This is a genomic window from Pelagibacterium montanilacus (assembly GCF_003992665.1).
In the GTDB taxonomy this organism is placed as follows: Bacteria; Pseudomonadota; Alphaproteobacteria; order Rhizobiales; family Devosiaceae; genus Pelagibacterium; species Pelagibacterium montanilacus.
This window is the reverse complement of record NZ_RZMX01000055.1, coordinates 110,077-166,605: the sequence shown is the minus strand read 5'-3', so window position 1 is coordinate 166,605 and position 56,529 is coordinate 110,077. Positions and strand designations below refer to the sequence as shown.

The following is a 56,529-nucleotide window of genomic DNA, read 5'->3' as shown; positions in this document are numbered from 1 at the left end:
CCGTGCGATGGGCATGGCCGTGACCATGGAGGGAGTGGAAACCCGGGCCCAGCTCGAGCGGGCAACCCGCATGGGACCGGACGAACTCCAGGGCTATGCGCTGGCCCATCCGCTGGAAGAAATCGAGCTGCAGAGGCTGTTTCTGTCGACGAGGCTGAGCCGACCAGGCCTGTCGAGACCCTTTATTGCCGGTTGAGATCAGTGCTCTGGGGCCCGGGTGCCAGATGACTCCATGTCTACGACCTTGGAATGTTGCACCTCTTATCCGGCCTTCGAACGGATACCCGATACTTCCCCAGTCAGCTCTTCGGGTGGCCACTAGGCCGCTGAGGCGAGGTATCCAGACCGAGTAAGTCGCTAGGGCGCTGCGCCGGCAGGATATCCCCGAAGAGCGTCGGATCATGAGCCAGTGTTGCCAGGGAGCACTCATCGAGCACGGCGAGGAATGCGGCCGTTGCCCGTCCCAGCAGCCCGCGCAAGCCGCATCCGAAGGCGATCTTACACCCGCTGCAGTCCACGAGTTCGAACCCGTCCTCCATTTCCCGCACGATGGCACCGACGATGATCGCCTCGGCAGGGCGCGCTAGGCGAAGTCCGCCCGTGCGGCCTCGGACACTGGTGACAAAACCAGCCCTGACCAGCTTGTGGGCCACTTTGGTGAGGTGATTGTGGGAGATCTTGTAGAACCCCGATATCTCCGACACCGAGCAAAGCCGGTCGTGATGTCCCGCAAGGTAGATCATAACCCTTAGGGCGTAATCGGTGTGCAGCGTCAGGCGCATCGCGCTCTCCAAAATGTCGCAGGGCATTACATGTATCGTTCTTGCATGTTTTTCAATCTTGATACATGTATTTCCGGCGCATGTTTAAACGGAGTGTCAGATGCCCTTGGATGAGTCGGCCCTACGCTGCCTCGTGGAGCGGTTTTACGAGCGCATTCGCGCAGATGAGATGCTGTCTGGCATATTTGCTGATCACGTAACGGACTGGGAGGCACATACCGCTCGGTTGGTCGATTTCTGGTCGTCCATCATGCTCACGTCCGGACGCTACAAGGGCAATCCTCATGCTGCGCACCTGCCCTTCGTCGACAGACTGACTCCGGAACTGTTCAATCACTGGCTCAAGCTCTGGAGCGAGACCGCACGCAGCTCGCTGGACGAAGAGGCTGCAAGGCAGCTCGAGGAAAAAGCCGAGCGAATTGCGCGAAGTCTTCAGGCAGGGCTGCTGTTTCGCCCTGAGCGCTGCGCTCCGACAAAAACGTCCGCACCCCTCCTCCCCGGTCAACACTAGAGGCGACCATGACTGCCCCACTCATCCCCCACGATCTGGCGCACCCACGCGCTACTGCAAGACACGCACCATTCCTTGCCGTGATGGGTGCCCTGATGCTGAGCCTGGTTCCCACTGCAGCCCAGGCGCACGTCAAATGGTTTGCACCCTATATTGTTGAGGCCTCTCCGGCGCCGCTCATCGACACGGTCACGAACGCCTGGTTCTGGCTCGCCATAGGCCTCGTTCTGGTCTTTTTCGTCGGCACGAGAGTTCTCGAAACCCGTCGGCCCGGAGCCGCGGCGCTAGACATCATGGACCGGGCAACCGATCCGCTCTGGAACCGACTGGACGACTTCATGCGCGTTGTCATCGGCGCGTTTTTCGTTGCCATCTTTGCAGTCGGCGGTGTCTATCTGACCCCCGACTTGCAGACACCGGCGGAATGGGTCTCCTGGCTTCAGCTTCTCATCGCCTTCGGCGTCTTCTCGAAGCGCACCATGCCATTCTCGGCTGCGGGCATCATCGTGTTATGGGTGCTTGCCCTGCGGGACTATGATCTCTTCCACTTGCTCGACTACCTGGCACTCGGTGTTGCAGTGGCTGCCTATCTGGTCCTGGCGGCATCAAACAATGAAAATTGGCGCAAGCACAGGTTCGAGGTCCTGCGTTGGGGCGTGGCCATCGCGCTGATGTGGTCGAGCCTTGAAAAGTTCGCCTACCCGGAATGGTTCTATCCATTGGTGGCAGAAAAGCCCTTCCTGACTTTCGGCATGCCCCGCGATGTGTTCATCCCGATGGCAGGCGTCGCCGAGTTCACGATGGGCTTTGGCTTGCTCTGGACGCCGCTTGTCCGGCGGCTCTCGGCTGTGGCACTGTTCATCATCTTTAACGCAGCGGTGTATCCGTTCGGTCGCATCGATCTCGTGGGGCACGCGTTGATCATGGCCATCATCGTCGCCATAGCTGCAGACCACACGCGCGAGTTGCACTTTCTGCCCGCCATTCGGCGTGCTGTCGCTGGCGTGCCCGCGGCATTGGGAGCGGTTATCCTTATCTTTGCGACAGGCTATTGGGGCCTGCATCTGGCCATTTACGGTGCAGACGGACCGGCACGGTCCGAAATAGCCGAGATGACCACGCACACACCGAATGCGGAGCACCCGCACGGGCAGGTAGCGTCAGAACCATTCGTCGAGAATCCCGAAGCAATGGCCGCCTTCATGGCAACGATGGATACGATGCACGGTCCGATGATGGAAGGCATGCAGCATCCCGATCCCGACGTCGCATTTATGCAAGGCATGATACCTCATCATCAGGGGGCGATAGATATGGCCGAGGTGGTGCTGCAATACGGCAGCGACCGTGAAGTGCGGGCGCTTGCCCAGCATGTCATTGCCGAACAGCGGATCGAGATCGGACAGATGCGCAGGTGGTTGGATATCCGCGCAGGAAACCAGAACTGACGGCCTGCTCTCGCCGTCACACAGTCGGCATGCCGTGCAGCGGCATTCGGCCTGATCTCGAAACGGCGACAACCCGAAGCTTTCGTAGTATGCAGTGGCCGGTGTCGTCTCAGCACCGGCCGCTACCAATAGGCCTTGTCCGACGCCCGGATGACAAACAGCTGCGACCGCATTCTCCATTGCACTATCGCACTGAGCTCACCCCGAAAATGGGACACTGACTTAAGTTTCAAATTGTTGTCCGCTGGTCCTCGACGATGAAGTTCAGACGTGTCGAAACGCAAGCCGCATTCGCCCTGGGTGCACTGAAAGGCAAAGAGACGATATCGATCGGAGTTGGCGAGCCGGTTCGGTATCCACCCGACCATGATCCACTAATGGAAACGGGCGCTGTTCGACCGGGCAGCGGGTGTGTTCGAACGTGGCGGGCGCCGAAAGCCTGAGGTTGACGCCAAAATCGGAGCTCTGGCCGTCGCCAACGATGCTCCGCGTAGGACTTACGCGGGCGCACAGCGGCCTTCAATCGGCCCTTGGCGGCAAATCGCCTGCCGTGATCTATTGTCAGTGCATTGAGAAAACCAACGCAACCAGCATGCCTAGCCGGTAGCTCAATTTACACCGAGATCTGTCCAGCGATTGGCAGTAGATCATTGAGGCTGTTATGGAATCCCAACTCGATAGGCCGATGATCCTCACGGGACTAACCTTCATCGGCATGCTCAGCAGTGTTCTCGCGATGTGGCCCATTAGCCATCAAACTGCCGAATTCGCTCACGCTGGAGGTATTCTCCTCGTTTACCTAGCCGGCGGTTTGCCAGCAGGCTGGCGAGCGCTGGTCGCGCTTTGGTCGGATCGAACCCTGGATATCGACCTTCTTATGGTCGTTGCGGCGGCCGCGGCCGCCGCTGTAGGAGCTCCATTCGAAGGCGCAGTTTTGCTTACCCTCTTCAGCATCTCGACCACTCTGGAAGAGCGAGCCCTTGGCCGTGCCAGGCGCGCCATCGAGGCGCTGATGAAGTTGCGCCCGGAGACAGCGACTCGCGTTGCTCCCGATGGCACAGTATCGGAAATCTCGGCTGCCGAACTCATGGTTGACGATGTCGTGATATTGAGACCAGGAGCCCGAGTTCCAGCTGACGGGATCATCGCCAGTGGAAGCAGTTCGCTCGATGAGGCGCATATCACCGGCGAATCCGTTCCCGTTGCCAGGCACGCCGGCGCTCAGGTCTTTGAGGCTACTGTCAATCTAGATGGCGTTCTAGAGGTCAGGATCACCAAAACGGTCGAAGAAAGCACGGTTGCTCGCATGATCGCGCTTGTGACCGCCGCACAAGCGGCCAAAGCGCCTTCCGAACGCTTCAGTGAATGGTTCGGCCAACGATACACCGTCGTTGTGATGACCGGCGCCACACTGGCTTTTTTTGTTCTGTATTGGCTGGGGCGCGACTGGGAAGAGGCACTCTACCGGTCAGCGACGCTCTTGGTAGCGGCAAGCCCTTGCGCTATCGTGATATCGGTGCCCGCGGCGATCCTTTCGGCCCTGTCGGCGGCCGCACGTGGTGGAGTGCTTTTCAAGGGTGGGGCTGCACTGGAAACGCTTGCAGCCGTGGATGTTTTCGCCTTTGACAAGACTGGCACGCTTACGACAGGCAGAGCCACGGTAGAAAGGATGGTGGCGCTTGACGGAGATACTCGGGGTTTCCTGTCGATGCTCTCGGGTCTAGAAGCTCATTCGGAACATCACAGCGCGGCGGCAATACGCAGGGAAGCGACCCGCCAGAATCTAGCCCCCAAGCGCGTGACAAACGTGATCACGCGACCCAGTGCCGGAATTGTCGGAAGCAGCGATGGGGCTCAATTGTGGGCTGGCAATTCCCGTCTTGCCGAGCAGATGGGCGCCTCCATTGATCACCGACAGCTGCGCGAGTTGGCTGCAGATTCCAACTCTGTCATTTACGCCGGCGAGGGTTCCCGGGTGCTCGGAGCTGTCACAGTCGCCGACCAGGCACGCGCGACGTCAGCCTCGGCGATTGCAGCCCTTCGAGCGGGAGGTGTCCGTAAGATCTTGATGATGACAGGTGATCGCCGACCAGTTGCCTTGCGGATAGGTTCGGAAATCGGACTGGAGGAGAAAGACATCCATTCCGAGATGCTTCCCGAAGACAAGGTGGAAATGGTTGGCAAATACGCGGCTTCTGGAAAAGTGGCTTTCGTAGGAGATGGCGTGAATGACGCTGCTGCGTTGGCCAGGGCCGATGTGGGAATCGCCATGGGCGCCGCAGGTTCGGACGTTGCTTTGCAGGCAGCCGATGTGGCGCTTTTGTCGGAGGACATGGGACGACTTTCAGAGGCACATCGACTGGCACTTCGAACCGCTTCAATCATACGGCAGAACCTCACCCTGGCGATCGGAGCGATGGTTATACTCGTATCGGGTGCCTTGATTTTTGAGCTGCCGCTGCCTTTGGCGGTGATCGGCCACGAGGGCGGAACGGTTCTCGTGGTGCTCAACGGCCTCCGTTTACTGAGCGATCCGATCCGGCGAATTGGCTGAGCGATGCCGTAGAGGGCGGCAACTGGATGCCGCGCGACGTCTATCGCATTGCCTATTGCCGCTATATGCATCGCCGGCGCTCACTTCCGCCCACCCAGCGATGTTTCCCATGGCTACATTTGCCTTCGGACCCGTTCCCCAAGTGTCCCGGTGATCATGCTGCCCCTACTGAAGTAAAGCATCAACCTATCGCAGGGTGCTGGAACTGCGCGGCGGTCGCGTCATCTGCCGAGCGAAGCCCCCCCCCCCCGCCAAGTTGTATAGAAGCAGCCACAGTGCGGAGGCCCGACTCGCGTTGGCACACTAGTTCTGAGTTTGATCATGCGAACCTGCCTGGTTCCGGCCACTCTCTCCATAGATCCACACCATCCTGTCCAGCAGCCAAAGCTTGGACAACATGGCAACGGCAAGACCGGTCGTTGTCAGCGCCAAATCCAACAGCGCCAGGCCGACGAGTAGCAGAAGTGTGCCGATGGTCGTTGCTATGGTCAGAGTTCTGATCACCGGCGCATGATGGAGCAGTTCTGGACGTTTCGAGCGATTTAGCCATATGCGCTCGCCCAAAACGCCCTTTGACATCCAATTTTCAGTAGACTCAGGCGGCGGAAACAGCCGCGGGTTCAACCACGTCCAAGCTAGCACCACCGAGAAAGGAATTAGCATCCACCATCCGATCCAGACACGGCTCCAGATAGCAAGGGCGAGCAGTGGCAGGATCGACAACCGCGACCATCCACTCCATGGATTCGCATGCCTTGCCCAGACTTGAGCGTCCATAGCCATTAAGCGCTCTGGATCCAGACCCCTCATGTTGATCTTCCAATCCTGTGGATATGCACTATAGCGAATTTGGCGGGCCTCTGGCAGCTCCTTTGACCGCGCGCTCGGCCATGCCCATACCTCGGCACGCGCGCATTATGCTGTGCCTTCATATCGACAGCCAAGGCGAGGATCTCACATGAAGCCTTCATTAGGAGCGACTCGGGCACTCTTCGGCGACGTCGGCGTTGTCTTCAGCGTCTCGGCCGGACTGATAATTCTGTTCGTAGCTGTGACAGCTTTGGCGCCTGCAGCTGTAGGGCAGGCCGCGCAAACCATATTGGACGCAACGGCGGCAAACCTCGGGTGGACCTATCTCTTGGTCATCACCGGGTTTGTCGGATTCGTGCTCTATCTGGGCCTGTCCAATATGGGCCTTATCCGCCTGGGGGCCGAAGACGAACCAGCTGAGTTCTCCTTCTCCAGCTGGTTGGCGATGATATTCTCCGCAGGGATGGGCGTCGGGCTGGTCTTCTGGGGCGTTGCTGAACCCATCATGCATTTCAACGACCCGCCTCCAGGGACCAGCCTTTCGCGCACAACTGACGCGGCCCAAACCGGGATGACCTACGCATTTTTCCACTGGGGACTTCACCAGTGGGCGAATTTCGCTCTGGTTGGACTGGCCATCGCCTATGTTCGATTCCGACACAACAGCTTTGGTCTGATCAGCGAAACGCTCAGACCGCTCTTGGGTGAACGGGTCGACCGAGGTTGGGGGAAGGCGATCGACACACTTACGGTCGTCTCAACCGTATTTGGCGTAGCCACAACGCTTGGGCTCGGAGCGCTGCAGATCAACAGTGGCATTTCTCGTGTGACCGATATCGGGTTTGGTTTCCCCGCACAGTTTGCCATCATAGCGGTCGTTGGTGGACTTGTGGTGCTCTCGGCCTTGACGTCACTCGACAAGGGCCTGCGCGTGTTGAGTAACCTCAATATGGTGATCGCCGGCCTACTCCTTTTGCTTGTGCTAGCGTTCGGCCCAACGGCCTTCATTTTCGGCGTGATGACCCAAACGCTGGGTGAGTATCTAGGCAATGTAGTTCAGATGAGCCTCGTAACGTCCCCGTTTTCCGATGCACAATGGGTCGAGCAATGGACAATGTTCTATTGGGCATGGGGCCTCAGCTGGGCGCCTTTTGTGGGGAGCTTCATCGCGCGTATCTCACGCGGGCGCACCATACGTGAGTTCGTGCTCGGTGTGATGATCGTGCCTGTGGCACTCAGCATGCTGTGGTTCTCGGTGTTCGGCGGCGCTGCCATACACTCCGAGCTCTTTTCCGGAACAGGCATTGCCGATGCCGTGGCCGATGAAGTCCCATCCGGTCTCTTCGTCCTGCTTGACGAACTTCCGCTCAGCGGTCTGCTTACCATTGCGGCGATGGTGTTGGTATGCCTGTTCCTGGTCACCTCAGCGGATGCGGCAACGTTTGTCCTTGGCATGTTCACGTCCAAAGGGGTTTTGAATCCGACGACGGCAGTCCGCGTCCTTTGGGCGGGTCTGCAGCTCATGGTGGTGGCAGTGCTTTTGCTCACTGGCGGACTGGAGAGCTTGCAGACCGTTTCGATCATCGCCGCTTTCCCATTCATGCTGTTGATGATCCTGATCGCTGTCGCACTGTTTCGGGACCTTGCACTTGAGGTTGCAACGAAGAACGAGACCGATCGCCTGCTGGCGTTGCGCATCGAGCGCCTGTTGCTACGCGACGACGAGCGCGAAGCCGCAAGGCAAGCCGAAGATGAGGTTCATCCCAGCGCGCCAGAAGCCCAACTCGAACGTGTTGAAGTGGGCACTGATAGTGGGCAGCATTCATGAGCGGCCAATGGGGCCCGGCGCTAGAAGGGAAAAACGAGGGGAACGAGCGCCAGTGCTACCGCCATCGTTATCGCCACCAGAGGAGTGCCAACCCTCAGGAAATCGGTGAAGCTGTATTGACCAGGGCCGACGACGAGGGTGTTGACCGGGGACGAGACTGGCGTCATGAACGCCGCCGATGCGGCGAGCGCTACCGTCATTGCAAACGGATAAGGGGACGCGTCCAGAGATCCAGCGACAGCGAGGGCCACAGGAGCCATCAGCACCGCTGTTGCTGTGTTCGATATGAACAGCCCCAGCAAGGCTGTGGCCAAAAAGATCGCAGCCAGGATTAAATGGGGGCCCGCCGTCCCTGCTGTGTCAACCAGGATCCCTGCAGCGATCTCAACCCCGCCTGTTCGTTGAAGAGCGATCGAGAAGGGCAGCATGCCAACGATCAGCACCAGGCTCTGCCAATGGATTGCGCGATAAGCGCTCTTGAAATCGACGCAGCCGAAGGCACCCATCATGAGGCAGGCAACTAGCGCAGCGGTCAAATTATGAACCGTCCCTGTTGCCATCAATGCGACCATCACTCCAAGTGCTGCTAGCGCAAAGGGGGCCTTGCCCGTTGCGGGCAGAACATCGTCGCTTTCTCGCGGCAGCCCAAGAACAATGAGATTGGTGAAATCTCCCTGCAGTCGCCGTATGGCTCTCCATGGCCCTATCACAAGGAGTGTGTCGCCCAGAGCCAGTGGCTCGGCCGTGACTTGGCCCACCGCCGCCTGCATGCCGCGCTTTAGACCGATTGCGGTGAGGTCATAGGTGCTGCGGAAACCAGCCTCGACCACGGTCTTGCCCAAGAGCTCTGACCCTGCAGGGATCATGAGCTCAGCCATTCCGATGTCCTGCGCGTAATCAGTGTAGTAGGCGGTCGAAAGCGGCAGGCGTTGAAGATCGTATTGGGCTGCCAGCGCGCCAACATCAGCGGCGGCACCTTGAAGATCCAGCAACAGAACGTCTCCAGACCTGAGCTGGCTGTCAGCTCGAGGACGTAGCAATTGCCGAGACATTGGCGTTCTGCGCTCGATCGCCAGCACATTCAGCCCGGCGCTGGAGCGCAAGTTGATTTCTCCAAGTGTTCGACCGGCCAGTGACGATCGGGCGCCGATCCGCAATCGATGCTCGCGACCGGCTAAACCATATTCAGCAATCCAACTCGCGAACTGAGGCGCTGGAGTCACGGGTGCATCTGCACTGGGAGCGAGAAAGCGACGAGCAAACAACATATAGCCTATGGCTAAGAACAGCACCGGAATGCCGAATGGCGTGAATGCGAAAAAGGTAAACCCATCAGCTCCGCGACGCTCCAGCTCCCCATGCACCACCAGGTTAGGAGCCGTTGCGACCAGCGTCATCATCCCCGAGATCAGCGCGGCCACAGATATCGGCATCATCAGTCTTCCTGGGCTGGTCCCAGCGCGAGCGGCGATACGAAGTGCAATGGGAATGAATATCGCTACGACGCCGGTCGAACTCATGACCGAGCCTACTGCGGCAACGATGATCATCAATAGAATGATCAGCCGCGCCTCGCTGCGTCCTGCCCGAACTGCCAGCCAATCGCCGAGCTTTTGAGCGATGCCGGTCCGGACCAAGCCTTCTCCGATCACGAACAACGCCGCAATCAGAACGATGTTGGGATCGCCGAAGCCGGTTAGCGCTTCTTCGACTGAAATGATCCCCGTCAGCGGAAGCGCGACGACCATGATAAGGGCGACACCGTCCATCCGAGGGCGATTGAGAACAAACATCATAATCGCCGCACACAGCAGCAAAAGCACAATTGTAAGATCACTGACGATCACAGAAACGCTCCCAGAGCGAATGATGATTTTGTGAGTGTGAATCGGGACGCGCAACGGTGACAAGCCCAGCACGCCAGTTGCTGAAGTATCACCCGGAATCGGTTCACGTTCCCCCAGCTCCCCAATGTTCGGGCGCTATATCGAAGTCATCACTAAACGAGAACGCGAAAGGCTCATGATGACCTCGAACCAGCCGGCTGGCCGGCCCTATGCCCACACGGCGCTCGTGCGCTACCTCGATCGGCGCATCCTCGAACTCAAACCTCGCAAGAGCCAGGCGGAGATCGGCACCGAGACTGGCTTCATCCAGCCCAACATGGTCGCCATGATCAAGCGCGGCTCGACCAGGCTGCCTCTCGACCGCGTCGCGGCACTCGCCCAGGCGCTCGAATGCGACCCGGCCTATCTGTTGCTTCTGGCGCTGGACCAGCACGGCATGCGGGGAGCGGCATACGACGAGATCTTCGGGCGGATCGTCACCCGCAACGAGATGACCTGGATCTCCGAACTGCGAGTGCTCTCCGGCCAGAGCGATCCCAGGCTGACCTCGAAGGGACGGGCGGCATTGCGCTCGGCGTTCGGACTGTGAGGAGGTCGATGACGGAGATCACCGAGGAAGAATGCGCGTGGCTCGAGTTCCTTCGTATGATCGGCGGCGGCAGCGTGCCGAGAGTGACGTTGGCGGCAGTGCAGGCCCTGCGCTCATGTCATGGGGCCCGTAAGGTGTCTGCGTCGATGGTAGAGGGGCCAAACGAGCAAGAGGTCCTCCGGCTTGGTCCCCGGGGGAGAATCGCAACGTGATGGCAGTGTTGAAGCTTCGCTCGACAATCTGGCAGGGTCTCTGCACTGCTTCAGCCGCATTGAGGCACCTTCTCGGTTTCGAGCAGGTGGTCATCGTGATGATCGACGCGGACAACATCGACCCTGCTCTTGTTCCGACGGTCCTTCTGGAAGCCGGTTCGATGGGTGCCATTTCTGCCAAGCGCGCCTACCGCTCCGGCGAGTCCCAGAAATGGCGGCAAGTTGCGGTCGAGCATGCCCTCGACCTGCGTGTCGTGGCCAATGCTGTTCCCCGCAAGAATAGTGCCGACATCGCACTGGCGATCGAGGCCGCAAGCGTCGTCGCACGAAGACGTCGCGGTATCCTTTGCGTTGCAAGTTCGGACACCGACTTCATCCATCTCGCGCACCACGCCCGGTCTATGGGCTGGACCTATGTGGGCTGCGGTGCAGCCGATGGTAATGAAGCCCTCCAACGAGCCTGCACTCGGTTCATCCCGCTCGAAAGTCCGACCAGGGATCGGGGTGCGAGACGTCGCGCCCGAGAGCGACGCCAGAAGGCTGTGCAGGCCCGGATCGTGCGCCTGATCCGAGGGCTCGCGGACACTTCTGGGTGGACATCGGTCGAAAAGCTCAGGGAACATCTCAACACCCACTACGAGGGGCCCAATGGGCGGCCGATCAGCAGGACCCATATGCGCCGCCTATTGGACCGCATCGAGATCGTGGAATTGAGTGGGCCGCGCGGTCGGCGGGCGAGATTGCGCGCGTAGCACGGGAGAGGCTTGCCGTTAACGCTCATCCTGCGTGTCGCTCCGGAAAATGGTGCCCAATTGGAGCTCGCTGCCTGAGGCGGGTTCGAGAACGATCTCGATTGGCGCCAACATGGAACTCGCCGTTTACCGACGTATGCTAGAGGTATCTCGTCACGGGAAGATATCGGACATGGACTGGCTTTCTGAACGGCATCTTGCAGGAGCAGTGCTCGACGCTTTGACGGCGAGCATCTGTATCGTTGACCCCAACGGGGACATAGTGGCCGTAAACCAGGCTTGGCGGCGCTTTTCCCATGAGAATGGTGGCAAGGGCGGCTATGTCGGCGAGAATTATCTGGACGTGTGCAAACGTGCCACGGGAACTGGCGCTGATGCGGCTCATCGCTTCGGTCGGAATGTCGAGGATGTGCTTGCGGGCAGGCGAGACAGGTTCGAAACAGAATATCCCTGCCACGCGCCCAGATTGCGACGATGGTTTCTGGCTCGGGTTGTCTGGGTGCATCCAGCTGGGAACGAAGTTGATGACCATAAGGGGCGTTTTGCGGTCATCTCGCACCAGGATATTACGACCCGCAAGCTCCTTGAGTTCGAACTCAAACGCCTCGCGGAGACTGACGAACTCACTGGGCTCAAGAACCGGAGGAAGTTCCTCGAGCGCACCGGCAAAGCATTGGTCCGGCTCAGGCGCGATGGCGTGCCCGCAAGCATGTTCATCATCGACCTCGATGACTTCAAAGCGATCAACGACACCCATGGGCATGCCGTTGGCGACCAGGCCCTGTGTTATGCTGCCGATCAGCTGAAGAGATCCACGCGACGCGGCGATCTTCTGGCACGCATTGGCGGGGAGGAATTTGCAGCCCTGCTGCCAAATACCGATGAGTGGGGTGCTGTCATGGTGGCGGAGCGTGCACGCAGCGCGCTGGCCGCATCGCAGGCCGCAACCGACGCTGGCCCTCTTCGTCTGACTGCCAGCATCGGGGTGACGGTTCTTCAAACTGACGACCGCGGCCCTGATGCCGCGCTTGGGCGCGCCGACGAAGCGCTATACCGGGCCAAGGACGAAGGACGAAACTGCGTCCGAGCGAGTTCCGCCAGCCTGAGCTCGCCGGCACTCGCATGATCGTTCCGTGAGCGTCATACTGCCTTCTCGATATTGCGGGCAGAGGGGCGGCCCTCTGGTGCCGAACCAGCTGAATGCTGCTATCAGACTTCAATCGAGAAGATGAGCGGCCGAGTATCCGGGGGGATTGGCGGTAGCGTTCCTCCGCTACCAAAATTTCCTATATATTGCAGGTGCTTGATCTGACCATTCGGCGATGCGCGTGCGCGCGTTGGGAGGGGGTCAGACGGTTGACCAGTCGACAAAGCAGGCGTTGGCGGTGAAGTCGATGGCCATGTCGAGGGGGAAGACCGAGGCGAAGCTGGCCTGGAGTTCGACGGCGACGGCGTTGGGCAGGCCGTCGCATTCCACGCCGGTCTCGAGCCGCATGGTATCGGTGTCGAGCGATACCGCACGGCCCGCAGCGGTGGCGATGGCGAAGCTGCGAGAGTCGGCGAGGGAAAATCCTTCGGCGCCGCATTCGAGCTGGCCGACCCCTATGCAGCGCGCGGTCGCGGTGGCCACGTCATGGAGGGCTTCGCGCGTCCAGTAAGCGCGCGCGACCTCGATGGTGCCAAAGACGATGAGCAGGAACGGGGCGATCAGCAGAGCGAACTCCACGGCTGCGGCGCCCCTCGTGTCGCGGGCAAGCGCGTTGAGGCGGACCATCACTGGAGCGTCACCACGGTGCTGACGGTCATAGCCCCTTCCTCCACCAGACCATAGCCCAGAAACAGCGGCGAATAGGGCAGGGCCGCGGAGAGCTGGACGAACTGCCCCGCCCGTCCGCCATCGGCACAGACCGAACCGCATGTGACGGCGGCGCCCCAGGAAAGGGTGCCGGCATTGGTTGTCGGGCAGTGGCATTGGGTGAGCGGCCCGCCCGCCGGCTGGTACGAGCCGTCCGCATAGGTGACCGACGAGCCGTTGTTGAAGGTCGCGGTGCCGGTGGTGCGGTCCCCGGCACCCGAGACGATCATGCGCAGGGCCGTCTCCCCAACCCCCAGGGCCGTGCCCGGCTCCATGTCCTGACTGCTGGCCAGCACATAGGAGGTGGCGCCCGAGACAGCGGTTTCGAGCTGGGCGCGGGTGTAGACCAGCGTGCCGAAATCGACGATCGCCGCCAGAAGGGCGAGCATGACCGGGGCGATGAGTGCGAACTCGACCGCCGAGACGCCCTCCTCGCGCTTGAGCAGATCGGCGCGCGTCCCGATCATTGGACGAGGACGATCCTGCTGTCGCCGCCGCCTCCCCCGCCGCCGCCGCGCGCGGTCAGGCAGTCCGAGGCCGCCGACGCGCCGCCCGAGAGGTCGATGCGCGAACCGATCAGTTGCAGGCATTCGTCGCCCGCACCAGACAGGCCCGCGCCGCCGCCCATGGCGATCGGGCTGGTGGGGAAGTAGAAGGCGCCCGAGATGCGCGCGCCGCTGGCGCCCTGGACGAGGCTGGCGCCCTGGGTGCGTCCATTCTGGGGGCCGATGACCGCGAGGCCCATCAGCGGGCCGGAGGTGGGGGCCTTGAACAAGACGTTGGAATAGCCCGCCGCGATGCAGAAGGACGTGGACGCGCACGAGCCGCTGGTCGTGCCCGAAAGGCCCGAAAGCACCACGGTCACATCCTCGGCGTGCACGCTGACCGTCGAGCCGCCGCAACTGGCCGAGCCGCCGCCCGAGGCGCCCAGGAGGAACGATCCGTCCACGGTGTAGACGCCCGCGCCCAGAATGACGGCGCCCGAAGCCAGGAAGCTGCCGGCTATGTCGTGATTGGCTGAAGCGCTGACGATGAAGCACGAGCCTCCGCCGCCGCCATTGACGTGCCCGCGGATGGTGAAGGCGTTCTCGCCGGCAAGCGCATCGCCCATGGTGGTGCGCGACCCGCCCCCGAGCACGATGGCATTGCCGTTGTCGGGCGCGCCGAGCTGGAAGGTGTTGGTGGTGCCGGCGCCGAGCTGGAGCTGGGTGGCGGAATGAAACCCGGCGCTCAGGATGAAGTTGCTCGGTCCGTCGAAGGTCAGCTCCGAGCTGGCGCATATGCTGTGCCGGCCCTGATTGCCCCAGTTGCACCCCGTGTCGTTGGGGCCCACGACATAAGTGCCCTTGCCAAAGCGGGTGCGGGTGCCGCCCGACGTGTTGATGCCGCGCGCGATCGTATAGTGCCCGTCCCCGAAGGTGATCTGCGCGCTGCCCGACACCGTGATGCCGCCATTGAAGGTGTAGCGCTTGGTGGCCGCGCTGCCGGTGTTGAACTGCACCGTGATGTTGGCGTCCACGATCAGGGGGCCGAAATTGTGCTCGGCCTGGCCGGCCGGACAGGTGACGGTGTAGCTGGGAGCCGACCCGGCCAGCGAGCAGCCCGCCGAAGCAAGGCGCGTGGTGAGGTTGGCATCCTGGCCCCAGCTGAAGCGCAGCTCAGGGCCGTTGGGGACCGCGGGGATGGTGATGGCCGGCATGGACGCGACAGCCGCAAGGCGACCGCTGAGCGCTGCGACCGTGGCATCGCCCGCCAGCGGATCGGGCGTGGGCGCCTTGTTGATGGTCCCGGCGCTGCCATCTGGCGAGCGGATGCCGCCGCATGGGTTGGTGGGGGCGGTCGTATCGTAGTTGACTTCCACGGCGGTGATCGAGGTGCCGCAGGGCACCCGGAGCGTGCTGTTGGAGGAGACCGAGCAGTTGACCGCGCTCACGCTCGTGCCGCCCGAGAGGGTGACCCCGGTCTGGGCGGGGTCGAGCGCGACGATGCAGCCGGGCGTGCCGGCCGAGCCCGTGGTGCCGATGGCGGCAAAGGAATCGGCGGCGACGGTCAGCATGGGATTGGCGCCCAGGGCGCGGCCCAGGATGATGCCTTGCCGGGTGGCGATATTGACCCGCACCGCGTCCCCGGTGCCGCGGGGCGAGGCGACGATCTCAGCGGTTACGGCATCGGCGGGGAGCCCGTTCTGGAGCGCGATCCGCCTCACCGTGGCGTCGAGTTCGGCCTCGGAGCTTGTCGCGGAATACTGGATCGCGCCGGCAAAGGCGGCGATGTCGGCGACGCGCTGGTTCTGGGACCGGGTGACCAGCCCATAGCCATATTCGATGGCCAGCGCTCCGCTGCCCAGAAGCACCGGCAGCAACAGTGCGCCGATGATCACGAAATTGCCCGCCTCGTCCCTGCCAAAACGGCGGGCCGTGCCGAGCATGCGCATGGCCGATTTCGTTGCGCGGCGCGCCAGTTTCAAAGTGTCCATCTGCGTCCCCGATGCGCTCCCGGCGCGCCAAATCAATGCAAGTCGCGTCAGACCAAGGCACACCCTCGCAAATAAACGTAAGCGCCCCCTTAAGCGGCGTCTTGAGATTGACTGCAGGGCCGTAACCTGTGGGACCGCCGGGGATGTGGAAAAGGTGGCAAGACCATGGCTTTTGAGGGGCGGGGTGGAGAGGGAAATCTGGCGGGTTCCCCGCGATTTATCCGGCCTGGCCTTAATTCCACCAGGTGTTGCCCAAATGTCACCAATGAATCGACAAGTTTGTCGAACGAGCTTGGAGTGTTGTCGGGCAAGGTTTCGTTAACAAGTATGGCGGTACCGCTGGGAGTCGCAACACACAACACATGATTCGGTCGGGCCACAATATGCGCAAAGCATCCGCCGCCGCCACAATGGCGCTTCTTCTCGCGAGCGTAGCCGGCTGTGCCACGCTCGAAAGTTCGCAAGGGGTATCCACCCAGGCGAGCGCAGATCTCAACAGCTGGTCGAGCGATGTCGACAAGCAACTGGCCGAAATGAATGCTTCGGGTACGGTATCGTCCTATGCATCGCCCGGTCAGGTGCTCGACGATCGTCCGGTGATCGGGATCGGCGAATTGTACCGCACGGGCCTCTCCAGCAATCACAGGATTGCCGCGGCCTCCGCGCAGGTTCAGGCGGCCGATGCCGAGCTTGCCAACGCCGCGCTGCGGTTTTTTCCGTCGGTGACCGGCCGGGCCTCGATGACGGGGACCTATCAGGACATCATCGATTCCGACAACCAGGTTTTCCAGCAGGGCGAGGCCTATTACGAGACCTCGAACGTGGCGCTGGAAATGCGCATGCCGATCGTGAACATCGAATCGGTGTTCAACGCCCGCAAGACCGCGGCCGCCCGGCGCAAGAGCTATGTCGAATATATCGACACCGCCCAGACCTATGTGCGTGACCTGGTCCTTGCCTATGTGGACGTGGCCGAGGCCGATGCGGTGCTCGTGGAATATCGCGATCGCGTGCGGCTGTTGTCCAATCACGTTGCCGGCGAGCGCCAGCGCAGCGCGGCGGGATCGGGAAGCCCCGAGGCGGTAAAGCGCTACGAGCAGGAGCTTGCCAATGCGCGCTCCCAGCTCACCTTGCAGGAAACCCGCCGGGAAGTGGCGCTCTCGCGCATCCGGGAGCTGACGGGGGAAACCGTGGGCGGGGTCAAGGGGCATGTGGATCTGGCGGCCCTGGCGCTGCCGAGCCCGGACGCTTCCACGCTGACCAATCTCGCCCTGCGCAACAATGCCCGCTACGCAGCCAAGCGCTACGAGCTCGAAGTGTTCGACGACGAAGTGCGCCGTGCGGCGGCGTCCGATTTCGGGCCGACGCTCGATGCGTTCGGGTCCTACGAGTACGAGGATCGCGGCGGCAGCCAGTTCGGCGGCGGCGCGATCACCGTGCAGGGCGTGCTGGGGGTGGAGCTTTCGGTGCCGATCTTCAACGCGCGCGGCAATGGCTATCAGGTGACGACCGCGCGGGCGCGCAACCAGCAGATTTCGGCCGAGCTGGCCATGGTGCGCCGCGAGACCGAATCCTCGATCGCGCTGGCCTTGGGCAATTACATGCTGGCCCAGCAGCGCATCACCCATGACCGTGCCGCGGTCGGGGCGGGCTCGGGCCTGATTTCGCTCGTTGGCCAGCGGATCGATGCGGGCGGGGCCATCCAGGGCGAAGACCTCGAGGCCAAGCTCGATCAGGCCAGCTATCGCCGCCAGCTTGCGCAGGCCGAGTTCCAGCTTCTGCGCGAATGGATCACGATCAAGTACCTGGTGGGCGCCATCAGCGAAGCCGATATCGCGATCTTCGATGCGCGGAGCTAGGGGACACCGCGCCATGGTTTCCCTTTGCGCCGCCGCCCTTGGTGCCGGCAGTGCAGCCGGCGCGCTGGCCCAGTCCCCGGTTCCCGCGGACGTGGTTTCCTGCCTCGTTCTGCCCTGGGACGTGGTGGACCTGGCCGCGCCCGGTGACGGCATCGTGGCAGAGATGGCTGTGGAGCGCGGCGACGAGGTGCGCGAGGGGGAGCTTCTGGTGCGCCTGGCCGACCGGCTCCAGCTTGCCAACCTCGCGCTGGCCGAGGCGCGGGCGGCGGACACCAGCCAGGTGGATCTGGCCGAAATCCGGCTCGACATCGCCCAGAGTTCCTATGACCGGAACCTGCCGCTTTTCGAACGCCAGCAGGTGACCGGAGACGAGTGGGACCGGATCCGGGGGACGCGGGACCTGGCGCAGGTCGAGCTGGATGCGGCGCGCGAGGCAGGGGAGCTGGCCCGGATCGAGGTCGAGCGGGCCCAGGCCTCGCTCGAGCTCACGCGGGTCTATGCGCCCGCCGATGCGGTCGTGCTCCAGCGCGGGGTTTCTGTGGGCGAGACCACGGCCGGGGCGGTCCTGTTGCAGCTGGCGGTGATCGACCGGCTGCGCGTGGAGGTGTTTGCCCAGGCGCGCAGCTTTGCGGCCTGGCAGGAAGGCGAGACGATACCGGTGGCGGTCAACCTGCCCGAGCCGGCGCAGATCGACGCGCGGGTGCGCGCGGTCAATGCGGTGTCGGATGCGGGCACCGGGGTGATCGGGGTGCAGCTCGAGCTGGACAATGGGGACGGCGCCGTTCTTCCCGGCCAGCCCTGCACGCTGGCAGAACCAGTCAATTCCGGGCGTGAAGGTTAAGATGATTTTCACGGCCGTCAGAGCAGTTTTTTCAATGGCGGACGGGCGCCGGGCGATGCGTGCGGGATCCCTGGCGATTCCGCGGCAACCGGAATTCCGCATACTCGACCGATAGACAGGACGTAAGATCATGGTGCGCGCGCTGGTTGGGGAGTTCGAGGGCTACGGGCGGACCGAGGCGGATGATGGCTTTGGGGGGGCTCGGGTTCCGGCCAATGAGGACGCGCTGACGGCGACCGCAGCGCCCGCGCCCGATATCGCCATCATGCCGCTCGAGCCGCGCATCATGATGGACGCGACGCTCGATCTGGGGCTGGTCGAGTTTTTCGGAGATCAGGACCCGGCCGACACCATCGTCGACATGCTCACGCTGGCCAACCAGCTCACCGAGCAAATGGGCGCGTTTTCCGACGCGCTGGCCAGCCAGCTCGCCGACGCCATGGGCAGCGCCGCCGATCTGTTCGCGGGCGAAAACGACAACTCCTATCTGCTGGACGACGGCTCGAGCCTGGACGAGGCCTTCGCCTCGCTGCGGCTGCTGGGCGATGCCCTGGCCGACAGCATTACGGGCGGGATCGAAGATGATATCGAGGGCGTGCTCAATCTGGTGGTTGGGCAACTCCAGGACGAGTTCCAAGATCTGACGCAAACCAATTTCTCAGGACTGTCCGAGGACGAGCGCACTGCTATCTACAGCGCCGCCAATGAGGCGCTGGCCGGGCTCGATGCCAGCTCGATCTTCCAGGCGGACACCCTGTTCCGCTCGGTGCTGGAAATGTCGGAAGAGATGGCGATCTCGTTCGGCCTGCCCGGGGCGGACGACGAGCTGCCCTCCGGCGAGGCCGGAAACGAGCCCGATTACCTTTCCGATTCCGAGATCAGCAGCTACGCGGCGAGTCTGAAGACCGCCATGTTCGAGGCCATCGGCACCGGGCTGTCTTCGAGCGTTCCCAATTTCAATGCTGTGCTGACGCTCGAGAACATCTCGGACAAGGTGATTTTCACGCAGGGCGCCGACACCTCCGAGGTCGATGTCGAGATCGCCTTTGGCCAGATGCTTCCCGATCTGGAGGCGATCTTTGCCAGCATGGGGCTGACCGGCGAGACGGTCGATGGCTGGGACCTCATGCTCGATGGTCTCGCGGATATGAGCTTCGGGTTCACGATTTCGGCTGAGAGTGCTGGATCGCTGGGGGATGGCTACACCACCACGCTGAGCTTCGGGGATTTCTTCGCCACGACAGATGACGGGGAGAACCCTGTCGACGGGCTGCGCCTGGGGGGCGCGCTGGACGAGAGCTTTATCGAGGGGCTCGGCATCACCGCCGGGTTGTTCAGCGCCGAGGTGACGGCGATCGAACTGGCGCTGTTCGAGCTGGGCTTTGCCGAGAACGAAAGCATTTCGTTCTCTTTCTCGACCTCGGACTTCGTCGTGAGCACCGAAGCTGCGCTCGATGAACTGCTCGTGGTCTCGATTACCCAGGCGGGCGCAAGCGAAAGCGAGACGTTCAATCCCGACGCCGAGTATACGCTGGCGGCCATCGATTTCACCGCGACCATCGATTGGGGCCTGGGCGATATCCTCGAGGGGATCGACGAGGACGTTCCCCACAGCCTCGGGGTCGAGGGCACGCTGGCGCTGGCCGGCGCCGTCTCCGCTCCGGTTCTGGCCGTGAGCGCACAGGCCAAGGCCTTCGACCAGGATGGCGTCGAGATCGGGGTTTCCGAGGACGGCGACGAGGCACGGCTGGAAGCGCTGACGGACATGGTGCTCGGGCTGATGGACCTTGAGGGCGCCGATTTCATCAACGCGCTTTCCGATGCCGTGTCGCGGCTCGACATCATCTTCAATTCCAGCCTGTTCGACATCGAGCTTCCCTTCCTCGAGGATTTCGATCTCACCAGTCTCAACACGCTCTATCAGGAGCTTTCGACCGCCCTGCTGCGGCCGATGAATGTGGATCTTTCCATTCTCGGGCTCGCTGCGGGCAATGACACGTCGTCCGGCGGCGCCATCGTCATCGAGGCGCTTGCGACCGACTCCGAGACGGGCACGGTCCTCCCCGATCAGGAGAACGCCACGATCGCCTTCGATCTGGACATCACGATCGATGACGAGAGCAGGGCTTACGAGGTTTCACTCGACGTTCCAGAGGGCGGGTTCGCTTCGATGGACGCGCTGGCTGCAGCGCTGAAGGATGCGCTGGCCGGTGTGATCGTCGAGGACATCACCATCCCCAACCATGACGGGGACGTGACCCTCGCGGACATCTTCCAGGTCAGCGCGGTGCGCGGTGACATCGAGCTGCGCAGCAATATGGTCGACGGGTTCACCATCGCCGATGCGGGACCCGGGCCGAGCGCACGCGCGATTCTGGGGCTTGAGAGCGCCAACGATACGGCCAGCTTCGACCAGCCGCTGACCGGCACGCCGCTCGACGCGCTGACCGGCGATGGCTGGATGTCGCTCTACCAGATCAATCTCGACATCGTGCGCACGGTCACTTTCGACGATGACAGCGCGGAGACGGCAATCTATCGCACCTTCACGCTGTCGCCCAGCGACGGCGCCTGGACGGCCGAGGACCTGGCCGGACAGCTCAACGATTTGTTCGAGGCGGCCGGAATTACGATGTCCGCGATCGTAACCGAGGCGGGCGGGCTGGAGTTTACCGTCGTCGAGGAAGACGCCGAAGCGGCCTATTCCAAGGATGGTGCAGAAGTCGAGGACGTGGCGTTCCAGTTCTCGGTCGCCGGCGCCAAGGCATCGGTCGCGACGAGCATCGAAGCGCTGCAGGGCTTCGTCAACGAGGTGCTGGGCGAAGCCGTTCCCGGGGCAAGCCTTGCCTTTGATCTCGAGCGCGGGGACCTCGTCCTCGACCTGCCCGGGTTCAGTTTTGCGGGCAGCACCGAATTCAGCACACAAATCGCGGCGGCGCTTGGGCCCATCGCGGAAGTCGATATCCAGGCCGCGGTGTCGCTGGCGGCCCAGTTCGCCTTCGGGTTCTCGTTCGGCGTGGACCTTGCCGGGCTCTTCGGGGCAGAGGGCGAGGAGACGCTGAGCGACTTCATTTTCCTCGAGAACGTTGCGTTTTCAGCTGAGATCGACGGGGTCGCGGACGACATTTCGGGCGCCGGGCGGCTCGGCATCGTCGAGGTGGATATCGGCGGCGATGACACCAACCAGGTTGCGGTCGGGGCCCGATTCGATGCCGGTCTGGTCGGCGAGGACGGGGACGCGGGCACCTATTCCACGCGCATCGGGCTCGAAGAGCTCTTCGAGAAGGCCCGCAGCCTCGATGGCATCACCAGCATGGTGGGCACGCTCGATCTCGTGGGGACCGTCGGCGAGGACGGCGCTTTCGTGAACATTCTGCTCCAGGATGTGCGCGTGGGCGTCTCGGGGATCAATATCGGCATCGAGGAAACGGCGATCGAGAGCGTCGAGGCGAGCCTGTTCGACATCTTCGCGCCGACCGATTGGGTGCTCGATATCCAGAGCCCGGTTGTCAGCCTGATCATGGGCCTGGGCACCGACGATTTCATCGACACGCTCTACAACTCCCTCGTGCTGGTCGATCAGCTCCTGAACGGGCTCGCCGAGGACCTGGGCTTTCTGGGCACCGATATCCCGGTCCTGGGCATCTCGGTGCTCGATGCCATGGATTTCGCCAAGGATCTGGCGGGCGAACTCCAGGCGTTCAAGGACAGCCCCAATGCCGGGCTCGAGGACATCTCTGCGTCGCTGTCGTCGGCCTTTGGCCTGGATGAAGGCGATCTGCAACTCGTCTGGGACGATGTCGAGAAGGTCTTTTACGTCTCGCTTGGCCTTGATTTCTTCGGCGGGGAGACCGCCTACGACTTCTCGCTCGACCTGGCCAGCCTGCTCGAAGACATGGTGGGCTCGGACTCCGCGGTGGCCAATGTGCTGTCGGTGGCGTCCTCGCTCGGCAACGTCACTGGCGACGGGCGCATCGTGCTCGATGCCGATCTCGGCTTCGATCTCACCTTCGGGCTCGATCTTGCCGGGGTGATGGGCGAGAACAGCGAAGCCGTGACGACCATCACCGCGCTGTCGGCGCTCGCGGGGGTGTCCCAGATCACCTACAACACCTCTTCCTCCGGACACGGGGGCAGGGACGTTCTCGTCTCGGTGGCGCGCACCGGCGGCGAAGAGCCCGAATATATCGACATCAAGGTCGATCTCGACGGCGCGACGACCGTAGGCGAGGCGATCAGCGCGCTCTATGAGGCGATCGGCGCGACCGTGGGGGCCGAAGGCGTCGAGATCGTCGTGACGGGCGTTAACGGTTATGATGAGCCGGTGACCCTGACGGTGGGTGCGAATCTATCCAATCTCGATGGCATCGAAATTACAGCAATCGGTTTTGTCGACACCGGGGTCGCGGTGTTCGACGACGCCGACAGCACCGTGCTGTTCGGCGAGGGTGGCGCCATCGAGGCGAGCGAGATCGGCGGCAGCCTCGTGGTCGAGGGCGTGGACCTCACCGCGGACGGCCTGGACCTCGATGCAGGCTACAGCTTCTCGCTGATCGTCAACGGTGCCGATCCGGTCGCGATCGCGGTCGGTGAAGCTGAAGATGACGGGCGGACCGCAGAGGAGTTCGTTGCGGCCATCAACGAAGCGATTGCTGCATCCATGGTGTCGCGTGCCGATCTGGGTCTCGGCCTGCCGGTGAACATCTCGCTGGGCAAGCTGGTGGTGGCGCAACTGGACGATGACGGGCATCTGGTGCTCGGCGCGACCAATTTTGCCGAAACCATCGGCAAGGACCCCATCAGTTTTGCGGTTGCCGGCGCGCTCACGGGCCTGTCCTCGGAAATATCGGTCTTCGATCTGGGCGGCTCCAATATCGCCCGGGCCCTGGGCTTCGATGGCGTGGAGCCGGGAACGCTCGCGATCAGCGGCGCGGATCTTTCCGCGCGTGGGCCGGACAGCGGTGTTCAGGCGTTCCTTGTGACCGAGGACATCGAGGTCGCCGGCAAGACGCTCGGCGGCACGGGCATCCGCTTCGAGTTCATCGCCGGCGTGCCCGAAGGGCTCAACATGTCGCTGGCCTTCGGGCCGCTCTCGGTCAATGTGGTCGACGGCGTCGCGGTGATCGGGGACGGCGAGGGCGACAATGCGTTCGTCCGCTTCGGGCTCGACGATGGGGCGGATGATTATCTCGGCTCCCCAGACGACGGCCGGCTCTATATCGGGGCGATCGCCGATGCGTTCACCGGGTCCGAGGAGATTGCGCCGGACCAATTGTTCACCTTCGATGCCAAGGCGGCGCTCGAGCTGGTGCTGCCGCTCCAGGATTCGCTGGGGCTGCTGTCCTCGGTGGAGGATGCGGGCATTTCGATCTCGGGCGATCTGTTCGCCACGACGGAAGAGGGGCTCTCGGGCGCGCTGGTCACGCTCTTTACCGGGGACGGGTCGATCTCGGACGATCTCGACGTCGAGATCAAGCTTCCCGATTTCAGCGAGCTGCTCGCCAACATCAATCCCTATGCGATCCTGAACGATCCCATCCTGTTGACCAACGGGCTGGAGACGATCCTCGCCCAGATCGACAAGACGCTGCGGGCGGTGATCCGGGCGATGGACCTGCCGATCGTGGGCGACGCCATGACCCAGGGCCTCACGGTCTTCAACGACATCGCTTCGGCCATTCTCGAGCCGATCAAGGTCGCGGCCAACACGCCCGATGCCGATGGGGAACTGCCCACCACGATCGACCTGCTGACCGGTGTGGTCAACGACGCCCTCAAGTCGCTTTTCGGGGTGGAAGACGACCTGATCCGGGCCGTGCTGACCAAGGATCAGGACAACCCCTCGATCGTCGCCGAACTCTTCCTTTCGGACTTCACGATCTTCCAGGCGATTCTGGATGTGGGCTTCGATCTGGGCGTGCCCGGGTTCCATCTCGATGTGGGCGAAAACTCCGCCCTGGAGTTCGAGGTCCTGGCCGATATCAACATCGCCTTCGGGCTCGACAAAATGGGGTTCTTCTTCCTCAACGACACGGACAATGCCGAAATCGTCATTAAGGCGTTGGTCAGGACGGGGGACGACTTCGTGGCTTCCGCCTCTCTCGGGCTGGTGGGTATGGCGCTTTCTGGCAAGGCGCTCGATAGCAATGGCCATGAAACCGGCTATGGCGCGGAAATCAGCGGGTCGATCGAGATCGATCTGTTTACCGACCTCGGGACCGAGATCGATTTCGACCGGTTCAACGCAGCTGTCAGCGACTATGGCCGCGGCAACGGATACGAGAATATCGTCCGGCTCAACGAACTCTCGACGTCCAAGTCCGGCGAGGGTGAAGGGACACGGCTGGTGTCGATCACAGGCGTGTTTGCCGTGCATGTGGACATGGGCCTGACCACTTCGGTGGTCAATCCGGTCGACGGCCAGCCGATCACCGCGCTGCCCAGTGCCCTGGCGGACTTCGTGTTCGACGCGCGCTACGAAATCGGCGGCGAGCTCGAGATGATCACGCTCGAGTTCCAGGACGTGGGCATCTATGCGGGCGACTTCCTCAAGGACAACGTTCTGCCGGTCCTCAACCAGATCAACGCGTACGTATCCCCGATCGCGGACATGGTGCAGTTCCTCAAGGACACCGCCATCGGTTCGTTCTCGATCTACGATCTGATCTACCAGATCACCCAGTATACCGCCCCGGCTGCCCTGTTCGTCTTCGAGGCGGTGGACACCATCACAGGTGTGATCGATTTCATCACGGATCTCGGGGACGATGCGACGGTCTATTTCGGCTCGTTCTCGCTGCTGTCGCCGGCCACTTCGACCGGGGTGGTGGATACCAGCAGCCCCAAGGGCATGGGCAATCTCAGGGTTTCGGGCAGCGCCTCTGCCGAGAGCTCTCTGACGCTCGAGGGCGCTATCACAAATTCAAAGCCCGGCATCAGTTTCGACCTCGTCGCGCTGACCGACGTCTCGAACGTGCTCAATCTGATCAGCGGCAATCTCGAAGCGGTCGAGCTGTTCGAGATCGACATCACGCTGCTGGACTTCACGCTCGATATCAATCTGGTGGCGGCGCTGAAATCGGCGGTCAGCTTCATACCCGGGGAGGTGGTCGACGCGCTGCTGGGCGGGGCCTCGGCGAGCTTTTACATCCATGCCGGGGCTGGCCTTACCGTCGGCTATGACCTCTATGGCATCGCGCAGTTCCTGGGCTCGGGCGAAGCCGAGGACATTCTGGACGGCATGTATTTCGATGCAGACCGCTCGCTGCTCGAGCTCGACGCGTCGTTCCGCGTCGGGCTGGGCATCAACCTCGCCGTCATCAAGGCCGGGCTGGAGTTGAGCGGGTATTTCGCGCTCGAGATCTCGATGAATGACCCCAATGATGACGGCAAGCTGCGTATGAGCGAGCTGATCTGGGTGGTGGCAGATAACAGCATCTTCGATCTGTTTGAGGGCAGCGTCGCGGGTGGGCTGGGCCTGAGCGTCTATTTCGAGCTCGACCTGTTCTTCTTCTCGGTGGGCGGAAGCTGGGACATCCTCGACATCAGCTTTTATGAAAGCTTCGGGGCCACGTTCGATCCCGTGTACCTGACCGACGACGACGGCGTGACCACGCTCAATGTGGGCGCGGCGGCCAACAGGCAGGTCGGCGGCGACGTGGTCGACGGCAATGACGAGATCACGATCGACGGCAGGACCGTCATGATCGGTGACAACGCTGTTGGCTCGATCTCGGGGAACACGCTGCTGATCTACGCCGGTGAGGGCGACAACGTCATCGACCTTTCCCGGCTGTCTTCGGAGATCGACTTCCAGGTGTTCACCGGGGACGGAGACGACACCATCATCGTCGGCAATTCCTCGGGCATCATCTCGACCGGGTCGGGCAACGACCAGGTGCTGTATGGCGGGGTCGGCAGTGCGGTCAATTTCGCCAGCTTCGGGCTGATGAGCTTCGGGATGTTCATGGGCGGTGCTTCGCCCAATGCGATCCCCTCGGCGCCGGGCGGCACGCCGGCGATGCCGACCGCGAGCACGGCGCCGACCAGCAATGGCGCGGTCAGCGGCCGGACGCCGAGCACGTCGGACCAGTCCCTGCTCATTCTGGGCAGCGGTGGCGACACCATCGACATGTCGGGGTACGAGGCTTCCATGATCGTGGTTGCGACGGCGCTCGAGATCACGGGCAACCAGGGCGAACGCATAGACATCGCCGAATGGGCACAGGCCGAGTTCCAGGGCGACGATTACTACATGGATCGCGTCAAGGCCAAGATCGACGAGGCGATGCCTACCTTCACGGCCCTCAGCCAGACCCGGGGGGACGATGGAGACACGTTCATCCGCACCGGGACGGGCAACGACATCATCTTTGCCGGCAAGGGCAATGACACCATCATCAGTGAAGGCGGCAACAACATCATCTTTGCCGGGGCCGGCAATGACGCCGTTACGGTGCTGGGCGATGGGGATAACTGGATAGAAGGCGGCGCGGGCGGAGATGTCATTCTGGGCAGCGGCGGGAACGACACCATCATGGGCTGGGGCCGCTTCGACGCCAGCACGACCATTGCCGAGTACGAAGCGGCGCTGGGCTGGATGACAGGCCCGCAAAGGTCCGATTTCGCCGATCTCGTGCGCACACTTGTGCTCGACGATGGCGGGGACTGGATCGAGGGCGGTGCCGGCGAGGATATCCTCGTGGGCAATGGCGGGGCCCGCAACGTGATCCTGGGCGGGGACGAGGACGACCTTATCCTCGCGGGCACCGGCAATGACATCCTCGTCGGCGGCGATGCGGAGATCAGGCTGTCGAACAATACGGTGGTCAGCCAGGTGGCGGATTTCAACCCGGTCGGCAGGTTCACGATCTCGGCCGTCTTCGGCGAGGACGGTGACGACCGCCTTTACGGCGGGGCGGGCAACAACGTCATCATCGGTGGTGGCGGGAGCGACGAGATCGAGGGCGTGAAAGGCACCAATGTGCTGGTCGGCGACTATGCCGACGTAACGTTCTCGGGCGCGTCCACCGCGCTCTCGGTGATCTCGACCGGCATCGACGAGATGAGCCAGGGCGATGACGCGATCATCGGCGGCGCGCTTGCGGACGTGATCGTGGCCGGCGGTGGTGCCGACCTCGTTTCGGCGGGCAATGGGCGCAATATCGTCATCGGTGACAATGCCAGGCTGACCTCGACGAACCTCTTTGAGGGCGTGACCTCGCTCGTCTCGCTTCTGGGCGCGATGGACGATGCCGACGCGATCTATTCGGGCATCAACTGGTCGGTGATCGTGGCCGGTGGCTCCAGGTCCGAGCATGGGGACTATATCTCGACCGGCCATGTTTATAATGCGCCTGAGGACGCCAAGGCCGAGGGTGTGATCGTCTTTGGCGACTATGGTGATCTCGAGGGGGCGCTGCTGGCCCCGGCGACGATCACGACCACGTTCGATGCCGGCGATGCCGACGTGATCATCACGCGGGGGGGCAACGACATCATCTTCGGGGGGGGCGGGGACGACCAGATCTCCTCGGGCAATGGGGACGACATCATTTTCGGTGATACGGGCACCTACCGGCTGGTGCGCACCGCGGGCGTGGATGTCGAGCTTTCGACCGACCACGACGCGCTCGCCAATCCGCAGTCCGGCCAGACCCTCGACAGCGTCACGAGCCTCGGCGACGACCTGATTGCAGCGGGCGATGGGGACAACATCGTCTTCGGTGGCGCGGGAGCCGACCTTATCGCGACCGGCGCGGGCGATGATCTGGTGCTGGGCGACAATGGCTATGTCGAACTGGCCTTTGCCGATGGCGGCAACCAGCGCCTCTATGCGGAAGGCCGGAACACCGCCCATGGCGGAGACGATGTGATCGAAACCAATGCGGGCGACGATGTGATCCTGGGCGGCTTCGGCAACGACACCATCGATGCGGGTGCGGACAACGACATTGCGCTGGGCGACTGGGCGATGGTCGATTTCGTTGCGGGCTCGGTTTCGACCCAGGCGCGCGAGGATGGCGGAGCAGACACCATCGCCGGCGGGGATGGCGACGACATCGTTATCGGCGGCCGGGAGGGCGACAGGCTTTCGGGCGGCGGCGATGCCAATGTGATCATCGGCGACTATGCGAGCCTGACCTGGTCCGGCCGGTTCGACATCGTCACCCTCACGCTCGATGGGATCGACACCTTCGGCGACGACCTCATCTATCTCGGCCATGATCCCGAGTTTGCATCCGGCCAAAACGCCGAGGGCAATTCCATCGGGGTTGGCGGGCGCGGGGACGACGAGATCCACGGCGGGGCCGGCAACGACATGATTCTCGGCGACTGGGGGATCTTCGCGCTCCTCGATCCCGCGCTGTATCCGAACATGAGCGCGTTCGACCGCATCGTGACCGTGGAATCGACGCTCAACTGGGCGCGCGGCGACGACAGGTTGTACGGCCATGACGGGCGCGACATCATCATCGGCGGGGATGGCGACGACTATATCGAGGGCGGGGACGGCCAGGACCTGCTTGCGGGCGATGCCGCGATCTACCGTAACGACCACGATGGCTGGGAGCTGTTCGAGAGCCGCTTCCCGTTCAGTGGCGGCGACGACGTGATCCGAGGCGGGGCAGGCAACGACATCGTGGTGTCGGGCTTTTTCAACCTGGGCGTGCCCGGAGCGGGCGACCGCATCGAGGGCGACACGGTCGAGGACTTCCTGATGGGCGACGCGGGCTCGATCCTGATCTTTGAGGGCAAGGTCATCCGCTTCAATTATCTCGGTATCGAGACCAAGGAGCTGATCTCGGACAACCAGCTCGGGGCTTCGGCGGGCGTTCTGATGCGCCCGGCCGATTATGTGCCCGACATGCTGCGCCCGATCATGACCACATCGCCCTTCTCTTCGGCGCTTCCGGGCACGCTCGACGTCGCGTTCGATCCCGAGGCCGACATCGCGCGCGGCGACGAGATGATTCTGCTGAGCCTCGACAATTGGATCCGGGCGGTGCTGCTCGACCGCGAGATGCTGGCGCTCTTCGATATGTATCGACAAGGCGCCATTTTCGAGGATGATCTGGAAGAGGCGATTCGCGAGGCTCTCCAAGCGATGCTGTTCGACCGGTACGGGTCGGCCATCCCCGGCGACATCCTCGCAATGGTCGAGCGCTATATCGAGGTTCTGCTGAACCTGCTCGACGAGGAGCGCAGTGCAACCGGCTCGGTGCCCCAGCCCGATGTGATGGGCCAGAGCCAACAGAACCAGTCCGTCAACTAGGGCGGCAAACCGCAACACACCGGGATGCTCGGCTTGCCGGGCATTGGTATAAAGGACACTTCATGAGCAACGACGCCATCGATCCCCTCGCCGGAGCCAACGCAAATGCCGACGGCAAGGCTCCGGTCAACATCAACTGGGACGACAAGAACATCGAGAGCCGGTATTCCAATATCGCGACGGTTACCGCCACGCGCGAGGAGTTCTTCTTCCTGTTCGGCACACACCAGAACTGGCGCGGGGTCGAGGGTGGCCAGCCGGTCGAGGTCGAGCTGTCCAACCGCATGGTTCTCAGCCCCTTTGCCGCAAAGCGGTTGCTTTTGATCCTCAATCAGACCGTCAAGGCCTACGAGCAGCGCTTCGGCGAGGTCAAGCTCTAGAGCTTATCCTCTTCTGATTGACTCAGAAGAGGAGCTCTAAATCTTCGATGTAGATCCGCACAAGAGGGGGCGCACCGGGTGCCCCCGTTCCTGCGGCAGGGATGAACGCGTCCATGAGCAATCCCGCCCCCTTTTCCGATCGTGCGGCAGCCGAGGCTGACGGCGCGCGCGCGTCCGCGCAATCGGAGCGCTTTTCGGCGTGGTTCGATGCGCTCAGGAGCGCCGATCCGGCGTTCCTCTGGGCCGGGCTCTATGGCGCCGATTCCGATTCCGAGACGGTGCTGGAGACCGCGGGCGACCGGCCGGGCGGGGCGATGGCGGGTATCGTGCGCTCGTCGCGCTCGACCGACAGGCTGAAACTTGCCGTGCTCAGCGCCTCGGGCAGCCCGCCGCGCACGGGCATGGCGTCTCCGGTTTCCTCGCAGGCGGGGGTGTTCATCGTCGGCGCGGTGCTGGACTGCAAGCTGATCGATGCAACCCGGCGGGCGGCGTTGTTCCAGGCGGCGGTCGAGGAACTGGCACGGCCCGAGCCCGAACGCCGGCGCGAGCCAGCGGCCGAGCCTGGGCCGCAGATGGCGTCCGACCCCGCGCCTTTCGCTGCTCCGCCAAGGCAGAGCCGGGCCGCGCCTCCGGTCCAGGGACCTGCTCCCATCACCGACGCAGCGGTGCTCGAGCTTGTTGCCCAGGTACACGAGCCGGGTTTTCCCGGCGCGCTCTATGAGATGCTGACCGGCAATCTGGCAAGTCAGATGGCGGTGCTGTGCCGCGTGCGGGGCTCGAAAATCAAGGTGTTGCGGGCGTCCGACCCGCGCGATGCGCTGCCGCGCGGCAGCCGGGTGGGGCACGCGCGCCGCGCCGCGATCGTCTCCGCGGCGCGGGCCGGGCACGCCATCGCGGCCTCCGGGGTGTCCGATCAGGGCGTCGCGGGTATCGAGGAGAGCCTCGACCTCGCGCTCCTGACCGATTTTTCCGGCGTTGATGGTGCGCTGGCCTTTTGCATGGACCACCCCAAGGGCGGCAAGCTGGTGCTGCTTGCGGAACGGGCCGAGCGGCTCGAGGAGGGGATGGTCTCGATGCTGGCCGCCCAGCAGCCGGTGATCGCACGGCTTTCGCGGGCGCTCGGGGTGATCGAAGGCCAGAAGCGGGGACCCGATCTGGGATGGCTGCCCATGGCGCTCGATCCGCGCCGGCTGCGGTTCTGGCTTCTTGCCGGCGCGGTTGCGCTGGGGGTGTGGCTGGCCCTGCCGGCGCCCTTCAACGTCGTGGGATCGGCGACGCTGAGGGCCGGCTCGCAGGCGACGCTTGTCGCCCCGAGGGACGGGCTGCTGCTCGAGGCGGGGTTCCAGGCGGGCGATATCGTGCGCGCCGGCGATGTGCTGGCCCGTTTCGACACGCGGGAACTGACGCTGAGGCGGGCACGGATCGCAGCCCAACTCGAGCAGGCCCAGAGCCGGCGCATGTCGGCGATGGCCCAGTTCGACACCGCCGCGGTGCAGGTGACCGATGGTGAATTGCGCGCGCTTGGGGCCGAACAGGATCTGCTCGACCTGCTGCTCGAGCAGTCCGAACTGGTGGCGGCAGAGGATTCCCTGATCGTTTCGGGCGACATGAGCGACCGGACCGGGTCGGTGATGCGTCAGGGCGAGACCATGTTCCAGCTCGCGCCGGTGGACAGTTTCGTTGCCGCAGTCGATATCGGGCATACGGATGTCACCGAGGTTTCCGAGGGGCTGTCGGGCGAGCTGAGGCTGACGGCGCTGCCGTTCGAGACGTTCCCGATCGCAATCGAGCGGGTGGCGCTCTCGACGCCCGACGATGCCGGCGTGCCCGGGTTCGTCGCGACCGCGCAGGTCGGGGGGCACGATCCCGCCTTCCGGCCCGGAATGCAGGGCGTGGCCCATATCCGGGCGGGCGAAGCCAATCGCGCCTGGGTTCTGGCGCGCGACCTGGTGCTTTGGGCGAGGATGCAATGGTGGCGCTGGGTGCCCTGACGGGCGATGACATGGCGGCCCCGGCCTCCGCGCAGGAGGCCTATTCCGATCGCTTTTTATCGGCGCGCCCGCGGCTTGCCGGCCAAGTGCGGCTCGGCTCTGTCCATCAGCGCGACGAGACCGTCTACCGCGCCCACGACGCGGTTTCGGGCAGGACGGTGGAGATGTCGGCCTTTGCCGCCGCGGTGCTGCACAAATGCGACGGCACGCGGCTGGCCGCCGATATCGCGCGGTCAATGCGCGCCTATGGGCCAGACCAGACCGACGCGGCGCTGGCCCGGCTGGTGGTTTCGGTGTTGCGGACCGCCGAAGGGCAGGGGCTGCTCGTGCCCATCGCGCCCGAGGGGCAGGGCAGCGCGCCGATGGCCGAGCCGGGATTTTTCGCCCGGACATTGCGCAATCCGCTCTTTACCCGCATTTCGCTGTTCTCGCCCGACCGGGCGCTCGATCGGCTCGCGCCGCTGGCGCGGGCGGTGTTCAGCGGACCGGCGGCGCTGGTCTGGGGCGCGATCGTGGGGCTGGGGGCCGTACTGGCCGCCTCCAATTTCGGGGCGCTGGTGGCCTATGGGCAGGACCATGCCCTCGACCAGCTCAATCTCTTATGGCTGGTGCTGCTCTTCCCGCTGATCAAGATCATCCACGAGATGGGCCACGCGCTGGCCTGCAAGCGGTGGGGCGGGGAGGTGCGCGATTTCGGGGTGATGATGCTGGTCTTCGTCCCCATCCCTTATGTGGATTGCTCGGACAGTGCGTTTTTCGTGCGTCGGCGACAGCGGATCGCGGTGGCCGGGGCGGGGATGATGGCAGAGTTCGTGATCGCCACGGTCGCGCTCGTCGTCTGGATCGTCTCGACCGAGGATTTCGTGCGGCTTCTGGCGTTCAACGCCATGGTGCTGACCACGCTGACCACGGTGGTCTTCAACGCAAACCCGCTGCTGCGGTTCGATGCCTATTACATCCTGTGCGAAGTGATCGGGATCGACAATCTGGGCACCCGGTCCCAGAAGACCATCCGGCAGTTGGCCCGCAGGGTGTTTCTCGGCGAGCATCCGACCGAGACGCTGGCGCGCAGCGGCGGGGAGGCGGCGCTGTTCGTGGTCTACGGGGTGGCCTCGTTCCTCTACAAATGCTTCATCGTTTTCGTGGTCATCGTGAGCGTCTTTCCGCGCTTTTTCATCGCCGGGCTGATCTTTTCGATCTGGGGAGCGGTGGCAATGGTAGGGCTGCCGATCTGGCGCACGGCCTCGGGTATCGCAACGGAAATGGGAAAGAAAGGACCCGGCATGGGCAAGACGTTGGCGGTACGGCTCGGCGTGCCGATCCTGATCGTTGCGGGGGCGCTGGCGCTGCCCATTCCCTATGCGATCATCGCGCAGGCGAGCGTAGCGGTGCCGCCCCAGGCCATCGTGCGGGCGGGGGCGAGCGGGCAGGTGGCGGCGCTTCCCGCGGGGCGCGCGGCCGAGGTCGCGGCGGGCGACGAGCTGATCCGGCTCACCGACGACATTCTGGACGCCGAGATCCTCGTGGCCGAGGCGCAGCTTTCGGCCCAGACCAGCCGCTATCAGGCGCTTCTGGCCAACAATATTGCCGAGGCCGGGCTGGTGCGTTCGGAAATGGCGTTCCTCCAACGCGATCTCGCGCAAAGCATGGAAAACCGCGACCGGCTGGTGGTGACCGCATCGAGCGCGGGCACGTTCGACGCGGATGCCGAGGTGCGCACGGGCACCTATGTGCAGACCGGCCAGCAGGTGGGGCTGCTTTCGGGGCCCGACCCCCGGCGCACGGTGCTCGTCTCGCTCTCCCAGGAGGATGCCGATCTGGTGCGGGCCCGGGTCGAGGGGGTGGCGGTGCGGGCGCGGGAGGCCGACAGCATGTCGGTCCCGGCAAGCATTCTGCGGGACTATCCGCTGCTGGTCGAGGCCGAGGAAGGGTCCGGGCAGCTCGATGCCACCGGGCGGTTCGTGCTCGAGCTCGCGGTCGAGGACGGCTCAGCGCTCGGCTACGGGCGGCCCGTGGAGGTGAGGATCGATCTGGGATCGGCCCCCGCTGCCCAGCAGATGTGGCGGGCGGTCGGGATATGGTTTGAAAAGCTGATGATGTCGCGCCACATCCACCAGACCGGCGGGGCCTGAGGCATCGGGCGAAAAGAAACGCCCGGCATGGGCCGGGCGTTTGCAATCAGAGGCGTGGTTGTGTCGCTGGCGGTCAGGCCTGGACGCAGGTCTGGCGCTGGGTGCCCAGTCCCTCGATGCTCAGTTCCATGACGTCGCCGGGCTTGAGAAAGACATTGGGCTTGAGGCCCAGCCCGACGCCCGGAGGGGTGCCGGTGGAGATGATGTCGCCGGGACGCAGGCTCATGAACTGGCTCAGATAGCTCACCAGATAGCGCACGCCATAGACCATGGTCCGGGTCGAGCCGTCCTGGTAGCGGTGGCCGTTGACCTCGAGCCACATGCCCAGGTTCTGGGGGTCGGCGACCTCGTCCGGGGTGACGAGCCAGGGGCCGGTGGGGCCGAAGGTGTCGGCAGACTTGCCCTTGGTCCACTGGCCGTGGCGCTCGGCCTGGAAGGCACGTTCGGAGACGTCGTTGATGACGCAATAACCCGCGACGTGGTCCATGGCCTCGTCTTCCGAGACGTATTTGGCGGTCTTGCCGATCACCACGCCCAACTCGACTTCCCAATCGGTCTTTTCGGAAGTGCGCGGGATTTCCACGTCGTCATTGGGCCCCACGATCGCGGAGGTGGCCTTCATGAAGATGATGGGCTCGGGCGGGACCGTGGCGCCGGTTTCTGCGGCGTGGTCCGAATAGTTGAGCCCGATGCAGATGAACTTGCCGGTGCCCGCGACGCACGGGCCAAGCCGGGGATTGCCCTCGACCTTGGGCAGGCTGTCGTGATCGAGCCGGCCGAGCGCGGCGAGCCCCGCGGGCAGCAGGGTATCGCCCGCGATGTCGCCCACATGGCTCGAAAGGTCGCGAATGGTGCCGTCCTGTGCCAGAAGGCCGGGCTTTTCCGCCCCCGGGGGGCCGTAACGCAGCAGTTTCATGGTCTCTTTTCCTGCTCGGTTCGAAAATGATCTCTCAGGTCAGCCAGCCGCCGTCGATGACGTGGATCTGGCCGGTCGTGTAGGTCGCGCCCGCGAGATAGACGGCGAGATCGGCGATCTCCTCGGGCGAGCCGATGCGCCCGATGGGCTGGCGCGCGATGAAGGCCTTGCGGGCCGCTTCGTAATCCCCGGTCGCTGCGAGACGCTGCTGGAGCGAGGGGCTTTCGACCGTGCCCGGGCAGATGGCGTTGCAGCGGATGCCGCGGGTGACGTAGTCGGCGGCGATCGATTTGGTGAGGCCCACGACGCCGGCCTTGGTGACCGAATAGGCGCAGCGGTTGGGCACGCCCTTGGGGCTGCCGGCAACCGAGGACATGTTGATGATCGAGCCGTCGCCGCGCTCGAGCATGCCCGGGAGCACGGCCTGGATGGCCCGGATCTGCGCCCTGACATTGAGATCGAAGGCGAAGTCCAGGTCGGCATCGGCCATCTCGAGCACGGTGCCGTTGTGGACGACGCCTGCGCAGTTGAAAAGGATGTCGATGGCCCCGATCGTCTCGACCAGCGCCTTGATGTCCCCGGCCTTGAGAACGTCGAGACGATGGGTCTCGATCCCGGCCTCGGATCCGAGCCGGGCCAGGGCCTCCTCGTTGATGTCGGTGGCCACCACGCGCGCGCCGGCCAGTGCGAAGGCCCGGGCGCTTGCCGCGCCGATCCCCTGTGCCGCGGCGGTAATCAGGACCGTCTTGCCCTCGAGCTTTCCCAATCTCGTCTCCTCTTGGCTTGTCGCAATGCCCTTACAGGGCGCGACGATGCGCTTCAATGGAACTTTGCATCGCGTCTCTGGAATGAGGCCGTTGAGCTATCACACAATCGATCTGATCCATCAACTTGAATGTTGGCCGCTGAACCAGGCGACGAGCTCGGCGGTGTTGCGCAGGCCGAGCCGGTGCAGGATACGGTAGCGGTGGGTCTCTACGCTTCTGGGGGACAGCCCGATTTCGGTGGCGATCTCGGTGTTGGTCTTGCCCAGCGTCACGAGGGTGACGATCTGGCGCTGGCGATCGGTGAGGCCCAGACCCGCGCGGTGGACCGGGCGGGTGAGCGGATCAAAGCAGTAGAGCGCCTCGGAAAAGGGATCGGCCTCGATCATGGAGCGTCCGCGCACATGGCACCAGAAAAGCGTGCCGTCGCGTTTGCGCATGACGCGCTCGTCTGTATAGGAGCGCCCGCCGGCAAGGTTGGTGCGCCAGAGATCGCCCACCATCACGAAGTCGTTGAGGCGCGGATAGAGCATGTTGAAGCTGCGGCCGCGCAACTCCTCGGGCTCGTAGCCGAAGGCCTCTGCAAAGCTGCGGTTGACGTCCCGGATGATCCTGTGGGTGGCGAACACCATGGGGACCGGCAGGGCTTCGAGGCTGAAGGCGGGGTCGCGGCGCGGGGACGTCATGACGTGTAAATACGTCTATCTGGGGTGGGCCCGCAAGCCTTAAAACAGGGGGCAAAAGGAGGAGCTCCATGGCTGACAGAGACGTTTTCATCGTATCGGGCAAGCGCACGCCCATCGGAACGCTCGGCGGCGGGCTCTCGAGCCTGCATGCCCATGAGCTTGGCACCACGGTGATCAAGGCCGCGCTCGAGGCGGCCGGCGAGGGTGTGGCGGACGCGGTGAGCGAGGTGATCCTGGGGCAGGTGCTGACGGCAGGCGCGGGCATGAACCCGGCCCGGCAGGCGGCGCGTGGCGCGGGGCTGAGCGATGCGGGCACCGCATTTCTCGTCAACCAGGTTTGCGGATCGGGGCTGCGGGCGGTTGCGCTGGCGAGCCAGCAGATCATGGTCGGCGACGCCGAAGTGATGGTTGCGGGCGGTCAGGAATCGATGAGCCGGGCGCCCCATGTGGCGACCCTGCGCGCCGGCCAGAAGCTGGGCAATATCGAACTTGTCGACACGGTGATGCGCGACGGGCTGGTCGATGCGTTCTACGGTTATGCCATGGGCATCACGGCTGAAAACGTGGTGCGCCAGTGCGGGCTGACCCGCGAGAACCAGGACGAATATGCGCTGCGGTCCCAGCAGAGGGCCTCGGCGGCGGCGCGCGAGGGCCGGTTCGACGCCGAGATCGTGCCGGTGACGATCCCGGGCCGCAAGGGCGACACGGTGATTTCGGCGGACGAATTCATCCGCCACGACGCGACCATGGACGCCATGACCCGTGTGCGCCCCGCCTTCGAGAAGGACGGCACGGTCACCGCGGCCAACGCCTCGGGGGTCAATGACGGCGCTGCGGCGCTGGTGGTGATGAACCGGGCAGCCATGGAGCGGCACGGCGCGCGGCCCCTGGCGCGGATGGTCTCGTTTGCGACCGCCGGGCTCGATCCGCAGGTGATGGGTCTGGGCCCGATCCCCGCTTCGCGCAAGGCGCTCGAGAAGGCCGGCTGGTCGGTCGGGGACGTCGATATCTGGGAGGCCAACGAGGCCTTCGCGGCCCAGAGCCTTGCGGTGGTCGGTGATCTCGGGCTCGACCCCGAGAGGGTGAACGTCAATGGCGGCGCGATCGCGCTGGGGCATCCGATCGGGGCTTCGGGCGCGCGGGTGCTGGTGACGCTTCTCCATGAGATGGAGCGGCGGGACGCAAAGCGCGGCGTTGCGACCCTTTGCATCGGTGGCGGCATGGGCGTCGCCATGTGCGTGGAACGGTAAGCCGGGACAAACCGGCCGGGGAGGAAGACCAATGGACACTGAAGTGCTCTGGACGCCGTCCGAGGACAAGAAGCGCAACAGCGCTCTTTATGGCTTTGCGCAACAGACCGCCGACCAGCACGGGGCGGCGCCTGACGATTACGCGGCGCTGCACGCCTGGTCGATCGCCGAGCCCGACGCGTTCTATCGTGCGCTCTGGGACGCGCTCGAGATCGTTGGGGACAAGGGCCAAGCCGGGTTCATCGCCGGGGCGACCCAGCGCGATGCGCAGTTCTACCCCGGCGCGCGGCTGAATTACGCCGAGAACCTTCTGCAACGGCGCGACGGCGGGCTGGCGATCATCGCGCACCGGGACGACAAGACGCGGCGCGAGATCACCTGGGCGCAGCTTTACGACGACGTCTCGCGCATGGTCCATGCGCTCAGGGCCGAAGGGGTGGGCGAGGGCGACCGGGTGGCCGCTATCGTCACCCACGATATCGAGGCGATCATCGGCTATCTGGCGACCGCGGCGATCGGGGCGATCTGGTCGTCCTGCTCGCCCGATTTCGGTCCTGCGGGTGCGTCGGACCGGCTGTGCCAGATCGATCCCAAGGTGCTGCTGACGGTCGCCGGCTATGGCTATGCGGGCAAGCAGATCGACGTGACGCCCACCATAAGGGCTGTGGCCGAAGGGGCCGATCTCACGCGCATCGTGATCATCGGCGATGAGGTGCCCGAGGCGCTGGCCGATCTGCCCGCAACGGCATTGACCGACTGGATGGGCGCCCATGAACCCGGGGAGATCACCTTCAACCGGTTGCCCTTCGAGGCGCCGCTGGCGATCCTTTTTTCATCGGGCACGACCGGCAAGCCCAAATGCATCGTCCATTCGGGCGCGGGGCTCCTGCTTCAGCACAAAAAGGAGCTGGTGCTCCAGTGCGACATCAAGCGCGACGAGCGGTTTTTCTATTTCACCACATGCGGCTGGATGATGTGGAACTGGCAGGTCACCGGGCTTTCGGTGGGCGCGACGCTTGTCACCTATGACGGCAACCCGTTCTATCCGGCGCCCGGCCGGCTGCTCGATCTGGCCGATGCCGAGGACGTGGCGATCTTCGGCACCAGCGCGAAATATATCGATGCGTGCAACAAGGCCGGTCTCAAGCCGCGCGAGACCCACAGGCTCGATCATCTCAAGCTGATCCTGTCGACCGGTTCGCCGCTGATCGGGCCGAGTTTTGACTATATCTACACCGACTGGAAGGCCGATGTGCATCTGGCCTCGATCTCGGGGGGCACCGATATCTGCGCGTGCTTCCTCGGGGGCAATCCCGTCTGGCCGGTGCGGCGCGGGGAATTGCAGTGCGCGCTTCTGGGGATCGATGTGGATACGCTCGATGACGAGGGCCATCCGGTTTCGGGCGTGCCGGGTGAGTTCGTCTGCCGCAATGCCCACCTTTCGATGCCGGTGATGTTCTGGGGCGATACGGACGGCTCGCGCTACACCGACGCCTATTTCACCCGGTTCGAGGGCATCTGGGCGCATGGGGACTATGTGGAAAAGCGCCCCTCGGGCGGTTTCGTGATCCATGGGCGGTCCGACACCACGCTCAACCCGGGCGGGGTGCGCATCGGCACGGCGGAAATCTACCGCCAGGTCGAGACGGTCGATGCGGTCGAGGAAGCGGTGGCCGTGGGTCAGGACATCGACGGGGACCAGCGGGTGATCCTGTTCGTGAAGATGAAGGCGGGCCATGGGCTCGACGAGGCGCTGGAAAAGACCATCCGCCAGCGCATCCGCTCGGGCGCGAGCCCCCGTCACGTGCCGGCGCGGATCATCGCGGTTGAGGCCATTCCCCGGACGCGCAACAACAAAGTCTCGGAAATCGCGGTGCGCGACACGATCCATGGGCGGCCGGTCAAGAACACGACCGCGCTCGCCAATCCCGAAGCGCTCGAGCTCTACAAGGACCTGACCGAGCTCAAGGCCTGACCAGGGGCCCGGCGATCAGTGTGACCACGGCTCGAGGATTTCCCGGGCCGTGGCGCGCCCCTTCTCGGTCAGCTCGAGGAGAGGGCCCTTGCGCCGCACGAGGCCCTGATCGAGGCAGGCGAGGAGGACCGAACGGGCGCGCTCCTCGCTCCAGTGCAGGTGCTCGCGCATGGCGCGGGCGACGTTTTCCTCACCCTGGTCGGGCTCGCCTTCATGGTTGAAAAGGTGGATTGCGAGGGTCCGGCAGCGATTGTCCTGACGGCGGGCATTGACCCGCAGCAGCCGGGCAAGGATGCCGTGGCGCGGGCCAAAGGCGAGCGCCAGCATAAAGCACAGCCCGGTCATCACTGCCATCATGCCGGCGATCGAAACGTTGAAGGCGAGCGCCAACCAATAGCCCCCGACCGCAGAGACAACGGCAATTGCGCAGCCGATCGCCAGCATGCGCGAAAGCCGGTCGGTCAGCAGATAGGCAGCGGCGGGGGGGACGATGACGAAGGCGACGACGAGGATCGCGCCGACGGCATCGAAGGCGGCGACAGCGGTCATCGAGGTCAGCGCGAGCAGCGCGTAGTTGAGGGCCGCAGGGGCAAAGCCGAGCGCCGAGGCGAGGGCCGCGTCGAAAGTCGAGAGCTTGAGCTCCTTATAGAACAGGGCAACGAAGGCGAGGTTGAGCACCGCCATGGCGCCCATCCAGATCATGGCTTCGGGCACCGGCTGGCCAAGGAGTTCGATCGTGTCGAGCCAGACGAAGCCGATCTCGCCCAGAAGGACGGTGTGCTCGTCGATATGGACGTCGCGCGCATAGAGATTGATGAGCAGGACGCCGATTGAAAAGAGGGCCGGGAAGACCAGCCCGATCGCCGCGTCCTGACGCACGCGCCCGCTGGCGACCAGGATCTGGGTGAGGACCACGGTGAGAAGGCCGGTGAGGGCCGCGCCTGCGATCTGGACCGGGCCCGAGGCCTGCCGGGTCAGCAGCCAGACGATGATGATGCCGAAGACGATCGAATGGCTGATCGCGTCCGAAAGCATGGAATTGCCGCGCAGAACCAGGAAGGTGCCCACGAGCGCGGAGGCGATGCCCACGAGCGCACCCGTGGTCATGATCATGGCGCCCGGATCATTGAAATAGGCGGCGATCACTGCGGTTCGTCCTCGCGTTCGGTGGGGTGGGCGACCCGGGCATGTCCCTTGTCGGTGAGACGCCAGTGCGGCGTGGTTTCGGGCGCGTGGCGGGCCGGGGCCACCAGCCCTTTCTGCGCCAGCGCCTCGAGCGCCTGATGGGTTCTCGTGCCGTGATAGGCGTCGATCATGGCCTGTTCAGCGCGATAGTCGGGATCGCCATGCTCGACGGCCAGGTGCGAGAGTGTGCCCAGCACGAGGGTTTCGTGCAGTTCGCGCCTTCCGGCGCGTTGCCGCAACCACGCGGGGATGAGCCCGTTGCGCGGGGCAAGGAGCAGCGAGACCAGAACGATCGCGGAGATGGCAAGGACGATCAGGGGGCCGGTGGAGAGCCCCCGCGCGGTGGCGCTCACAATCGCGCCGCTGGTGCCCGCGAGAATGCCGAAGCCGGCCGCCAGCACGACCATGACCGAGAGCCTGTCGGTCCATTGGCGCGCCGCGACCGCCGGGGCGACGATCATCGCGGCCATGAGGATGACCCCGACCATCTGCAGGCCCACCACGACCGCGAGGGCGATCATCATGGTGAGCGCGATCTCGAGCGCGAGGACCGGAAAGCCCGAGGTGCGGGCGAAGACCGGATCGAAGGTGACGAGCTTGAATTCCTTCCAGAGCAGGGCGACCAGCACGAGGGCGCCCAGCGTGATGGCGCCCATGAGGTAGAGATCGGCCCGCAGGATCGCCGCGGCCTGACCGAAGAGGAAGGTTTCGAGCCCCGCCTGTGTGCCGGTGCCCGTGCTCTGGATGAAGGTGAGAAGGACGACGCCGAGCGCGAAAAAAACGCTCAGCACGATCCCGAGCGCGGCATCGGTCTTGAGGCGGGTGTGCCGGGTGATGCCGATGATGGCGAGCGCGGCGAGCGCGCCCGCCGCCAGCGCTCCGGCAAGGATGGCGGGCATGTCGCGTGCGCCCGCGAGCAGGAAGCCGATGCAGATGCCCGGCAGGGCCGCGTGGCTCAGGGTGTCGCCGAGAAGGCTCTGGCGCCGCAGGACCGCAAAGCTGCCCAGGACGCCCGAAATGGCGCCGAGGAGGGCCGCGCCGACGAGGACATTCTGGATGGTGCTGTCGGCGAGGAGCGCCAGCATGGGTCAGCCCGCCTGCGTGGGCGCGGGGTGGGCCGGTGCGGTCTCGAGCAGCGCGATCTGGCCGCCATAGGCGCGCTTCAGATTCTCGGCGGTGTAAACGTCCGAGACGGGGCCCTGGGCGATCACCCTGACGTTGAGGATCACCAGCCAGTCGAAATAGGAGCGCACGGTCTGGAGGTCGTGGTGGACGACGATGACGGTCTTGCCGCGGTCGCGCAGGCCGCGCAGGAGATTGACGATGGCCTTCTCGGTTGTGGCGTCCACGCCGGCCATGGGTTCGTCGAGAAAATAGATGTCGGCATCCTGGACGAGGGCTCTGGCGATGAAGACGCGCTGCTGCTGGCCACCCGAGAGCTGGCTGATCTGGCGGTCGGCGAAATCGATCATCCCCACCTCGGCCAGTGCGTTGCGGGCCCTGGCGATTTCGGGACGTCCCGGACGGCGGAACCAGCCGAGGTGGCCGTAAAGGCCCATCAGGACGACGTCGAGCGCAGTGGTGGGGAAGTCCCAATCCACGCTCGATCGCTGGGGGACGTAGCCGACATTGCGGCGCTGGTCGCGATAGGGCCGGCCCAGAAGCGTGACGTGGCCGGCAGTGGGGCGAACGAGCCCCAGCACCGCCTTGATGAGGGTGGATTTGCCCGCTCCGTTCGGCCCCACGATGGCGGCCATGACCCCGGGGGGGACGTCAAAGTCGATATCCCAGAGCACGGGGCGCGCGCGGTAGGAGACCGTGAGGTCTTCGACGTGCAGGGCGAGGCCCGGTTCGTGCAGGTGATCGCTCATGATTGGCCCGTTACCCGTTTGTTCGTTTTTCAGCGCAATCGTTCCGGAAGCGGCGGGATCGCTCCGCCCAGTGCCACAACGATATTGGTCGTGTTCTCGACGATCATGCCGACATAGGTGCCGGCCGGCGTTCCGGGCTCGCCCAGGGCATCGGAATACAGCGGATCGCCGACCGAGACCGCGTGGCCCTGCGCGGCCGCGGCTGCGATCACCGCTTCGATGGTGCGCGGGTTGATGGTGGATTCCACGAACACCGCAGGGGTGGCGGTGTCAACGAGAAGCTGGGCGGTGTCCCGGATATCGGCGATTCCGGCCTCCGCATCGGTGGAGATGCCCTGGACCGCCTCGACCGCGATGCCGTAGGCGCGGGCGTAATAGCCGAAGGCGTCGTGGGCGGTGACCAGAATCCGCCGGTCCTCAGGAATGGTCGCGATGGCCTCGCCCACCCAGGCGTCGAGGTCCGAAAGCCGCTCGGCGTGCGAAGCGGCGCGCCCGGCGATCGCTTCGGCGCAATCGGGCGCGCGCTCGGCAAGCGCTTCGGCCATGGGCGCAATGGTGCGGCTCCAGAGCGAGACGTCCATCCAGACGTGGGGGTCGACCCCATAGGAATCGCCGGTGGCGATGAGGTCCTCGGGGGGGATGGCGGCTTCGGCGACGGCGAGGGTCGGAATCTGGCTGGCGTAGCGCTCGAGTACGTCGGCAAGCTGGCCTTCGAGCGAGAGGCCCGAATAGACGATGAGGTCGGCGCCGTTGAGCGCCTGCACGTCCCTGGGCGTGGGGCGATAGAGATGGGGGTCGATGCCCGGGCCCATCATCGCGGTGACCTCGGCGCATTCCCCGGCAAGGACCGCTGCCGTGTCGGCCACCATTCCGGTGGTCGCGACCACCTGCGGGCGGTCTTGGGCCAATGCGGGCAGGGACAGGGTCACGGCGGCGAGGGCGAGCAGCAGGGGCGGCGTTGCGGGGGGCATGGGGATCTTCGGTCTGGCGCGGTGTAGATTGAATATGACAATCATTTGCAGGAATGTCAAGAAGATGCGAATGGTTCGCAAATTGGAGATCGAGCGGGCTGCCTGTGCGCGGGCGCGTCGGCCCGCGCGAATCCCCTTGCGCGGTTTTTCCGGGCGGGGCTATCCTCGGTCGAGAGCAAAGCCCGCCCGATGATGGCGCGAAAAGGGGATGTCAGAGACATGACCGAGACCAGAGAGACGATGCGATACGCCTTTGCCGCCGGCGGGCTGGCCCTGTTTGCGGCGGTGGCGCTGGGGGCGCCGGCCCAGGCCCAGGAGGGTACGCCCGAGGATCCGCGCCTGCACACGCCGGGCCAGTTGACCGTCGCGACCGGCGATGTGGTCTATCCGCCCTGGATGCTCGATGACAGTCCCGAGGGTGGCGAGGGCTTCGAAAACGCCATGGTCTATGCCCTGGCCGAAGAGATGGGGTTCGCGCCCGAAGATGTCGTGTGGGTGCGCGAAACCTTCGACCAGTCCATCGCTCCGGGCGCCAAGAATTATGATTTCGCCATCCAGCAGATTTCGGTGACCGAAGCGCGCGCCGAGGTCGTGGATTTCAGCCGCGTCTATTATCAGCCCGAAAAGGCTGTGATCGCGCTTCCCGGGAGCCCCGTCGAGGAGGCCACGAGCTTTGCCGAACTGGCCGAGGCCAATTGGGGCGTGACCATCGGTACGACCGATCTCGATTATCTGGTCAATATCCTCGGCGTGGACGATGCGGCGGTCTATGACGACCAGGTCGGCGTGTTCCAGGCGATGCGTGCGGGGCAGGTCGACGCCACGGTGGCTGCGCTACCCACAGCCCTTTTCGTTACCGCGGTGCAGGTGCCCGACGCGCAGATCACCGCGTTGCTGCCGGCCGATGAAAACGATCGTGGCCATGGGCTCCTCTTCGAGCAGGACAACCCGCTGGTCGAATGGGTCGACCAGGCTCTGACCGCGATTATCGATCGGGGCATCGTCGACGAACTGGTTGCAGAATATCTCGTGGCCGATCCGGACCTGCCGGCCATCACTGAATGAGCGTTGCGCCGTCCGCCTCCGGGGGCGCTCCAGCCGAGGGGGCGGCACCGCGCCGCCCCGCGCCGCCGCGTCGCCGGAACCAGTGGCGTACCGCAATCAGGCCCACCATCATCAGCGTTCTGAGCGTCCTTTTCGTCTTCGGCGCATTGGGATGGTGGGTTACCTCGGCCGAGATGTGGCCGCAGGTGCGGCTGCAGTTCTTCAACCTCGATGCGATGATTGCGGCTTTTCCCGGGGTGCTCAGGGGCTTTGGGGTGTCGGTAAGCATCTGGCTGAGCGCGCTCGTGGGGATCGGGGTCTGGGCGCTGGTGCTCGCGATCGTACGATCGCTGCGGGCGCCGTGGTTCACACCCTTCCGGCTGATGGTGGTGATCTATATCGACATCTTCCGCGGCATTCCCGTGCTGCTGCTCGTGCTGCTGTTCGGGTTCGGGATTCCCGCGCTCAACCTCCCCGGTCTGCCCAACAGCGGGCTGTTCTGGGGTGCAGTGGCGATGATCCTTTCGTATTCGGCCTATGTGGCCGAGATCTATCGCTCGGGGATCGATGCGGTCCATGAGGGCCAGTGGGCGGCGTCCAAATCGCTGGGGCTTTCGGAATGGCAGACCATGGTCTACGCCGTCCTGCCCCAGGCGCTGCGCAACGTGCTGCCGGCCCTGATGAACATCGTGGTGGCGCTGCAAAAGGACGTGGCGCTGCTCTCGGTGATCGGGGTGCGGGACGCGGTGCGCGAGGCCCAGATCTACACAGCCCAGACCTTCAACTATTCATCGCTGATCGTGGCGGCGGCGCTGTTCATGGCAGCGACCATTCCCATGGCCCGGCTGGCGGACTACGTGACCCGCAAGGATCGCGAGCGGCGACTGCAGAGGGCGGGATGAAGCCACCACGCATAGAGATCGACGGCGTCACCAAATATTACGGGGACGTGCTGGTGCTCGACGATGTCAGCCTGTCGGTGGCCGAGCACGAGGTGGTGTGCCTGATCGGTGCGTCGGGGTCGGGCAAGTCCACGCTCCTGCGCTGCATCAACAGGCTGGTGGAGTTCGACCACGGCACGATCCGGCTCGACGGGGTCTCGATCGAGGACGAGCGCTATGGCGGGACCGGGCTGCAAAAGCGGGTGGGGATCGTCTTCCAATCCTATAACCTGTTCCCGCACATGTCGGTGCTCGACAATGTGACGCTCGCGCCGCGCAAGGTGCACAAGGTCGGGCGGCGGGCCGCCGAGGACAAGGCCCGCGAGCTGCTTTCGCTGTTTGGCATGGGCGATCATGCGGGCAGCTATCCCGAGCAGCTTTCGGGCGGCCAGCAGCAGCGCGTGGCGATCGTGCGCTCGCTGGCGACCAATCCGGACGTGTTGCTGCTCGACGAGATCACCGCGGCGCTTGACCCCGAGCTGATCGGGGAGGTGCTCAAGATCATCCGCAGGCTCAAGGACGAGGGCATGACGATGGTGATCGTCACCCACGAGATGGGCTTTGCCCGGGAAGTGGCCGACACGGTCTGCTTTCTCGAAGGCGGACGGATTCTCGAGGAGGGCGATCCCGCGGCGCTGTTTTCCGCACCCGAGCGCCCCGAGACGCGCCGGTTTCTCCAGCGTATCATCGAGGCGGGGCGGCTTTAGGGGGGGCGTCACACCGCGATCGGGCTTTGCGCTGGGCTGGGCCCGGTATACGCGTCTCGAGCGGGTCTTGCCTCGGCCAAGAACAAGCGTGACCATTGCGGACGCCGGTTCGCGGGCAAGCCCGGACTGGACTGGCTGGGCAAAGGCGGTAGGTGCGATGACCAGGCTGGATATTCACAATTCCGATGTTCCGGTGCTGTGCCGGAGTTGCGAGGTGCGCCACAAGGGCATGTGCGGTGCGCTCGCGCCCGAGCAGCTTCTTGCGCTTGCGGGCCACACCCAGACCGTGCGGCACAAGGCGGGCACCGAACTGCTGGCCGACGACGCCGAGATCACATCTTACGCCAATGTCATGCGCGGGGTGGTGAAACTCTCCAAGATGCTGGAGGACGGGCGCCAGCAGCTCGTGGGGCTGCAGTTCGCGCCGGATTTTCTGGGACGGCTCTATGGCAGCCAGAATGCCCTGGCTGCCGAAGCGGCGTCGGACGTGGAAATCTGCCGCATCCCCAAGGCGGCGCTCGAGCGGCTGGTCAAGGAATATCCCGAGCTCGAGCACAAGCTGATGGAGCAGACCCTGCGCGAACTCGACGAGGCACGGGACTGGATGGTGACGCTGGGCCGCAAGACGGCTGCCGAGAAGGTCGCGAGCTTCCTGATGCTGATCGCGACCCATATCGATCCGGTCTCGCGGGCGCAGGCCGAGCGGAGGGCGTTGACACGCACCCGTTTCGACTTGCCGCTCAGCCGCGCCGATATCGCCGATTTCCTGGGCCTGACCATCGAGACGGTGTCCCGGCAGATGACGCAATTGCGCAAGGACGGGGTGATCGAGATCGTCAATGCACGGTCGATCGTGGTGCCCGACCTCGCGCGGCTGGAGGCGCGTTGCGGGTAGTGCACCTGCGTCTGAGCAAAAAACACCAGCGCACGGGGAGCGGCCATCGGGTCGCTCCCCGTGACGCGCCCGGAGATCAGGCAAACTTCCTGCGCGCAAGGCCGGTGGAGGGCGGTGCGGGGACATCGGGGCCGATCCCGTCCCCGACCGGCGCGCCCAGGGCCGTCACGATCGGGATGACCCCGGCCCAGATGGGCAGGTCGTGATCCTCGACATCGTCCGCCGGTGGCGCCTGCCGGATCTTGGCCGAGGCGTGTTCGATCTCGATGGCGATCACACCGGTGGCCTTGCGTTCCTTGTCGTGCATGGGCCGGACCTCGTCCCAGCGCGAAGGCAGGAGGTGGTTGGTGATCGCCATGAGCGCCCGTTCGGCTTCATCGGGATCGGTGACCAGGCGCGTCGACCCGTGGACGGTAGCGGCGCGATAGTTCATCGAGTGGTGAAAGCCCGAGCGCGCCGCGACGATCCCTTCCAGCAGCGTGACCGTCATGGTCATCGGGTCGCCATCGGCATGCATGGCGACGATGCGGGTCTTTGAGGCGCCGTGCAGGTAGATGGTCTCGCCGCTGCGCGCATAGGCCATGGGCATGACCATGGGCCGACCCTCGGCGATGAACCCCACATGTCCAACGAGCCCGGAATCGAGTATGGCGTGGATCGTCCCGGTGTCGTAGCTGGCGCGGCGGGGCTGACGCGCCCTTGCATAGTTAGGCAATGATTGTGGATCCATGACCGGACCTCCGATCTGCTTGTGTTTGAGGATTTCTTCGAACCAGATAGCGCGCTAATGTGGTCTGGTGCGAGGTCCACACCAGATCAAAAGGAAGGTGCCAGTTGCTCGAAGGCCTGATTGCGCTCGACGCTGAGACCGGGCCGCTGCCCGAGCGGATATACCGTGCCCTCGCCGGGGCGGTCCGGACCGGCCGGATCAAGCCGGGAGCGATGTTGCCGAGCTCGCGCAGGCTGGCCGCGCATCTCGTGGTCTCGCGCAATTCGGTCAACGCAGCCTATGAACTGCTGCGCGCGGACGGGATCATCAGGGTGCGCCGGGGCGCGGCGCCGGTGGTGGTGGCCGACGTGCGTCTCGAGCGGCCCGAAATCGCGCCGGCGATCAGGACGCCCGGGCTCTCCACGCGGGGCGAGGTGATGGCCGTCAACCTGCGCAGCGCTTCGGGCCTGCGCCATGCGGGCCGGCTCGAACCGGGCGCGCCCGACGAGGCGCTGTTTCCGGCCGATCTGTGGGCGCGAACCCTGCGGCGGGTGGCGCGGCGGCGTTATGGGGCCGCGGCGATCTATGGCGAGGTGGAGGGGCTGGCAGCGCTCAAGACGGCCCTTTCGGGGTATCTGGAGCGGTTGCGGGGCGTAAAGGCGTCGCCCCACCAGATCCTCGTCGTTCCCTCGACCCAGTCCGCCCTGTCGCTCGTGGCCCATTGCCTTGCCGATCCCGGCGACCGGGCGCTGGTGGAATCCCCGGGCTATTTCGGGGCGCGGACCGCGTTCCATGGCGCCGGACTGTCGGTCGGCGCGATGGCGGTCGATGGAGAGGGCGCGGACCCCGCGAGCATCGCCGGCGAGCCCGCGCCCCGGCTGATCTATGTGACCCCCTCCCATCACTATCCCACAGGTGCGCGAATGACGCTTCAGCGTCGTCTGGACCTGCTCGATTACGCGCGCCGGAGCGGGGCGGTGATCATCGAGGACGACTATGACAGCGAGTTCCTTTGGCAGGGCCGTGCGATCGCGGCGCTTCAGGGGATCAGCCAGGGCAGCGAGGTGATCTATACCGGCACAACCGCCAAGAGCCTGCTGCCCGGACTGCGGCTGGCCTATATGGTGGTGCCCGAAGCGCTGGTGGCGCCCATGGCGCAGGCGCATCGCACTCTCGGCCTGCGGGCGAACATCCACGCCCAGGCGGCGCTGGTCGAGGTGATCGAGAGCGGCGCGCTGGCGACGCAGTTGCGCCGGATTGCGCAAATCTACGAGGAGCGGGGCCGATTGCTGGTCGAGGGTCTGCGTGCCCGGATTGGTCCGGCAATCGCCGTGGCCATGCCGATGGGCGGGCTCCAGACTGTGGTAAGAGTGTCCCAAGCTGTCGACGATGTCGCCCTCGCTGCAGCGCTGGCCGGCGATGGATACGAGACGCCATCGCTTTCGAGCTATTGCGCCGGTCGTCCGGAGCGGGGATTGGTGGTCGGGTTCGCCGATGCCGACGCGCGGCGCGTGGCCCGGTTCGCCGACAGACTCGACGCCGCACTGCGATTGACATAAAGATATCTTTATATTCGCGCAGCGCGAATATGTTTCTGCCCTGGACCTGATTGGATCGACTATGTGCAATGCTCCCGGATCTGCCCACCACGCGCCCGTTTACGCCGCCCATGGGGTGCGCCGGGGCGGGATGGTGGCGAGCGGCATGCGGCCGGGGGATGGCGGGCAGGCCCGGACGCGCGCCGAGGGCGAGGAGATTTTCGCCGCGCTCGAGGCGCTCGCCAAAGAGCGCATTCTGATCCTGGACGGCGCCATGGGCACCATGATCCAGCTCGAAAAGCTCAAGGAAGAGGATTTTCGCGCCGAGCGGTTCAAGGACTGGGATCTGCCGCTGCAGGGCAACAACGACCTTTTGTGCGTCACCACGCCCAAACTGATCGAGGACATTCACTTCGCCTATGCCATGGCGGGGTCCGATATTCTCGAGACCAATACCTTTTCGGGGACGACGATCGCCCAGGCCGATTACGGCATGGAGGCTCTGGCCTACGAGATCAACGTGACCGGGGCTCAGGCGGCTCGGCGGGCGGCGGTGCGCGCCGAGGCCGAGGACGGGCGCCGACGGTTCGTGGCCGGGGCCGTGGGGCCGACCAACCGGACCGCGTCGATTTCCCCTGACGTGAACAATCCCGGCTTCCGCGCGGTGAGCTTTGACGCTTTGCGCATCGCCTATGCCGAACAAATCGAGGGGCTGATCGACGGCGGATCGGACATGATCCTCGTTGAAACGATCTTCGATACCCTCAACGCCAAGGCAGCGATCTTCGCGGTCGAGGAGGTGTTCGAGAAGCGCGGCATTCGCCTGCCGCTGATGATCTCGGGGACGATCACCGACCTTTCGGGCCGCACGCTTTCGGGCCAGACCCCAACCGCGTTCTGGTATTCGCTGCGCCATGCCAGGCCGTTTACCATGGGGCTCAACTGTGCGCTGGGCGCCAACGCCATGCGCGCGCATGTGTCTGAGATTTCGGCGATCGCCGACACGCTGGTGTGCACCTATCCCAATGCGGGCCTGCCCAACGAGTTCGGCGAATATGATGAAAGCCCGGAATTCATGGCGAGCCAGATCGAGGGCTTCGCGCGCGACGGGCTGGTCAACGTCGTGGGGGGGTGTTGTGGGTCGACGCCCGAGCATATCGCCGCTATCGCGCAGGCGGTCTCGAAATATCCCCCGCGCAAGGTGCCCGAGATCGAGCCGCGGCTCCGGCTGTCCGGGCTCGAGCCCTTCACGCTCACCGACGACATCCCGTTCGTCAATGTGGGCGAGCGGACCAATGTCACCGGGTCGGCGCGGTTCAAGAAACTGATCAAGGCGGAGGACTATACCGCAGCGCTCGACGTGGCGCGCGACCAGGTCGAGAACGGCGCCCAGATCATCGACATCAACATGGACGAGGGGCTGATCGATTCCAAGCAGGTGATGGTCGAGTACCTCAACCTCGTTGCCTCCGAGCCCGATATCGCGCGGGTGCCGGTGATGGTGGATTCATCGAAATGGGAGGTGATCGAGGCCGGGCTCAAATGCATCCAGGGCAAGGCCATCGTCAATTCGATCTCGATGAAGGAAGGCGAGGACGCGTTCCGGAGCCAGGCGCGGATGTGCAAGCTCTATGGGGCGGCGGTCGTGGTGATGGCGTTCGACGAGACGGGGCAGGCCGACACCAAGGCGCGCAAGGTCGAGATCTGTACGCGGGCCTATCGGATCCTTGTCGATGAAGTGGGCTTTCCGGCCGAGGACATCATTTTCGACCCCAACATCTTCGCGGTGGCGACGGGCATCGAGGAGCACGACAATTACGGGGTCGATTTCATCGAGGCGACCCGCGAGATCACCGAGACCCTGCCCCATGTCCACGTCTCGGGCGGCGTCTCGAACCTCTCGTTCTCGTTCCGGGGCAACGAGCTGGTGCGCGAGGCGATGCACGCGGTGTTCCTCTACCATGCCATCAAGGCGGGCATGGACATGGGCATCGTCAATGCCGGCCAGCTTGCGGTCTATGAATCGATCGACCCCGAGTTGCGCGAGGCCTGCGAGGACGTGGTCCTCAACCGGCGGTCCGATTCCACCGAGCGGATGCTGGACCTGGCGGAACGCTACAAGGGGCAGGGCGGCAAGGAAGCGCGGGTCAAGGACCTGTCCTGGCGCGAAAATCCGGTGGGCGAGCGAATTTCGCACGCGCTTGTCAACGGGATCACCGAATATATCGAGGCCGATACCGAGGAGGCGCGGAAGGCCTATGACCGGCCGCTGCATGTGATCGAAGGGCCGCTCATGGACGGCATGAACATCGTGGGCGAGCTGTTTGGCGCCGGCAAGATGTTCCTGCCCCAGGTGGTGAAATCGGCCCGGGTGATGAAGCAGGCGGTGGCCTATCTGCTCCCCTTCATGGAAGAGGAAGCCCATGGCGCGCGCCAGAGCGCGGGCAAGGTGCTGATGGCGACGGTCAAGGGCGACGTCCACGACATCGGCAAGAACATCGTGGGCGTGGTCCTGGCGTGCAACAATTACGAGATCATCGATCTGGGCGTAATGGTGCCCACCCAGAAGATCCTCGAGACCGCGCGCAAGGAGAAGGTGGACATCATCGGGCTGTCGGGCCTGATCACCCCCTCGCTCGACGAGATGGTCACCGTGGCGTCGGAAATGGAGCGCGAGGGCTTTTCCATTCCGCTCCTGATCGGCGGGGCGACGACGAGCCGGGTGCACACTGCGGTCAAGATCAATCCGCAATATCATAGCGGCACGACGGTCTATGTGAAGGATGCCTCGCTGGCGGTGAACGTGGTCTCCAAGCTGATGAGCAAGGAGGCGGCCAACGACTATATCCGCACCCTCAAGCAGGAATACGAAGCGGTCGCCGAAAAGCACGTGCGGGGCGATGCCGCCAAACGGCGGGTGGGACTCGCGGACGCGCGGGCCAACGGGTTTGCGGCCGATTTCGCAGGCTATGTGCCCAAGGCGCCCTCCTTCACCGGCACGCGGGTGCTCGAGGACTGGGATCTGGGTGAGCTGGCGCGCTATATCGACTGGACGCCGTTCTTTCAGGCCTGGGAGTTCAAGGGCGTCTATCCCAAGATCCTCGATGACGAGCGTCAGGGCGAGGCCGCGCGCCAGTTGTTCGAGGACGCCCAGGGCATGCTTGCGCGGATCATCAAGGAAAAGTGGTTCACGCCGAAAGCCGTGGTGGGCTTCTGGCCGGCCAACCGGGCGGGCGACGACATCGCGCTTTACACCGATGAGGCCCGGAGCGAAGAGCTGGCGAAATTTTTCACCCTGCGCCAGCAGTTGAGCAAATCGGGCGACAAGCCGCAGATGGCGCTGGCCGATTTTGTGGCCGAGCCGGGCACGCCCGACTATCTGGGCGGGTTCTGCGTGACCGCCGGGTTCGAGGAAATCGCAATCGCCGACCGGTTCGATGCGGAAAACGACAACTACTCGGCGATCATGGTCAAGGCGCTGGCGGACCGGTTCGCCGAGGCCATGGCCGAGCGGTTGCACGAGAAGGTGCGCACCGAGCTCTGGGGGTATGCGCCCGAGGAAGCCCACAGCCCCGAGGAGTTGATCGCCGAGACCTATCAGGGCATCCGGCCGGCGCCGGGCTATCCGGCCCAGCCGGACCACACCGAAAAGACCACGCTCTTTGAACTGCTCGATGTGGAGGCCCAGATCGGGGTGAGTCTGACCGAAAGCTATGCCATGTGGCCGGGCTCGTCGGTCTCGGGGCTCTATTTCGCCCATCCCGAGAGCTATTATTTCGGGGTGGCCAAGGTCGAGCGCGATCAGGTCGAGGATTATGCGCGGCGCAAGGGCATGGATGTGCGGGAGATCGAGCGCTGGCTGGGACCGATCCTCAACTATATCCCGGGGGCCGAGAAAGCCGCGAGCTAGGGCTGTCGGCCGCCCGGGACGCCGGGCGGTCGCGCCGTCTCGACATCGCGGTTTGGACCCCTTAAGAACCCGGGTGAATTCCGACCCCCGGGGACCAGACCGCTCATGGATAATTTCGTTCTCACCCTTTCGTGCGCCGACCAGCCGGGGATCGTGGCGGGGGTCACCACCGAATTGTTCGGGCTGGGGGCAAATATCGCCGAATCCAACCAGTTCTGGGATCGCGATACCGGCAAATTCTTCATGCGGATCGCCTTTGCCGCGCCCCAGGGTACGAGCAAGGACGGCATCGAGCGGGCGCTGCAGCCCGTCATCGCCCGGTTCGAGATGAAGACAGCGATCGCCGAAGAATCGCGCAAGCCGCGCATCATCATCATGGTCTCGAAATTCGACCATGCGCTGCGGCACCTGTTGTACCAGACCCAGGTCGGCTGGCTGCGCGCCGAGGTGGTGGCCATCGTCTCCAACCATGAGGATACCCGGTCGCTGGCCGATGCGGACGGGATCGCGTTCCATCACCTGCCCATGGAAAAGGGCAAGAAAGCCGAGCAGGAAGCGCGGGTGCTCGAGGTCATCAAGGCGGCCGATGCCGATCTGGTGGTGCTGGCGCGCTACATGCAGATCCTCTCGGACCAGCTCTCGACCCGGCTGTTTGGCAAGGTGATCAACATCCACCATTCGTTCCTGCCCAGCTTCAAGGGCGCAAAGCCCTATCACCAGGCTCATGAGCGCGGCGTCAAGCTGATCGGGGCGACGGCCCATTACGTGACCCCCGATCTCGACGAGGGGCCGATCATCGAGCAGGAGACCGCGCGGGTGACCCACGCGATGAGCCCGGACGACCTGATCGCCGCGGGGCGCGACATCGAAAGCCGCGTTCTGGCCCGCGCGGTCAAGAACCACGTCGAGAGCCGGGTCATGCTGAACGGTCACAAGACCGTGGTGTTTTCCTCTTAGAGCATATCCTGTTCTGACTGAATCAGAACAGGAGCCCTAAGTCTTCATTTGGTCGCGTTTCCGAACCGGAAAGGTGTTTTCTACCTTTCCTGGAAACGCTCCAGGGCCCGGACGCACAAAGGACGCTGATATGACCGCTACCATCATCGACGGAAAGGCGCGCGCGGACCGCATGGTCCAGGAGGTGACCGAGCGCACGGCGCGGCTCAAGGCCGAGCATGGCGTCGTGCCCGGTCTGGCGGTGATCCTCGTGGGCAGCGATGCGGCGAGCCAGGTCTATGTGGCGTCCAAGTCCCGCCGGGCTGCGGCGTGCGGGTTCCATTCGGTGCAAAATGACATGGCAGAGACGACCAGCGAGGCCGAACTGCTCGCCCAGGTCGAGGCATTCAACGCCGATCCCGCGATCCACGGCATTCTGGTGCAGCTTCCGCTGCCCGCCCATATCGATGCGGGAAAGGTCATTCAGTCCATCGATCCGGACAAGGACGTGGACGGGTTCCATTTCATCAATGTGGGCCGGCTGGGCACCGGGGAAACCGACACGGCGCTGGTGCCGTGCACTCCGGCGGGCTCGATGCTGCTGCTCGAGGATGTGGCAGGCCACGACCTTTCGGGTAAGACCGCGGTCGTGGTGGGGCGCTCCAACATCGTGGGCAAGCCGATGTTCAACCTGCTGCTCAAGGCCAATGCGACGGTCACCATCGCCCATTCGCGCACGCCCGACCTGCCGGGCCTGTGCCGGAGCGCCGATATCGTGGTCGCGGCGATCGGCAGGCCGGGGTTCATCCGCGGGGACTGGATCAAGCCGGGCGCCACGGTGATCGACGTGGGCATCAACCGGATCGATGCGCCAGAGAAGGGCGAGGGCAAGACACGGCTGGTGGGGGACGTGGATTTCGCGGGAGCCTCAGCGGTCGCCGGGGCGATCACGCCCGTGCCCGGCGGGGTCGGGCCCATGACGATCGCCATGCTGATGGCCAATACGCTGCGCGCGGCGGAACACAGTGTGGCGGTGAGCTAGGGCGATTTCGCTAAATCATTGATCTGGGTCAAGATCATCGGGTTCGCATGGGCGCACAGTGGCTCCATTCCAAGGGAAAGGAGCCATGACATGGCCGTGGAAACACTCTGGTTGGTCTTTGCCGTCGTCGCCGTCTTTGCAGCCTTCGGGCTCGCGGTCGGCTATGTGAACGCGGTGGCCGGCGACAAGGCGATCACCTATGAGCAGGAGGCCGCGCGCAAGGGGCGATAGGCGCTCCAAGCCTTTGAGTTGACACGTTTCCGAACCGGAAAGGTGTTTCCACCTTTCCTGGAAACACTCTATGGGACTTCGATGACGTCGACGGCCTGGGTGGTTTCGTGTCCGCCCGCGCTGCGCAGCACCCCCACGATGGGGGTGACGTCGGAATAGTCGCGGCCATAGCCGATGACGATGTGGTCCTGGCCGGCGCGAATGGCGTTGGTGGGGTCGAACTCGACCCAGCCCGCCTCGCGCCCGCACCAGACGTTCACCCAGGCGTGCATGGCATCGGCGCCTTCGAGGCGCGGCTGGCCTTTGGGGGGCAGGGTGCGCAGAAAGCCGCTGACATAGCCGGCGGGGATCCCCAGCCCGCGCAGCCCGGCGATCATGATGTGCGCGAAATCCTGGCAGACGCCGCGTTTGAGGCCGAAGGCTTCCGAGACGGGGGTGTCAACCAGGGTCGCTTCCCCGTCATAGGTGAAATCGTTGAAGATCCGCAGGCACAGATCGTTGGCGGCCTGCCTGACGGTGGTCGTGCTGCCCAGGCTCTCGCGGGCATAGGCGGTGATCTCGGGGTCGAGCCGGATGCGCGGGCTGGCGCTCAGGAAATGGTGGGGCGAGCGGGCCCCAAGATCCCAATGGGCCGCGATCTCGGCGCGCAGGCCGCCCAGATCGGGAGAAAAGTCGATGTCGGGGTCGTCGCGCTCGACCTCCACACGCGCCGTCATCGTGATCTCGAGGGCGTCGTGAGGCGAGCGATAGGCCAGGGCGGTCACCTGCGAGCCGAAGAAATCGACAAAGACGCTGTGCTCTGCGGGCTGGGGTGAG

The 56,529-nt window shown here is 64.3% G+C and carries 40 protein-coding genes (1 of these 40 only partly in view); 25 read left to right on the top strand and 15 right to left on the bottom strand.

Annotation, left to right across the window (positions count from 1 at the left end; genetic code table 11):
- A partial coding sequence (locus EO136_RS18645; protein WP_164730645.1) for an EAL domain-containing protein occupies nt 1-196 on the top strand: 196 nt, incomplete at its 5' end.
- Nucleotides 197-299: 103 nt separating this feature from the next.
- On the opposite strand, the gene EO136_RS15985 is transcribed toward EO136_RS18645, so the two are convergent.
- On the bottom strand, nt 300-782 hold the full coding sequence (locus tag EO136_RS15985; RefSeq protein WP_127145386.1) for an RrF2 family transcriptional regulator: 483 nt from the start codon (nt 780-782) through the stop codon (nt 300-302).
- Between the two features lie 100 nt (nt 783-882).
- Here EO136_RS15985 and EO136_RS15980 point away from each other — a divergent pair, with 100 nt between their 5' ends.
- The 3 genes from EO136_RS15980 to EO136_RS15970 all read left to right on the top strand — a co-directional run bounded on the left by EO136_RS15980 (nt 883) and on the right by EO136_RS15970 (nt 5,295).
- The gene (locus EO136_RS15980; RefSeq protein ID WP_127145385.1) at nt 883-1,293 is read left to right on the top strand and encodes a group III truncated hemoglobin; all 411 of its coding nucleotides are present in this window, start codon (nt 883-885) and stop codon (nt 1,291-1,293) included.
- A 95-nt stretch (nt 1,294-1,388) separates the two neighbouring features.
- Nucleotides 1,389-2,741: a CopM family metallochaperone gene (copM, locus tag EO136_RS15975; protein ID WP_246018418.1), complete on the top strand. Its 1,353-nt coding sequence runs from the start codon at nt 1,389-1,391 to the stop codon at nt 2,739-2,741.
- Nucleotides 2,742-3,402: 661 nt separating this feature from the next.
- Entirely contained in the window at nt 3,403-5,295 is a 1,893-nt protein-coding gene (locus tag EO136_RS15970; RefSeq protein WP_127145384.1) for a heavy metal translocating P-type ATPase, read from the top strand.
- Between the two features lie 303 nt (nt 5,296-5,598).
- Here the strand turns inward: EO136_RS15970 and EO136_RS15965 are convergent, their stop codons facing one another.
- Complete coding sequence (locus EO136_RS15965) at nt 5,599-6,072, bottom strand: DUF6653 family protein (RefSeq protein ID WP_342773425.1); 474 nt, start codon at nt 6,070-6,072, stop codon at nt 5,599-5,601.
- Nucleotides 6,073-6,253: 181 nt separating this feature from the next.
- Here EO136_RS15965 and EO136_RS15960 point away from each other — a divergent pair, with 181 nt between their 5' ends.
- On the top strand, nt 6,254-7,933 hold the full coding sequence (locus EO136_RS15960; protein WP_127145382.1) for a BCCT family transporter: 1,680 nt from the start codon (nt 6,254-6,256) through the stop codon (nt 7,931-7,933).
- Nucleotides 7,934-7,953: 20 nt separating this feature from the next.
- On the opposite strand, the gene EO136_RS15955 is transcribed toward EO136_RS15960, so the two are convergent.
- On the bottom strand, nt 7,954-9,852 hold the full coding sequence (locus EO136_RS15955) for an SLC13 family permease (RefSeq protein WP_246018416.1): 1,899 nt from the start codon (nt 9,850-9,852) through the stop codon (nt 7,954-7,956).
- A gap of 103 nt (nt 9,853-9,955) precedes the next feature.
- Here EO136_RS15955 and EO136_RS15950 point away from each other — a divergent pair, with 103 nt between their 5' ends.
- From EO136_RS15950 to EO136_RS15935, 3 genes are all read left to right on the top strand, one after another.
- Complete coding sequence (locus tag EO136_RS15950; RefSeq protein ID WP_246018415.1) at nt 9,956-10,369, top strand: helix-turn-helix domain-containing protein; 414 nt, start codon at nt 9,956-9,958, stop codon at nt 10,367-10,369.
- 211 nt (nt 10,370-10,580) lie between these two features.
- Entirely contained in the window at nt 10,581-11,333 is a 753-nt protein-coding gene (locus tag EO136_RS15940; RefSeq protein WP_127145380.1) for an NYN domain-containing protein, read from the top strand.
- Between the two features lie 172 nt (nt 11,334-11,505).
- Complete coding sequence (locus EO136_RS15935) at nt 11,506-12,459, top strand: GGDEF domain-containing protein (protein ID WP_164730644.1); 954 nt, start codon at nt 11,506-11,508, stop codon at nt 12,457-12,459.
- A gap of 222 nt (nt 12,460-12,681) precedes the next feature.
- On the opposite strand, the gene EO136_RS15930 is transcribed toward EO136_RS15935, so the two are convergent.
- Genes EO136_RS15930 through EO136_RS15920 form a run of 3 tightly spaced genes read right to left on the bottom strand, consistent with a single transcriptional unit; the run spans nt 12,682 to nt 15,664 of the window.
- A complete protein-coding gene (locus tag EO136_RS15930; RefSeq protein WP_164730643.1) occupies nt 12,682-13,107 on the bottom strand; it encodes a TadE/TadG family type IV pilus assembly protein in 426 nt (141 codons plus the stop codon).
- On the bottom strand, nt 13,107-13,655 hold the full coding sequence (locus EO136_RS15925; RefSeq protein WP_164730642.1) for a TadE/TadG family type IV pilus assembly protein: 549 nt from the start codon (nt 13,653-13,655) through the stop codon (nt 13,107-13,109). Before EO136_RS15925 ends, EO136_RS15930 begins: the two co-directional genes overlap by 1 nt.
- A complete protein-coding gene (locus EO136_RS15920; RefSeq protein ID WP_246018414.1) occupies nt 13,652-15,664 on the bottom strand; it encodes a TadE/TadG family type IV pilus assembly protein in 2,013 nt (670 codons plus the stop codon). The genes EO136_RS15925 and EO136_RS15920 overlap by 4 nt, the downstream gene beginning before the upstream one ends.
- 383 nt (nt 15,665-16,047) lie before the next feature.
- Between EO136_RS15920 and EO136_RS15915 the strand changes: the two genes are divergently transcribed.
- The 6 genes from EO136_RS15915 (at nt 16,048) to EO136_RS15890 (ending at nt 34,142) form a co-directional block, all read left to right on the top strand.
- A complete protein-coding gene (locus EO136_RS15915) occupies nt 16,048-17,523 on the top strand; it encodes a TolC family protein (RefSeq protein WP_164730641.1) in 1,476 nt (491 codons plus the stop codon).
- A 13-nt stretch (nt 17,524-17,536) separates the two neighbouring features.
- A complete protein-coding gene (locus EO136_RS15910) occupies nt 17,537-18,364 on the top strand; it encodes an efflux RND transporter periplasmic adaptor subunit (protein ID WP_164730640.1) in 828 nt (275 codons plus the stop codon).
- Between the two features lie 130 nt (nt 18,365-18,494).
- The gene (locus EO136_RS15905; RefSeq protein WP_127145374.1) at nt 18,495-29,639 is read left to right on the top strand and encodes a calcium-binding protein; all 11,145 of its coding nucleotides are present in this window, start codon (nt 18,495-18,497) and stop codon (nt 29,637-29,639) included.
- A 62-nt stretch (nt 29,640-29,701) separates the two neighbouring features.
- Complete coding sequence (locus tag EO136_RS15900; protein ID WP_127145373.1) at nt 29,702-30,019, top strand: DUF3467 domain-containing protein; 318 nt, start codon at nt 29,702-29,704, stop codon at nt 30,017-30,019.
- Between the two features lie 113 nt (nt 30,020-30,132).
- Nucleotides 30,133-32,010 carry an efflux RND transporter periplasmic adaptor subunit gene (locus EO136_RS15895; RefSeq protein ID WP_127145372.1) on the top strand — a complete coding sequence of 626 codons (1,878 nt, stop codon included), beginning with the start codon at nt 30,133-30,135 and terminating at the stop codon, nt 32,008-32,010.
- Nucleotides 31,989-34,142: a site-2 protease family protein gene (locus EO136_RS15890; RefSeq protein ID WP_127145371.1), complete on the top strand. Its 2,154-nt coding sequence runs from the start codon at nt 31,989-31,991 to the stop codon at nt 34,140-34,142. Before EO136_RS15895 ends, EO136_RS15890 begins: the two co-directional genes overlap by 22 nt.
- A 73-nt stretch (nt 34,143-34,215) precedes the next feature.
- Here EO136_RS15890 and EO136_RS15885 read toward each other — a convergent pair whose 3' ends face one another.
- The 3 genes from EO136_RS15885 to EO136_RS15875 all read right to left on the bottom strand — a co-directional run bounded on the left by EO136_RS15885 (nt 34,216) and on the right by EO136_RS15875 (nt 36,508).
- Nucleotides 34,216-35,058, bottom strand: a complete 843-nt coding sequence (locus EO136_RS15885; protein ID WP_127145370.1) for a fumarylacetoacetate hydrolase family protein — start codon at nt 35,056-35,058, stop codon at nt 34,216-34,218.
- 34 nt (nt 35,059-35,092) lie between these two features.
- The gene (locus tag EO136_RS15880; RefSeq protein WP_127145369.1) at nt 35,093-35,824 is read right to left on the bottom strand and encodes an SDR family oxidoreductase; all 732 of its coding nucleotides are present in this window, start codon (nt 35,822-35,824) and stop codon (nt 35,093-35,095) included.
- Between the two features lie 120 nt (nt 35,825-35,944).
- Complete coding sequence (locus EO136_RS15875; protein WP_127145368.1) at nt 35,945-36,508, bottom strand: helix-turn-helix transcriptional regulator; 564 nt, start codon at nt 36,506-36,508, stop codon at nt 35,945-35,947.
- Nucleotides 36,509-36,576: 68 nt separating this feature from the next.
- On the opposite strand from EO136_RS15875, the gene EO136_RS15870 reads away from it, so the two are divergent.
- Nucleotides 36,577-37,758: an acetyl-CoA C-acetyltransferase gene (locus tag EO136_RS15870; protein ID WP_127145367.1), complete on the top strand. Its 1,182-nt coding sequence runs from the start codon at nt 36,577-36,579 to the stop codon at nt 37,756-37,758.
- A 31-nt stretch (nt 37,759-37,789) separates the two neighbouring features.
- Nucleotides 37,790-39,733, top strand: coding sequence for an acetoacetate--CoA ligase (locus tag EO136_RS15865; RefSeq protein WP_127145366.1), 1,944 nt, complete (start codon nt 37,790-37,792; stop codon nt 39,731-39,733).
- Between the two features lie 15 nt (nt 39,734-39,748).
- On the opposite strand, the gene EO136_RS15860 is transcribed toward EO136_RS15865, so the two are convergent.
- From EO136_RS15860 to EO136_RS15845, 4 genes are read right to left on the bottom strand one after another with little or no spacing between them, the layout of a single operon-like run.
- Complete coding sequence (locus tag EO136_RS15860) at nt 39,749-40,879, bottom strand: metal ABC transporter permease (protein WP_246018413.1); 1,131 nt, start codon at nt 40,877-40,879, stop codon at nt 39,749-39,751.
- On the bottom strand, nt 40,876-42,003 hold the full coding sequence (locus EO136_RS15855) for a metal ABC transporter permease (protein WP_127145365.1): 1,128 nt from the start codon (nt 42,001-42,003) through the stop codon (nt 40,876-40,878). Before EO136_RS15855 ends, EO136_RS15860 begins: the two co-directional genes overlap by 4 nt.
- Before the next feature lie 3 nt (nt 42,004-42,006).
- The gene (locus tag EO136_RS15850) at nt 42,007-42,789 is read right to left on the bottom strand and encodes a metal ABC transporter ATP-binding protein (RefSeq protein ID WP_127145364.1); all 783 of its coding nucleotides are present in this window, start codon (nt 42,787-42,789) and stop codon (nt 42,007-42,009) included.
- A 29-nt stretch (nt 42,790-42,818) separates the two neighbouring features.
- On the bottom strand, nt 42,819-43,760 hold the full coding sequence (locus tag EO136_RS15845; RefSeq protein ID WP_127145363.1) for a metal ABC transporter solute-binding protein, Zn/Mn family: 942 nt from the start codon (nt 43,758-43,760) through the stop codon (nt 42,819-42,821).
- Between the two features lie 219 nt (nt 43,761-43,979).
- Here EO136_RS15845 and EO136_RS15840 point away from each other — a divergent pair, with 219 nt between their 5' ends.
- From EO136_RS15840 to EO136_RS15825, 4 genes are all read left to right on the top strand, one after another.
- Complete coding sequence (locus tag EO136_RS15840; RefSeq protein ID WP_246018412.1) at nt 43,980-44,825, top strand: ABC transporter substrate-binding protein; 846 nt, start codon at nt 43,980-43,982, stop codon at nt 44,823-44,825.
- The gene (locus EO136_RS15835; RefSeq protein ID WP_127145362.1) at nt 44,822-45,706 is read left to right on the top strand and encodes an amino acid ABC transporter permease; all 885 of its coding nucleotides are present in this window, start codon (nt 44,822-44,824) and stop codon (nt 45,704-45,706) included. Before EO136_RS15840 ends, EO136_RS15835 begins: the two co-directional genes overlap by 4 nt.
- On the top strand, nt 45,703-46,452 hold the full coding sequence (locus EO136_RS15830; protein ID WP_127145361.1) for an amino acid ABC transporter ATP-binding protein: 750 nt from the start codon (nt 45,703-45,705) through the stop codon (nt 46,450-46,452). Before EO136_RS15835 ends, EO136_RS15830 begins: the two co-directional genes overlap by 4 nt.
- 157 nt (nt 46,453-46,609) lie before the next feature.
- Entirely contained in the window at nt 46,610-47,347 is a 738-nt protein-coding gene (locus EO136_RS15825) for a Crp/Fnr family transcriptional regulator (protein ID WP_127145360.1), read from the top strand.
- A 76-nt stretch (nt 47,348-47,423) separates the two neighbouring features.
- Here the strand turns inward: EO136_RS15825 and EO136_RS15820 are convergent, their stop codons facing one another.
- A complete protein-coding gene (locus tag EO136_RS15820) occupies nt 47,424-48,062 on the bottom strand; it encodes a pyridoxamine 5'-phosphate oxidase family protein (RefSeq protein WP_246018411.1) in 639 nt (212 codons plus the stop codon).
- Nucleotides 48,063-48,181: 119 nt separating this feature from the next.
- Between EO136_RS15820 and pdxR the strand changes: the two genes are divergently transcribed.
- The 5 genes from pdxR (at nt 48,182) to EO136_RS18640 (ending at nt 55,713) form a co-directional block, all read left to right on the top strand.
- Nucleotides 48,182-49,615, top strand: coding sequence for a MocR-like pyridoxine biosynthesis transcription factor PdxR (pdxR, locus tag EO136_RS15815; protein ID WP_164730639.1), 1,434 nt, complete (start codon nt 48,182-48,184; stop codon nt 49,613-49,615).
- Nucleotides 49,616-49,760: 145 nt separating this feature from the next.
- On the top strand, nt 49,761-53,504 hold the full coding sequence (metH, locus tag EO136_RS15810; RefSeq protein ID WP_127145397.1) for a methionine synthase: 3,744 nt from the start codon (nt 49,761-49,763) through the stop codon (nt 53,502-53,504).
- 105 nt (nt 53,505-53,609) lie between these two features.
- The gene (gene purU / locus EO136_RS15805) at nt 53,610-54,461 is read left to right on the top strand and encodes a formyltetrahydrofolate deformylase (RefSeq protein ID WP_127145357.1); all 852 of its coding nucleotides are present in this window, start codon (nt 53,610-53,612) and stop codon (nt 54,459-54,461) included.
- A gap of 130 nt (nt 54,462-54,591) precedes the next feature.
- Complete coding sequence (gene folD / locus EO136_RS15800) at nt 54,592-55,482, top strand: bifunctional methylenetetrahydrofolate dehydrogenase/methenyltetrahydrofolate cyclohydrolase FolD (RefSeq protein WP_127145356.1); 891 nt, start codon at nt 54,592-54,594, stop codon at nt 55,480-55,482.
- Between the two features lie 90 nt (nt 55,483-55,572).
- Nucleotides 55,573-55,713: a hypothetical protein gene (locus EO136_RS18640; RefSeq protein WP_164730638.1), complete on the top strand. Its 141-nt coding sequence runs from the start codon at nt 55,573-55,575 to the stop codon at nt 55,711-55,713.
- 68 nt (nt 55,714-55,781) lie between these two features.
- Here EO136_RS18640 and EO136_RS15795 read toward each other — a convergent pair whose 3' ends face one another.
- Nucleotides 55,782-56,529, bottom strand: partial view of a transglutaminase family protein gene (locus EO136_RS15795; RefSeq protein ID WP_127145355.1) — the 3' portion only. The gene runs 131 nt beyond the window's last position; 748 of the gene's 879 nt are visible here — the last part of the coding sequence; the start codon falls outside the window, past its right edge; its stop codon occupies nt 55,782-55,784.

Excerpts from the sequence above, each read along its gene's own strand:
- EO136_RS15985 (WP_127145386.1), bottom strand. The coding sequence starts at position 782 with ATGCGCCTGACGCTGCACACCGATTACGCCCTAAGGGTTATGATCTAC.
- EO136_RS15980 (WP_127145385.1), top strand. The coding sequence starts at position 883 with ATGCCCTTGGATGAGTCGGCCCTACGCTGCCTCGTGGAGCGGTTTTAC.
- copM (WP_246018418.1), top strand. The coding sequence starts at position 1,389 with ATGCTGAGCCTGGTTCCCACTGCAGCCCAGGCGCACGTCAAATGGTTT.
- EO136_RS15970 (WP_127145384.1), top strand. The coding sequence starts at position 3,403 with ATGGAATCCCAACTCGATAGGCCGATGATCCTCACGGGACTAACCTTC.
- EO136_RS15965 (WP_342773425.1), bottom strand. The coding sequence starts at position 6,072 with ATGGACGCTCAAGTCTGGGCAAGGCATGCGAATCCATGGAGTGGATGG.
- EO136_RS15960 (WP_127145382.1), top strand. The coding sequence starts at position 6,254 with ATGAAGCCTTCATTAGGAGCGACTCGGGCACTCTTCGGCGACGTCGGC.
- EO136_RS15950 (WP_246018415.1), top strand. The coding sequence starts at position 9,956 with ATGATGACCTCGAACCAGCCGGCTGGCCGGCCCTATGCCCACACGGCG.
- EO136_RS15940 (WP_127145380.1), top strand. The coding sequence starts at position 10,581 with ATGGCAGTGTTGAAGCTTCGCTCGACAATCTGGCAGGGTCTCTGCACT.
- EO136_RS15935 (WP_164730644.1), top strand. The coding sequence starts at position 11,506 with ATGGACTGGCTTTCTGAACGGCATCTTGCAGGAGCAGTGCTCGACGCT.
- EO136_RS15930 (WP_164730643.1), bottom strand. The coding sequence starts at position 13,107 with ATGGTCCGCCTCAACGCGCTTGCCCGCGACACGAGGGGCGCCGCAGCC.
- EO136_RS15925 (WP_164730642.1), bottom strand. The coding sequence starts at position 13,655 with ATGATCGGGACGCGCGCCGATCTGCTCAAGCGCGAGGAGGGCGTCTCG.
- EO136_RS15920 (WP_246018414.1), bottom strand. The coding sequence starts at position 15,664 with ATGGACACTTTGAAACTGGCGCGCCGCGCAACGAAATCGGCCATGCGC.
- EO136_RS15915 (WP_164730641.1), top strand. The coding sequence starts at position 16,048 with ATGCGCAAAGCATCCGCCGCCGCCACAATGGCGCTTCTTCTCGCGAGC.
- EO136_RS15910 (WP_164730640.1), top strand. The coding sequence starts at position 17,537 with ATGGTTTCCCTTTGCGCCGCCGCCCTTGGTGCCGGCAGTGCAGCCGGC.
- EO136_RS15905 (WP_127145374.1), top strand. The coding sequence starts at position 18,495 with ATGGTGCGCGCGCTGGTTGGGGAGTTCGAGGGCTACGGGCGGACCGAG.
- EO136_RS15900 (WP_127145373.1), top strand. The coding sequence starts at position 29,702 with ATGAGCAACGACGCCATCGATCCCCTCGCCGGAGCCAACGCAAATGCC.
- EO136_RS15895 (WP_127145372.1), top strand. The coding sequence starts at position 30,133 with ATGAGCAATCCCGCCCCCTTTTCCGATCGTGCGGCAGCCGAGGCTGAC.
- EO136_RS15890 (WP_127145371.1), top strand. The coding sequence starts at position 31,989 with ATGGTGGCGCTGGGTGCCCTGACGGGCGATGACATGGCGGCCCCGGCC.
- EO136_RS15885 (WP_127145370.1), bottom strand. The coding sequence starts at position 35,058 with ATGAAACTGCTGCGTTACGGCCCCCCGGGGGCGGAAAAGCCCGGCCTT.
- EO136_RS15875 (WP_127145368.1), bottom strand. The coding sequence starts at position 36,508 with ATGACGTCCCCGCGCCGCGACCCCGCCTTCAGCCTCGAAGCCCTGCCG.
- EO136_RS15870 (WP_127145367.1), top strand. The coding sequence starts at position 36,577 with ATGGCTGACAGAGACGTTTTCATCGTATCGGGCAAGCGCACGCCCATC.
- EO136_RS15865 (WP_127145366.1), top strand. The coding sequence starts at position 37,790 with ATGGACACTGAAGTGCTCTGGACGCCGTCCGAGGACAAGAAGCGCAAC.
- EO136_RS15855 (WP_127145365.1), bottom strand. The coding sequence starts at position 42,003 with ATGCTGGCGCTCCTCGCCGACAGCACCATCCAGAATGTCCTCGTCGGC.
- EO136_RS15850 (WP_127145364.1), bottom strand. The coding sequence starts at position 42,789 with ATGAGCGATCACCTGCACGAACCGGGCCTCGCCCTGCACGTCGAAGAC.
- EO136_RS15845 (WP_127145363.1), bottom strand. The coding sequence starts at position 43,760 with ATGCCCCCCGCAACGCCGCCCCTGCTGCTCGCCCTCGCCGCCGTGACC.
- EO136_RS15840 (WP_246018412.1), top strand. The coding sequence starts at position 43,980 with ATGACCGAGACCAGAGAGACGATGCGATACGCCTTTGCCGCCGGCGGG.
- EO136_RS15835 (WP_127145362.1), top strand. The coding sequence starts at position 44,822 with ATGAGCGTTGCGCCGTCCGCCTCCGGGGGCGCTCCAGCCGAGGGGGCG.
- EO136_RS15830 (WP_127145361.1), top strand. The coding sequence starts at position 45,703 with ATGAAGCCACCACGCATAGAGATCGACGGCGTCACCAAATATTACGGG.
- EO136_RS15825 (WP_127145360.1), top strand. The coding sequence starts at position 46,610 with ATGACCAGGCTGGATATTCACAATTCCGATGTTCCGGTGCTGTGCCGG.
- metH (WP_127145397.1), top strand. The coding sequence starts at position 49,761 with ATGCGGCCGGGGGATGGCGGGCAGGCCCGGACGCGCGCCGAGGGCGAG.
- purU (WP_127145357.1), top strand. The coding sequence starts at position 53,610 with ATGGATAATTTCGTTCTCACCCTTTCGTGCGCCGACCAGCCGGGGATC.
- folD (WP_127145356.1), top strand. The coding sequence starts at position 54,592 with ATGACCGCTACCATCATCGACGGAAAGGCGCGCGCGGACCGCATGGTC.
- EO136_RS18640 (WP_164730638.1), top strand. The coding sequence starts at position 55,573 with ATGGCCGTGGAAACACTCTGGTTGGTCTTTGCCGTCGTCGCCGTCTTT.